This window comes from Bacteroides sp. DH3716P (assembly GCF_025914115.1).
GTDB classification, from domain to species: domain Bacteria; phylum Bacteroidota; class Bacteroidia; order Bacteroidales; family Bacteroidaceae; genus Bacteroides; species Bacteroides ovatus.
In genome coordinates, this window is record NZ_CP083673.1 from 2,057,206 (window position 1) to 2,114,876 (window position 57,671).

General features: G+C 41.6%; 31 protein-coding genes (2 of these 31 only partly in view). 3 read left to right on the plus strand and 28 right to left on the minus strand.

The annotated features are described in order from the left end of the window. The 10 genes from KQP79_RS07430 to KQP79_RS07475 all read right to left on the minus strand — a co-directional run. Window positions 1–381 carry the 5' portion of a glycoside hydrolase family 20 protein gene (locus KQP79_RS07430; RefSeq protein ID WP_004300811.1) on the minus strand. Its footprint begins 1,944 nt before the window's first position, so 381 of the gene's 2,325 nt are visible here — the first part of the coding sequence; the start codon lies at window positions 379–381; the stop codon falls past the left edge of the window. Between the two features lie 18 nt (window positions 382–399). Beyond that, complete coding sequence (locus KQP79_RS07435; protein ID WP_138343140.1) at window positions 400–1,983, minus strand: sulfatase; 1,584 nt, start codon at window positions 1,981–1,983, stop codon at window positions 400–402. A gap of 202 nt (window positions 1,984–2,185) precedes the next feature. Then, entirely contained in the window at window positions 2,186–4,030 is a 1,845-nt protein-coding gene (locus KQP79_RS07440) for a DUF5006 domain-containing protein (protein WP_008774763.1), read from the minus strand. A gap of 45 nt (window positions 4,031–4,075) precedes the next feature. After that, on the minus strand, window positions 4,076–5,920 hold the full coding sequence (locus tag KQP79_RS07445) for a RagB/SusD family nutrient uptake outer membrane protein (RefSeq protein ID WP_138343139.1): 1,845 nt from the start codon (window positions 5,918–5,920) through the stop codon (window positions 4,076–4,078). 18 nt (window positions 5,921–5,938) lie between these two features. Next, window positions 5,939–9,259 carry a SusC/RagA family TonB-linked outer membrane protein gene (locus KQP79_RS07450; RefSeq protein WP_171035996.1) on the minus strand — a complete coding sequence of 1,107 codons (3,321 nt, stop codon included), beginning with the start codon at window positions 9,257–9,259 and terminating at the stop codon, window positions 5,939–5,941. Window positions 9,260–9,290: 31 nt separating this feature from the next. Continuing rightward, on the minus strand, window positions 9,291–10,931 hold the full coding sequence (locus KQP79_RS07455) for a glycosyl hydrolase family 18 protein (RefSeq protein WP_138343137.1): 1,641 nt from the start codon (window positions 10,929–10,931) through the stop codon (window positions 9,291–9,293). Window positions 10,932–11,216: 285 nt separating this feature from the next. After that, a complete protein-coding gene (locus tag KQP79_RS07460; protein WP_008648815.1) occupies window positions 11,217–11,639 on the minus strand; it encodes a hypothetical protein in 423 nt (140 codons plus the stop codon). Between the two features lie 809 nt (window positions 11,640–12,448). Continuing rightward, on the minus strand, window positions 12,449–14,431 hold the full coding sequence (locus tag KQP79_RS07465; protein ID WP_004311429.1) for a response regulator: 1,983 nt from the start codon (window positions 14,429–14,431) through the stop codon (window positions 12,449–12,451). 108 nt (window positions 14,432–14,539) lie between these two features. Beyond that, the gene (locus KQP79_RS07470; protein WP_004311428.1) at window positions 14,540–15,289 is read right to left on the minus strand and encodes a nucleotidyltransferase family protein; all 750 of its coding nucleotides are present in this window, start codon (window positions 15,287–15,289) and stop codon (window positions 14,540–14,542) included. A 36-nt stretch (window positions 15,290–15,325) separates the two neighbouring features. Then, a complete protein-coding gene (locus KQP79_RS07475; RefSeq protein WP_004300822.1) occupies window positions 15,326–16,756 on the minus strand; it encodes a phosphotransferase in 1,431 nt (476 codons plus the stop codon). 508 nt (window positions 16,757–17,264) lie between these two features. On the opposite strand from KQP79_RS07475, the gene KQP79_RS07480 reads away from it, so the two are divergent. Continuing rightward, window positions 17,265–21,212 carry a response regulator gene (locus KQP79_RS07480; protein WP_264386625.1) on the plus strand — a complete coding sequence of 1,316 codons (3,948 nt, stop codon included), beginning with the start codon at window positions 17,265–17,267 and terminating at the stop codon, window positions 21,210–21,212. Window positions 21,213–21,319: 107 nt separating this feature from the next. On the opposite strand, the gene fsa is transcribed toward KQP79_RS07480, so the two are convergent. The 8 genes from fsa to KQP79_RS07520 all read right to left on the minus strand — a co-directional run bounded on the left by fsa (window position 21,320) and on the right by KQP79_RS07520 (window position 33,403). Next, the gene (gene fsa, locus KQP79_RS07485; RefSeq protein WP_004300824.1) at window positions 21,320–21,976 is read right to left on the minus strand and encodes a fructose-6-phosphate aldolase; all 657 of its coding nucleotides are present in this window, start codon (window positions 21,974–21,976) and stop codon (window positions 21,320–21,322) included. Between the two features lie 67 nt (window positions 21,977–22,043). After that, window positions 22,044–23,096: a class I fructose-bisphosphate aldolase gene (locus KQP79_RS07490; RefSeq protein WP_004300825.1), complete on the minus strand. Its 1,053-nt coding sequence runs from the start codon at window positions 23,094–23,096 to the stop codon at window positions 22,044–22,046. A gap of 27 nt (window positions 23,097–23,123) precedes the next feature. Next, complete coding sequence (gene gpmA, locus KQP79_RS07495; RefSeq protein WP_004300826.1) at window positions 23,124–23,870, minus strand: 2,3-diphosphoglycerate-dependent phosphoglycerate mutase; 747 nt, start codon at window positions 23,868–23,870, stop codon at window positions 23,124–23,126. Window positions 23,871–24,177: 307 nt separating this feature from the next. Further along, entirely contained in the window at window positions 24,178–26,682 is a 2,505-nt protein-coding gene (locus KQP79_RS07500) for a zinc-dependent metalloprotease (RefSeq protein WP_061447817.1), read from the minus strand. A 19-nt stretch (window positions 26,683–26,701) separates the two neighbouring features. Next, window positions 26,702–28,129, minus strand: coding sequence for a RagB/SusD family nutrient uptake outer membrane protein (locus KQP79_RS07505; RefSeq protein ID WP_009040545.1), 1,428 nt, complete (start codon window positions 28,127–28,129; stop codon window positions 26,702–26,704). Between the two features lie 20 nt (window positions 28,130–28,149). Further along, complete coding sequence (locus tag KQP79_RS07510) at window positions 28,150–31,746, minus strand: SusC/RagA family TonB-linked outer membrane protein (RefSeq protein WP_061447816.1); 3,597 nt, start codon at window positions 31,744–31,746, stop codon at window positions 28,150–28,152. Window positions 31,747–31,765: 19 nt separating this feature from the next. Beyond that, a complete protein-coding gene (locus tag KQP79_RS07515; RefSeq protein ID WP_061447815.1) occupies window positions 31,766–32,833 on the minus strand; it encodes a FecR family protein in 1,068 nt (355 codons plus the stop codon). Between the two features lie 66 nt (window positions 32,834–32,899). Next, window positions 32,900–33,403 (minus strand): RNA polymerase sigma factor, encoded by a 504-nt coding sequence (locus tag KQP79_RS07520; RefSeq protein ID WP_004300832.1) that lies wholly within the window; start codon window positions 33,401–33,403, stop codon window positions 32,900–32,902. A gap of 492 nt (window positions 33,404–33,895) precedes the next feature. Between KQP79_RS07520 and KQP79_RS07525 the strand changes: the two genes are divergently transcribed. Then, window positions 33,896–35,716 (plus strand): PAS domain-containing sensor histidine kinase, encoded by a 1,821-nt coding sequence (locus KQP79_RS07525; protein ID WP_004311422.1) that lies wholly within the window; start codon window positions 33,896–33,898, stop codon window positions 35,714–35,716. Between the two features lie 35 nt (window positions 35,717–35,751). Here the strand turns inward: KQP79_RS07525 and KQP79_RS07530 are convergent, their stop codons facing one another. From KQP79_RS07530 to KQP79_RS07575, 10 genes are all read right to left on the minus strand, one after another. After that, a complete protein-coding gene (locus tag KQP79_RS07530) occupies window positions 35,752–37,206 on the minus strand; it encodes an ATP-binding cassette domain-containing protein (protein ID WP_061447814.1) in 1,455 nt (484 codons plus the stop codon). A gap of 107 nt (window positions 37,207–37,313) precedes the next feature. Continuing rightward, window positions 37,314–39,452 (minus strand): alpha-glucuronidase family glycosyl hydrolase, encoded by a 2,139-nt coding sequence (locus KQP79_RS07535; RefSeq protein ID WP_061447813.1) that lies wholly within the window; start codon window positions 39,450–39,452, stop codon window positions 37,314–37,316. Window positions 39,453–39,489: 37 nt separating this feature from the next. Continuing rightward, window positions 39,490–40,467 carry a glycoside hydrolase family 43 protein gene (locus tag KQP79_RS07540; protein ID WP_004311420.1) on the minus strand — a complete coding sequence of 326 codons (978 nt, stop codon included), beginning with the start codon at window positions 40,465–40,467 and terminating at the stop codon, window positions 39,490–39,492. A 26-nt stretch (window positions 40,468–40,493) separates the two neighbouring features. Further along, entirely contained in the window at window positions 40,494–41,624 is a 1,131-nt protein-coding gene (locus KQP79_RS07545) for an endo-1,4-beta-xylanase (protein WP_061447812.1), read from the minus strand. A 39-nt stretch (window positions 41,625–41,663) separates the two neighbouring features. After that, a complete protein-coding gene (locus KQP79_RS07550) occupies window positions 41,664–43,079 on the minus strand; it encodes an MFS transporter (protein ID WP_004311418.1) in 1,416 nt (471 codons plus the stop codon). A 16-nt stretch (window positions 43,080–43,095) separates the two neighbouring features. Further along, window positions 43,096–44,754: a sialate O-acetylesterase gene (locus KQP79_RS07555; RefSeq protein ID WP_004304379.1), complete on the minus strand. Its 1,659-nt coding sequence runs from the start codon at window positions 44,752–44,754 to the stop codon at window positions 43,096–43,098. Window positions 44,755–45,074: 320 nt separating this feature from the next. Further along, window positions 45,075–47,300 (minus strand): endo-1,4-beta-xylanase, encoded by a 2,226-nt coding sequence (locus KQP79_RS07560; RefSeq protein ID WP_117514346.1) that lies wholly within the window; start codon window positions 47,298–47,300, stop codon window positions 45,075–45,077. Between the two features lie 24 nt (window positions 47,301–47,324). Beyond that, on the minus strand, window positions 47,325–48,728 hold the full coding sequence (locus KQP79_RS07565; RefSeq protein WP_008774778.1) for a glycan-binding surface protein: 1,404 nt from the start codon (window positions 48,726–48,728) through the stop codon (window positions 47,325–47,327). 14 nt (window positions 48,729–48,742) lie between these two features. Next, window positions 48,743–50,389: a RagB/SusD family nutrient uptake outer membrane protein gene (locus KQP79_RS07570; RefSeq protein WP_008774779.1), complete on the minus strand. Its 1,647-nt coding sequence runs from the start codon at window positions 50,387–50,389 to the stop codon at window positions 48,743–48,745. Between the two features lie 19 nt (window positions 50,390–50,408). After that, complete coding sequence (locus KQP79_RS07575) at window positions 50,409–53,582, minus strand: SusC/RagA family TonB-linked outer membrane protein (RefSeq protein ID WP_004311414.1); 3,174 nt, start codon at window positions 53,580–53,582, stop codon at window positions 50,409–50,411. A gap of 395 nt (window positions 53,583–53,977) precedes the next feature. Here KQP79_RS07575 and KQP79_RS07580 point away from each other — a divergent pair, with 395 nt between their 5' ends. Next, window positions 53,978–57,671: the 5' portion of a two-component regulator propeller domain-containing protein gene (locus KQP79_RS07580; protein ID WP_061447808.1), read on the plus strand. Its footprint extends 440 nt past the window's final position; the window shows 3,694 of its 4,134 coding nt (coding positions 1–3,694); its start codon is at window positions 53,978–53,980; the stop codon falls past the right edge of the window.

Consider the following 57,671-nt stretch of genomic DNA (forward strand, 5'->3'; position numbering starts at 1 on the left):
TTGCAGGGCATAGAAAAAGCCTTTTGTATCCGAAGCTTTAATGAGTATCTGTTCCGGCGTAATCTCCAGTAAGTAGGCTTCACTTTTTAAAGAAGAATCCGTCACAAAACGGACTTGTCCCTCTTCACGCCCGACATTCAAAGCAGGAGTTATTCCGGCAGCACGAGTAAACAAGTCAATAAAATTGCGAGCAATCACGGCTTGTTCCTGACTTTCTACCGCAAACACCGTTTGGGCTGAAAAGGTGAAGTTGCCACGGCCCGGCACAATCTGTGTCGGGCGTGGTACTATTGAAATTAAAGGGGATGTTAAGTTATCAGCCTGCAAAAACGCTGTCAGTGGCGAAAGCAGTATGAGAATGATTAAGATGTATTTTTTCATGGCGTATGTACATTGGTATTATTCCTTGTCTCTCTCCGGTGAGAAGCGGACAGGATCATTGTATTGCTCCTGAAGTTTCAGCATTTCTTCTTTTAGTTCTTTCACTACCGGTTCATATTCAGGTTGTCCGTAGAGGTTGTGCATTTCCGACGGGTCTGCCTGCAGGTCGTAGAGTTCCCACCAGTTAATGTCATTATAGAAATGAACCAGTTTATAGCGTTCCGTACGTACACCATAATGACGTTTCACCATGTGTTCAGCGGGATATTCGTAGAAATGATAGTAGAGAGCCTTCCGCCAATCTTTCGGATGTTCGCCTTTCAGCAAGGGGACGAGGGATACACCTTGTATGTCTGAAGGAATCTCTGCTCCTGCCAATTCGAGGAAGGTAGGTGCATAATCGATGTTCTGAACCATTTCGGTGATGTCGCCCCTATGGTCGAATCCTTTCGGCAGACGCATGATGAGTGGTGTACGCATGGATTCTTCGTACATGAAACGTTTGTCGAACCAACCGTGTTCGCCCATGTAGAATCCTTGGTCGGAAGTATAGACAACAAGTGTGTTATCCAGTAATCCTTTCTCTTTCAGGTAGTCGAGTACACGACCAACATTGTCGTCCAGCGACTTCACCGTCTTCATATAATCGCGCATATAACGCTGAAATTTCCAGTTGGCTAGTTCCTTGCCTTGCAGGTTCTGTTTATAGAAGTCGTCTATTATTGGGGTGTAGAATTTGTCCCATGCAGCACGTTGTGCTTCATCCATACGACCAATATATTTCTCATATAAGGATTTCAGACGGGTCTTTTTGTCGGGACGAAGCATTTTGAGGTCATAAATCATGTCCATGTCTTTCATAATACTCATCTCTTGTGCGGCAGCGGCAGGGCGTCCTTCGTAATCGTCAAAGAAATTGTCCGGTAGCGGGAAGGTTTTATCTTCGTACAAAGCCAGGTTGCAAGTATCTGCCAACCAATTACGGTGAATAGCCTTATGGTGAATCAAAAGACAGAAAGGTTTCTCCGGATTGCGTTTGTTTTCTATCCAGTCAATGGCATCGTCAGTGATAAGGTTCGTGATATATCCATGTTTTTGGATAGTGTCATTGTTCTGTGTGATGAAATCCGGATTGTAATAGTCGCCTTGTCCGGGGACAATCTGCCAGTAATCAAAACCGGAAGGCAAACTTTCAAGATGCCATTTACCTACCAGTGCTGTCTGATAACCGATTTTCTGCAACAGCTTCGGAAAAGTCTGTTGCGAACTGTCGAATACGCAAGTGGTATTATCATAGAATTTATTAGCACAACTATGTTTACCCGTTATCATGCAGGCACGACTGGGACCGCTTAATGAATTGGCTACAAAACTTTGAGTAAAGCGTACACCATCGGCAGCAATACGGTCGAGATTGGGTGTTTCCATGTAGCGTGTGTCATAACAGCTCATCATTTGAGCTGTGTGATCGTCTGTCATAATGTAGACGATATTCAAAGGTTTCTGTTCCACAGGCTTTTGCTTGTTTGAACAGGAAGCAAAGGAAGCTACAGCTGCTACTCCTGCTAAAGGAAAGAATAAGTTTGGTTGCAATTTTTCCATAAATACTAATTTGTATAAGATTGTGTCAGCAAAGATAGAGGACAGCCATCTATTTAACTTCCACAAATTACCATTTAATTTCCAATAATCTCCATTTCTGCATAATTGACTAATAAATAGCCGGAAGCATATCGCCTTCTAACGATAGCTTCCGGCATAAAATTCATTTCACACTATTGAAAGCTAATTGAAAGAGATAGCATTAATAAAATAACTGATTAGCCCAGACTTTTTCAGCATCAGTCTGTACATAATTCTTATTTGTATAGATACGAATCCAATCAATTTCCATTCGAGGCGTATTATCATCCGTTTCACAATTGGCAATACTTTTCAGTACATTATCCCAACCTTCAGGCGCTTTACCAGCAGCCCGTTCCGAGCTTTCAGCCAATCTCATAAAGAAGTAGAGACCGGCACTGCCACCAGCAGCAGTAGCAGGATCAGGATTAGCAGTAGCAGGAGTTCCAGCCTTGTCGAATGGCCACCTGTCAGGAGATTGTGTACGATTCACAGTCAGATTGGTTGCTCCATTAATTCCTAAATTGATTATATTTTCATCCACAAGTTCCACCCAATATATATTCCATTCATTCGCTTGAGGTATTGCTACACTCTTTGAACCTATCTCATTATCAACAGTTACAGCCTGAGTAATTACAGAACCTTGAGTGTTCTTGAGAATATCGATCTCATCTTTCGTGTTCGGAAGGGAATTTTTCTGATTTTTAAGTCCGATTGTCGGAACAAAACCAGTCCGTATTCCTCTCAAACGCGCCTTCACTTCAATTCTCATACCAGGAAAGAACCGAGTATGTTGTGGGGCAAAAATACCACCAAATTTAGAACATTGCAATGCGGCGACACCGTAATCCTTGGTAGCAGTCATGGCACCAGTCCCCTGAACATTTTTATCCACCCACATATTTAAAATACCTTCATTGGTTATATTTGTACATTTTGCATTATTCACAGCTTGTATTTTCTGTGACGGTGCATCATTAATATCAGAAAAGGCCCAAGAAATACGATGTCCGAAAGCATTAGGGGTATTATTTCCGCCACTAAAACTATTATTAATATAATGGAACTCTATCGCATTGCATAATACCCAATCTTTATCTTTCAAAGCTGAAGTGGGATGAGCGCTATTCTTATTCATAGCTATTTTATCTCCCGTAAACCAACTTTCAATTGCAGTTTTATTTTTATCAGACATAAACGGCCTATCCGGGAATTCATACACCTTCGTTATATCAAACAGATTAGGATCTCCCATAGATTCCAAATCAGTCATAGTTATAGTCAGAGTAGAATTTATCATCGGATTCGCTGGAGAATCACTCTCCAGATTCAATACCAGTTGCAAATCCCCTGTCATTTCAAAATCCTGTTTAATAGTCACAGCATCACTTTTTGCCGAAGTTCTTCCTGCAGGAATTGTTAATGTAGAAGGTAAATTTTCATACCTATCTCCTTCCCCTTCTTTCGGAGTAATTTTCATATTAAGAGGTACGGAACTTGGTTTTTCAATCTTTGCAACTAATACAAACTTACCACCTTCCATTACTACATTCTCCGCATTGTTCTCCAATGATGCCATTATCCGATAATAATCGGAAACCTTAATTACCTGACTGGAGCCTTCCATCTTATAACCACGGGCAAAAGCCGTAAAGTTTATAGCAGTACTACCCGTCAGTCCGGATGCCTTTATCGGAAAATCCACCTGAATCTGTTTCTCCCCCTTCGGAAAAGTAACGATTCCATTGAACTGTTCGAATACATTCGAAGCATCCTCCGTTCCGGCTTTCGCCGTAAAGTAAATATCAAAATCTTCATTTGCTACAACCTCCTTGCCATCAGCATCCGGTTCCACATTAATATTCACTTTCAAGTGTTCTCCCATCGCAAATGCGTTGTCATTGATGTTCATCGTTAATGGCACGATTTCCGGCAGAGGGCGGTATTTCGTTTCTTCCTCACACCCAGTCAACCCCATGGTCAACAAGCATATCGGAAATATTTTATATAATATGTTCTTCATATCTTTATCTATCTAATTATCATAAATGAATTTTATTCAGTTCCCTTACTTAGTCGGCCATCCCGGATTCTGATTCAGCTCATGGTCCATCTGGATTTCATCCGGTGGTATGGGTAACAAGTAATCACGATCTTCATTAAACTTGTAGCCTTCAGGCAAGTACTCTTTCAACGGATCCATCCATCCTTCATTATCTGTCAGTACATGATTCAGTCCTTCTTTCCGCAATGTAGGCGAAAAGCTCAGATAAAGTACACCGTCTTTGCCCAGATAAGCTCCACGTCCGCGTCCTTCCACACCTTTCAACGTTCCGGCTACCCTCCAACGCATCAGGTCATCCAAACGAAAACCTTGCAGAGATAGCTCTGAGCGTCTTTCCCGACGTACCTCCTGCACTGCCGGCGGCAGGCCTTGGAAAGGGAAGTGAGGATCAGCCGCCGGAGTAACATAGGCCACACCGGCTCTTTGACGCAATGGCTTCAATGTTTTCTCTGCCACGCCATCGTTATACAGCCCCAATTCGGCGGCAGCTTCAGCATAACAAAGCAATCCTTCGGCATAGCGGAACATGACATGAGCCGTTTCACAATTGCCGGTTACATAGGTCGTATCAATGCCAAGGCGAGTATGGAACCCGGTCACGTTCTTGTAAATACCATCCCCATTCAAGCGCGGAGATGAAATATCTTTATTCTTTTCCTTTTGTTCTTCTTCGGTACCTGTCTCGTCATACGCTCTCACATTCATCAAGCTATTAGATTTGAACTTACAACCAGTATGCATCACCATAGCCAAAAGTCTTCCGTCACGATCTTTAAATACCTCATTAAAGTCCTTATACTTTTCATCGGTCGGATCAACCGGCGTACCATCCACATTCAGAAAGTTATCCACCAAAGACTTGGATAGTCCCGAAGGCTTCACATTATCTGTTACTCCACCGCTAAGCTGTTGAGTAACGGTATTGAACACGCCATCAGCTATTGAATATTTTTTCCAAAAAGTCACTTCACTAATGTTGGAAAGATCGTTTGAATTGAATAGCTCCGAAAAAGCATCATCTATATTGGTAGCTTTCGGATTGGTTGCTGTCATATGCAAAGTCAGTCCGGCCGGGAACAAATATTGATCCCCCCAATTCATCACTTCCTTAAAAAACTCTTCAGAGTTATCTTCCGTTGCAAAATCAGTTCCCTTGTGATACTTCTCCCACGAACCTTCGTACAAAGCGACTCGCATAGCCAGAATCATGGCCGTTTCTCTGTTGACACGCAATCCACTGTATTTACTGCGAGAATGCAAATTAGCACGAGCCTCCGGTATCAACCCAATAGCCGCTTTCAAATCGTTCAGGATAAAACGAGCTGCATCCGCACGTTTTGTCGCAGGAATTTGTAAACCACCCAATGTAGCATTACCGTCCCAGAAATCATCCATAATGGGAATATTACCAAAACGTGTGAGCAGATAGAAGTGCCAATAAGCACGGAAGAAATACGCTTCCCCTCTCAATGAAAGCACTTCGTCCGTTTCGTCCACCTCGGAAACTGCGTAATAATGGAAAAAGTAATTCACCATACGCAAGTTTTTATAGCCTTTATTCCAATCGTCAGAGCCACTGAATTGATTATTCTCTCCATTCAGGCGCATATCATACTTTTCCGAAAGGATATTGTCACTGTTCACCTCTTCTCCTCTGACACCAATACCATATTGAGCCGGAGCCGGTAGAGAAGTATACAAATTATTTATATAGCTTTCTACATTCTCTCTGGTTTTCAAGAAATCTTCATTGTTAGGCTGCGTATAGGGTTTACGGTCCAAATAATCGGAACACGCCGACAACAGTAAGCCTGCAAAAACAGTCAGGATAATTATTTTATTTTTCATGATAGCGTTCCTCTTTAATTAAAATGTAAAATCAAGTCCAAACACGAAATTACGGTTCATCGGATACACCTTTCCGTTACCATTCTGATTTTGAGCCGAGGTAAGTCCCGGAGCAGCCGCATTACTTCCGCCTGCCCACGCGTTCACCTGATTAAGGGTTTCCGGATCAAACTGATTCGGCAGTTTACTGATGGTAAACAGGTTATCGCATGTAAAGTATACTTTCAGGTTACTTAGTCCAATATTCTTCAACAATTGAGGCTTAAAAGTATAGGATACTGTCAAGTTTTTCATACGCATATATGCCGCATTCAGCATATAGCGGGTAGTATTATATCCCGTATTGGCATTCGTTGTCTGGGCATCGGTCGTCAGTCGAGGTAGATATCCATTGGGATTCTCGGGACTGAAATAATCGAGATGCTCCTTGAACCATTCTTTACCACCGAATAGGTAAGTACTGGCGGCCATCGGAAAATCTCTCTTGGCAACTCCTTGCAGTAAAGTGGATATTTCAAATCCCTTATATCCTACGTTTAGATTGATACCGAAACTGTATTTGGGAGTAGCATTACCGATAATTTTCAAATCACCATGGTCGGCCAATGTACCCTTACCCGGGTCCACTTTACCGTCACCGTCGGAATCAATGTATTTCAAGTCGCCTCGTTGCCATTTGTCGCCGGACTTAAAGAAACTAAGATCTACTTGTCTGAGGTATGCGTCCACTTCGCGATTGGACAGAAAAAGATCATTCGCTTCATATCCCCAAATCTCACCTATGTCCATTCCTTCATAATATCCTTTATTAGTTGCCAAACCGGTATGATTGTTGTATATCAATCCCTCCGGATTGTTGTATTTGGTAACAACAGCTTTGTAATTGAATACATTGAATCCTATGCCATAGCTAAAACCACATTTTAGCTGGTCCTGCCAGTTTACAGACAATTCCCAACCACGATTACGCAAAGTAGCGTTATTGACTTTCGCACGGTCAGCCGTACTAATACCTCCGAGATTCGGAATAGCTTCAGCAGGACCAATCATGTCGCGCGTGGTACGCTGATAAATATCGGCAGTAATAGACAGTCGGTTATCCAACAACATCAAGTCGATACCTAAGTTGGCATTATCCACCTTCTCCCACGTAATATACGAACTGATCATCTTAGGCGTAGTGGCTAAAGTTCCTTTTTGAGGAGTAGCTTGCACACCGGGTAACAGCCAAGCATTAGGTGAATCGGAGGTCAAGCTCTGAATCCCGAGGTAATCATAGAGTCCCGCTCCGTTCTGATTACCCAAGCGACCGTAAGAAACACGTACTTTCAATTGAGAAACCGGCAGATTCAGCGCTTTGAAATAGTCGGTACGAGAAATGTCATAACCGGCTGAAAAAGAGGGGAACAATCCCCAGCGATTTCCCGGAGCAAAACGCGAAGAACCGTCATAACGTCCACTGAATTCCAGAAAATAAATCTCCTTGTAATTCCAATTCAGTTTAGCGTACATACCCATTGTAGCCCAATGCGTCCGGTCTTCACCTGCCAATACTTGCCCGTTAGCATTCACAAAAGAGAATATATCACTAGTCAGCAATCCGTCTTTATAAGTATAACCATTCGAATTTTCTTGCAGTTCCATCTGGAAACCCGCCATCGCCTTAAAGAAGTGGTCGCCCCAAGCATGTGTGTAGGATGACGATATGTTTGGAGACAGGTAGTAGTTGAATGTATTACCGCGTGTATAAGAGCCCCAATTAGAGTTTTTCCAGTTCATGCCCGGATATTGATACCCCTGTTTGGTTCCCTTACTTATATCCAACGTTCCGTCAGGTTTTTCGGCAGTAGGATATCCGCGTTTGAAATCATTGTTTTCTACATCGAAGCGTACTTTCATTTCACCTACAATATCCCACCCTTCCAGTGGAGTAATCGTAGCGGCAAACGACATCGCATCAGAAATTCTGTTCTGCACATAATGCGATTGTTTCAGATAACGGTATTCGGAATTGTCATTATATTCCGACTTTACAGGAAGATGGGTAGGAGAATTCGGAAAGCTGCTTCCGATAGTTCCATAAAAAATGGTCTGGTTAGCCATCGGACGCTTCAGTATATTCAGTGAAAGGTTATTATTGAAATTAAACTTCAACCATTTATTGGCTTGGATCTGAAACTTCGAGTTTACATTGTACTTACTCAAGTTATCGTCTACTTGATCCAGTAATCCTTCCTGGTAAATATATCCCAAACCTACGTAGTAATTAAATTTATCAGACCCTCCCGTTACGCTCAGATTATGAGAATGGCGGATGGAAGCTTTTTTAAAGTAGTAATCATACCAGTCGGTATTGGCATACACAGCATCTTTAGAACCTGCCCAACCGGTACCGTCCGCATTAGGTCCTATGCCCGGGAACTTTTCCGAATAAGGATTCTCCATAAAGCCCTGCATCTTTTCGATGAGCGCATCAGGAATCGAGTGTTTTACTCCATCGTTATCATCTCGTTCGTTCAGATAATTGGCAAATTCAATGGAATTCATCATTTGGGGCATATTAATAGGAGAACTGAATCCTACAGTACCACTGTAAGATATACGTGTTTTTTCCTTTTTACCACTTTTGGTAGTGACGATAACCACACCATAGGCGGCACGTGCACCATAAACGGCAGCAGCAGAAGCATCTTTCAATACACTAATGGTTTCGATGTCGGCAGGATTCACGTTCTGCAAACTTTGCTCCACTCCGTCTACCAATACATAAGGTTCGCCTCCATTGATAGAACCGATACCACGAATATTGAATTTAATTTCGGCACCGGTCTCACCACCTACACCATTAGCAACCGCATCAGAAGAGAAGTTTAAACCGGCTACGTTACCCTGAAGGGCACTCGTGAGGTCAGTGACCGGACGGTTGACAATAGCATCGGAACCCACAGTAGCCACAGCCGCCGTGATGGTGCTTCGCTTCTGTTTGTCCATACCTACTACTACCACTTCATCCAATACTTTTGTATCCTCTTTTAACGTAAATCGGTTGCCTTCTGCTTTTGTCACCTTTATTTCAAGGGGAGTAAAACCGACATAAGAAATAACCAATGTGTTACCTACTTTCCCTTTCACGGAAAAGTTACCGTCAATGTCAGTCAGCGTCCCATCTTTAGAACCTTTCACCATCACTGTGGCACCGATAATGGTTTCACCTTTATCATCTACCACTTGTCCTTTTATCATTTGTTGCTGTGCCAACGCACTTAAAGGAAATGATAGCAGGAGTATCAGAAACAGAATCAAAAATTTCTGTACTCGCATGAACTTCTTTTTTTCCATAATATTGTATTTGATTAATTTAGATTCTCTTTTATTCCGTCGGATTCGCATAATATTCAAACTCTTCTTTTATGACCTTCAACAAAGACTTGTTATTGGTTATGTCAATATCTGTTGCCAAATCCCAACTCATAATGCCTGCATAGTCTTCTTCACAGACATACCTCGCTTTCTTGCGAATCGTTTCTATACTGTTGAAAGTATATGTATTTCCTTTATATGTATATGTATCTTCATTCGTAGTAGCCAAACCATCATTCACGAAATCACAATAGGCAGCAATCAGACTACCCGTAGAACCATAGAAAGGCACTCCCATCACCAGCTTATTCTTAGGGATTCCATATGCCACAGCTACTTCTCCATCTTTTACAAATTGCTCGTAAGGAAAACGCATCACTGCAGGGCCGTAACATTGATAAGAGATAAAATCCAGAGCATCAATAGCTTCCGGGGAAATTTTAAAAGAAACCGGATGCAACGATGCGGTGAAGTAAACATACTTTCCTAATGTAGAACGCATTTGGATTACAGTTGCACTATAATTATTATATTCACTGGCATTTGTAGGCCATTCAAAATCAAAATCAACTCCATCAAAATCATATTGTTCGATAATCTTCTTCACCTCGGAAGCAAATCTTGTACGGGCAGTGGCATCAGCCATCATCTTTTTCCATTCTCCACCAGCAATGCCCAAGCGCAATCTTCTATCTCCCTGTTGTCCCTGTAAAGCGGTACGTATATTATTCAAACGCCCCAGCCAGGAATGTGAATCCTTGCCAGGTTTCGTGGCATCATCGTATTTCCAGTAAGCAAGTATTTTTGAATTATTCCAATTGTCAAAGGTGATAGGGTTTCTACCTGATGTACCTACTACCAGACTGCTTACAAAAGTTTCATCTAAATAACCTTTAAATTTATCTCCAATCAAAAAATCAGTACGTGTATTAGGTACTTCATTAGGGAGAGCACCTACAAAACTTATTGCAGTATTGTTTGTATCCACATAAAGTTTCGCCGTTCCCTGTTCATAAGTCAGCCCAATATAGTGCCAGCCTGTTGCCAGATCAGGAGTGGTAACGGTTGCAACCGAACTTCCAATAGACAGTTTCAAACTATTAGCTGTCGCACCCATTTGAAAAGCAATGATCGTGGAGTTTCCATCCATTTTCTTAAAGAGAAAAGCTCCGTCCACCCATTCACTTATATATATATAGGTACCAAAGGTGAATTTATTAAAGGCCCCATCAGCAGAGTGAAGTAATCCATCACCGCCATTCATAAAACTTGTTCCTTCAAATTTAACCACTCCATTACGACCTTGAAAAGTGCCTGTATGAGATACGTTTGTCATCGTCGCATCATTCAACGGCAATTCAAAAGCTACCTCACCATTTGCATAAGGACGCGCTGCCAAATAAATCAAATCCGTACAAGCACCCATACTGGCTGCCGAAATACGGTTTATTTCAAAAAAATCCCCCCGAATGTAAGAGCAATTAATGAATGATTTTACAGTAGGATCATCCGGTTCTTCCGGTTCACCAGGTTTTCCTGTGATTGCACCTTCAGGAGGAGTACCAGTTGGAACGTCTACCCATTTTGTGTCTTTACAAGCTGTCAACGTTCCAAAAAGGAAGAGACAAAGAAATAGGAATTTGTTTCTCATAAATTTAATAATTAAGATTAGCTTTATTTAATAATTGTGCTGTCCCTTTTGACAATCACGATCACAAATGTAGGCTATATTAAAGGCAAAGAATGTTCTATTTTAGCTACGATTCTTCCAAATTTGTCTAAAATCGTCCATTTCATCGATATATCTAAACATCATAGACATTGTTGGACATCTTACGAATCAAAAAAAGAAAGCGGAAGTATTCATTCCTGAATATTCCCGCCTCTTTTATATTTTATCCTAATATAACTACAACAATTTTCCTACGAAGATATATTATAGGTTTTCTATATCAGAAGATTGAAGACCCGTGTATTTGATAATTGTATCAATGGATATTCCGTCCTCCCTCATCTTTCGAGCAATTTCAATTTGCTTCTTTTGCTCTCCTTTCTCCATCCCTTTCTCCATTCCTTCCTTTATTCCTTCTCTTATCCCTTCCTTTAGCCCTTCTTTCATCCCTTCTTCAGCCGCTTTTCTCCGCATCTCTTCGTTTTTGCGCCGTTCATCCTCCTCTACGATTTGATTGACTCTATATCGATCTAATGCCTTATCATAAGCGATACGATTTTCTTCCGAAAGATCGGCAACTGCTGCCAATCTCGCCAGATGTTCAAACACTTGTTCTTTAATTGATTGATCACAACCATGAAAGCCAACAACAAGATTAGAACGACGTGAGTATAATGTTTCTTTCATCTATAAATTTTGGTAAGTTCACCTGATTTAGAGACTATTCCAGCTTTTTTTAGAAAAGATTGGGCATTCCTTTTATTAGCTGTAATTTTCTTCACTACCTCAACTCTAAGTTCTTCCCGAGTTTTTATTTTCTTTGTAGCAGTCATTATATACCTCCTTTCTTGTACAAAGATAACTATTTAAATCCATAAACATAAAAAACAATCCCAAACTTTACGGATTTATAGCCTTTTATAGTAAGCCGTCTCCCTTTCAATTCCTCCAAACAAACAAGAGAAATGTTCTATTTTTCAGATTAAGAAAGAAAACAAAACTATTGAAGATGGTAATCCGGAATTAAAAGCATCCATATTATCACATATATATGCATATTACTACCACAATACAGCATATATTTTCAGATGATATGCGTTTTCTTTAAAGAAATAAATGATTTTCCTCGGTGAGCAATAAGCCATTCCTCGGTGAGGAACACATCCTTCCTCACCGAGAAAGCCTTCCATACTCACCGACCAAGTTATAAAAGCCCTCGGAAAAGCCTGTTTATAGGCTAGTTCATCATCATATACGCACCAAAAAAGAATGATAAAACAAACTACATACGGGCAAACAGTAAGCATATAGATAGCAATACAGAGGAATTATTTATTTTTAGACAGGAATTATCCAGGATAACAAACAATCCTACATTCTTTCATCCAAAATGCAGAGCGTTTTTTCCTTCACCACAAACAAGTGACTGATATATTAAAAACAGAAAGAATAGAATATACCCTTTTTCAGATCAGCACATTTCTAATCCCATCCTTTCAACAACCATACTCTTTCAGAGTCTGCATCAACTTCGCGCCATTGATCGGCTTCACCAGATAATCATCACAACCGGCTTTCAACGCAGCTACCCGGTCAGCATCAAAGGCATGAGCAGTCAGGGCGATAATTGGAATTTCAGCATTGAACTTCCGGATCTCCGAGGTTGCAGTACGTCCGTCCATAACAGGCATCTTCATATCCATCAGTACCAAATCCACCGGTTGGGTACGGACAATCTCAACTGCCTCCAGTCCATTCGGTGCGTGTAACAACTGGCATTTGTTTTTCAAGATAGAAGATACCAAAAAGAAGTTACTTTGTATATCTTCAACGACCAGTACTCTTTTAGGTACTTTTTTTGTTTCTTCGGAGTCAAGAATATTTTCTTTATTCGCATCCTTCTCATTGTTCCGACGTGAAGAAGTCGGTTCGCTGTTAACCGATTCGAACTGGCATGGCAAAACCGCCCAAAATAAAGACCCTTTATCAAATTCTGACTCAAAGCCTATCTCTCCTCTGCAAGCCTCAACAATGGCTTTACAAATGGACAATCCCAATCCGGTTCCCTGTGCAAATTCATCCAGTTTCTCAAAACGATGAAATACTTTATCTTTTTTATCCTCCGGTATGCCGATACCTGTATCGCGAACGTAAAGACGAATATTTTCGTCTATCTTCTCATACCCCATTTCAATAGTTCCTTTGGAGGTATATTTGATAGCATTAGTTACAAAGTTAGTGAGAATCTGCGCTAACCGGTTTTTATCCAAACGAACGGTACAGGCTTCATAAGGATTCACGGGAACTAACCGAACCTGCGGATTTACTACACGACGATGCATCGAAGCAGCTAATTCGTTGAAATAAACAGCCAAATCAAAATTTTCGTATTTCAGTTCTACCGAGCCGGCTTCTATTTTCGAAAGATCCAGTATGTCGTTAATCAGCTTCAAAAGCAACTCATTGTTGGCATTGATAATCTGAATAAATTCTTCTTTTTCTTCTTGATCTTCCGTCACCATCAATAAGTCGGAAAAACCAACGATAGCATTTAACGGTGTACGAATTTCATGGCTCATATTTGCCAGAAAGGCGGATTTCAACTTATCGGATTGTTCAGCGCGGCTCCTTGCCTTTTCAAGTTCACCAATCATGTGCTGCCGCTCGGTAACATCATCTACACGAATCACGACACCGTCAACATCTCCCTGTTCATTAAATATGGGAGTAGCAAAGACTTCTATGACATGCTTGTTATCCAGATTAAACAAGATAGACTCTACCTGACCGGATTTCCGGGCACGTTGCATCACACAATTCTCACAAGGAGTGGTGCGATTATGGGCTGTCAGATAGCAAGGTTCTCCTTTTTTGTAAGCCTCATAAGAAAGGCTTTTACTACAAAGCGAGATATTCTCCCATTGTACGATATAGTCGTTCGCAATATATGCCAATCCCGAATTAATATTGTTCAATACCAATTCATTCTGACGAATCAAATGGATCATTCTTTGTTCGCTCTCAAGAAGTTCTTTTTTCGAACGCACAACCTCTTCGTAAAGATTGTCATATTTGTTTTGCCACAAAACACGTTCGGTGATATCTTGAGTTATCACCATATAATTGGTAATTTCAGACTTATCATTATGTACAAAAGAAACGGTAATCTCGAAGAATTTTATACCGGACAGATTAGTAGGAAAAAGACGGCACAAGTCATCAAAATCATATTTTGCCATGAAACGCACTGTTTCTCCTTTTCTGATCTGTTCCTTGATTTCATCAGAGAAACTGGTGTAGTTGAATAGATTATAGCCCAAAATATCCTTTTTGTCTTTTATCCCCATTGATCTCAACCGTGAATAATTGACATCTATCATGAGACCGTCCTTATCATACAATTCCAAGCCTACAGACAAGTCATTAAAGATATTATGCAATAAGTTATCAGCTATCCCATTTACCAAAGTCTGTTCCATGCAGCAAAATTTGTATAGTATTACAATATTGATTGTTTATCCAAGCAAAGTTACTTTAATATTTTGTTACATAGAAAGAAAGAGGCCTTTTAGCCTCTTTCAGTATCTTTATTTCGCATTTTGGTATAAGAAGCCTTCTGCTTTCGCTAATGTTTCCGGTTTGCCTATATCAATCAGATGCAACTTTTCTGTCAAGTAACCACCATAGTTTACTTGCCGGCAAGTGGCAAGATAGAAATCCATGATAGAGAATTTTCCATCCCATGAGGGAGAGGTCATCCATTGAAAAATGGCGGGCGAAAGTACATGGATGCCACTGAATGCATATTCCCGATAAAGGGAAGAATCATACTGAAAACCTTCCGGTTTCACTTGTTCCGTATCCTTGTTTATCCATCCGCAAAGTCTCTTATCTGTATCAAAAAGAAGATAGCGGGAGGTTTTACGTTGGCTGGCCAGTAAAGTGGCAACAGCACCGCTTCGTAAATGGTAGTCATATAATTCTTTCAGATTCACGTCTGAAAGAATATCGACATTGTGTATCAGGAAAGGCTCATCGGAGTTTTCAAAGAAAGAACGGGCTTTCTTAATTCCCCCACCGGTGTCGAGCAACAGATCGCGTTCATCGGAAATATGTATGATAAGCCCAAAATTCTCATTGGCTTCTAAGAAATCAAGTATTTGTTCGCCAAAATGATGGATATTAATCACTATTTCTGTGAATCCGGCAGCTTTCAGTTTTAAGATCACATGTTCCAACATCGGATGTCCGGCTATGGGAACCAAAGCCTTCGGCATGGTATCGGTGAGCGGCTTCAGCCGGCTACCCAAACCGGCTGCAAATATCATTGCTTTCATTCTTTCGGTTACTTTCTTCTTTAATATTTACTCTTCTTAGATTGTTGCCTCAAACGTATGTTCGATATTCTGTTCCCGATGCACCAGTTCGACTTTCACACCAAATTTCTGATTCAGGTGCTCTGCCAGATGCTGGGCAGAATAAACAGAACGATGCTGTCCGCCGGTGCAACCGAAGCAGACGGACAAATTGCTGAATCCGCGTTCCATATAACGTTGCACGGAGGCATCCACCAAAGCATAGACATGATCGAGGAAACGGAGTATTTCTCCATCTTCTTCCAAGAAAGTGATTACAGGTTCATCCAGTCCGGTGAAAGGTTTGTAACGCTCATACTTACCGGGATTATTCACGGCGCGACAGTCGAATACATAACCTCCTCCATTGCCGGTAGAGTCATCAGGAATTCCTTTCTTATAGGCAAAACTCATTACTTTGACGGTTAACTGCCGCTTTTTCAGATCGTCCGTAAATTGTTTCAGTCCGGTAAGCTCTCGCAAAACGTTACAGAGATACGGATATTCCGGATATTCTTCTTTCAACAATTCACGCAGGTTTTCGATGGCATAAGGAACACTTTGGATAAAATGCGGTTTCTTTTCAAAGTAACCACGGAAACCATAAGCTCCCAGCACTTGCAGCGTACGGAAAAGGACAAAGTGACGAAGCTGGCTATAAAAATAGGATTCGTCAATCGGTTGGTATTTGCGAAGAGCTTCCATATACTCTTGCAGCAGTTCTTTACGAAGACTATCGGGATATTTCGCTTTCGCTTGCCACAGGAAAGAGGCTATGTCATAATAGAACGGGCCTTTGCGTCCGCCCTGAAAGTCGATAAACCATGGTTCGCCATCTTTTATCATCACATTACGGCTCTGAAAATCACGATACATAAAAGTAGCGGAAGAACTACGAAGCAAGACATCACTCATTTTCTGGAAATCATCTTCCAGTTTATCCTCCTGAAACTCCATACCGGTAGCTTTCAGGAAGCAATATTTAAAGTAATTCAAATCCCACAAAATGGAACGTTGATTGAACTCCGGTTGAGGATAACAACGGGAAAAATCAAATCCATCGGCCCCGGCAAACTGAATGGCAGGAAGCAAACGAATCGTTTTGCGAAGCAACTCTTTTTCCTCTTCTGAAAAGACGCTGGTAGCACGTCCTTTCTCTATGGCATGGAACAACAGAGTATCGCCCAAATCCTCCTGCAAATAATAGGTCTTATCTTCCGAAACGATGCGCACTTCGGGAACAGGCAGTCCACATTTGTGGAAGTGTCCTGCCATATAAAGAAATGCTTCATTCTCATCGATAGAAGCTCCGTAAACTCCAATCAATGTTTCTATACCCGTCAGCCGAAAATAACGGCGGTTGGAACCGGAAGACGGTAATTCTGTTATGTTTTCAGCGGGAACGCCCGTATATGACTGATAAAGTTTCTGTAGTTCTTCGGTAATCATAGTCGTATATTTTCGAGCAAAGATAGAGAATCTAGCTAAATAATACTATCTTCCCGCTGATAAAAACCGGCTACTTTACCTAATCTGCTGTGTACAGGCCTTTACTTCCAATAAGCCGGTTATTTAAAAAAGTTGTTGGAATGGCTCCCTATGAATATAAGATGAAGAATTAGCAATTCTCATTGTATTCAAGGATTTTCAGTGCAGAGATTAAAGATTTTCAGTACAGAAATTTATAATAGTTTATGCAGTCGAGTAGTCATCCCCTTATAAGGTGACAATAATCATTTTGTAAAGTGATAAATAGCACCCTATAAGATGACTATTATCCCATTACAAGGGGACAACTTATCTTTAGAAGGACGGAAAGCTTTAAAGATACAAAATTAAATAGAAAAAAGCAACTATATATAACTCTTTTACCTGAAGGAATACAAAATAAGTTTGCTTTTCAACAAACATTCATCCGAATGTATTATCTTTGTTTTAGTTTAACTGACCTAATCTCATGAGAAGAAAGACCTTTTTACTACTATGCATCGCATTTATCGCACTGTTTATCGGCATCTCCCCTCTTCAAGCCGGTCATTATTACTATAAGCAAATCTCACTAAAAGACGGACTGCCTTCTACCGTACGATGCATCTTAACGGATGAACAAGGTTTTGTATGGATTGGAACCCGCTCCGGACTGGGACGATATGACGGACATGAACTTAAAAAGTATGTCCATCAGTCAAACAACCCTCATTCCATTCCTCACAATTTAATCTACCAGCTGATAGAAGATGTACAAAACAATATATGGATTCTGACAGATAAGGGAGTGGCACGTTATCAGCGGCAAAGCGATGACTTTCTTATACCGACTGATGAAACAGGAAATAATATCATCGCCTATTCCGTCTGCCTGACTGATGATGGAGTGTTATTCGGTTCGAAAAATAAAATCTTTTTCTATAATTATCAGGATGCCACTTTCCGCCTCCTGCAAACGTTTGACCTAGAGCCCAATTATAATGTGACTCTGCTAAGTCTATGGGATAAACGAACATTACTTTGTTGTAGTCGCTGGCAAGGACTACTCCTGCTCGACCTGAATACCGGAAAATGCCGCCGTCCTCCTTTCGATTGCGGAAAGGAAATAATGAACGTACTCATAGACTCACAAAAAAGAATCTGGGTAGCCCCTTACAACGGAGGGCTGAACTGCCTGACACACGACGGTAAACTACTGGCTACATATACTACCCACAACTCTTCTCTAAGTAACAATGTTGTACTAAGTCTCGCCGAACGGGAAGGAGAAATCTGGATTGGAACAGACGGAGGAGGCATTAATATTCTCGACCCGGAAACCGGACATTTTTCTCTGCTGGAACATGTGCCCGGAAGTGACAACTATTCACTTCCCGCCAACTCTATCTTATGCCTATACAACGACTACAACAACAATATATGGGCAGGCAGCATCCGCAACGGACTAATCAGCATCCGGGAAGTTTCCATGAAAACATATACAGACGTACCACCCGGCAACGACCGGGGACTTAGCAACAATACCGTTCTAAGTCTTTTCCAGGAATCTCAAGATCAAATCTGGGTAGGCACGGACGGAGGAGGTATCAACAACTTTAATCCGCTCACAGAGAAATTTACTCATTATCCCTCAACCTGGGAAGACAAAGTTGCCTCTATTTGTCAGTTTACTCCCGGTAAATTATTAATTTCTATTTTCTCACAAGGAGTATTTATTTTCAATCCGGCAACTGGAGAAAAACAACCTTTCACCATTGTCGACGCTGAAACAACAGCACTCTTATGCAATCGAGGCAAGGCTGTAAATCTACTCCGGAACACTCATCACAGCATTCTGTTCCTTGGAGAACATATCTATATATATGATTTGAATACACGTACTTTCAGTACCGCTATAGAACAGGAAGAACAAGATATTATCGGTGCTCTCCTGCCAATCGGCAATTATAGGAACACCACTTATCTAAATGATACGAAGCACATATATGAACTGGACAACCATACAAACCGGCTGAAAGCCCTATACAGATGCTGGAAAGACACGACCATCAACTCCGTTTCAAGAGACGAAGAGGGAAACTTCTGGATTGGGAACAATTACGGATTGGTACACTACAATCCCGCCACCAAAATACAGACTCCGATCCCGACCTCTCTATTTAGTGAAATCACTTTGATCGTATGCAACCAGCAAGGAAAAGTATGGATAGGAGCTGACAGCATGCTTTTCGCTTGGCTTATCAAAGAAAAAAAGTTCGTTCTATTCGGCGAATCAGACGGCGTAATCCAGAACGAATATCTTTCCAAACCCCGCCTGTTAAGTATGCAGGGAGACGTCTATATGGGTGGAGTAAAAGGTTTACTGCACATTAACTGCAAAATACCATTAACAACTTCTGAACTTCCCCAACTCCAATTATCCGATGTCATCATCAATGGAGAATCCGTGAATAACGAATTAACCAATCGACCAACAGGGATCTCCGCTCCCTGGAACAGTAATATCACTATCCGGATCATGTCGAAAGAGAAGGACATTTTCCGACAGAAAGTGTACAGATACCAGATAGAAGGGCTGAATGACCAGCAAATCGAATCGTACAATCCCGAACTGGCTATACGTTCACTTCCTCCGGGAAGTTATAAGATTATGGCTTCATGTACAGCTAAAGATGGCAGTTGGATTCCCAGTCAGGAAGTACTGGAACTAACCATTCTCCCTCCCTGGTATCGGACATGGTGGTTTATTCTTAGCTGTACCGTTCTTACTGCTGCCGCTATTATTGAAACTTTCCGAAGAACTCTAAAGCGTAAGGAAGAAAAACTGAAATGGGCAATGAAGGAACATGAACAACAGGTATATGAAGAAAAAGTACGTTTCCTTATTAATATCAGTCATGAGCTGCGCACACCTTTAACGCTCATACACGCACCGCTTAGCCGGATACTGAAATCGCTTTCTGCCGAAGATACACAATATTTACCTATAAAAGCAATCTATCGCCAGTCACAGCGAATGAAAAACCTTATTAATATGGTACTCGATGTACGCAAAATGGAGGTTGGGGAAAGTAAATTGCAGATACAGCCGTATGCTCTCAATCAATGGATTGAACATGTATCCCAAGATTTCGTCAGCGAAGGTGAAGCTAAAAACGTCCGTATCCGCTATCAGCTTGACCCACAGGTCAATACTGTAAGTTTCGATAAAGATAAGTGTGAGATTATTCTAAGCAATCTGCTTATCAATGCCTTGAAACACAGTCCACAAGATGCAGAAATAACAATTACATCGGAGTTGCTTTCCGAGAAAAATAGCGTACGTATCTCCATCATTGACCGGGGAAACGGATTGAAACAAGTAAATACACAAAAACTCTTCACCCGTTTCTATCAAGGTACAGGAGAGCAAAGCGGCACAGGTATCGGATTATCTTATTCCAGGATTCTGGTAGAACTACACGGAGGCTCCATCGGTGCACGGGATAATCAGGAAGCTGGTGCAACATTCTTCTTTGAACTACCCTTGAGACAACAATCGGAAGAGATCGTCTGTCAGCCGAAGGCATATCTGAACGAATTGATGAACGATGATAGCAAAGAACAGTTACCGGAGGAAAATACGTTTGATACGAGTCCTTACAGTATTCTAGTGGTGGATGACAATCCGGATTTGACGGATTTTCTGAAAAAGTCACTGGGAGAATATTTCAAACGGGTAGTGATTGCTTCCGATGGTGTGGAAGCCCTTCAACTGACCAGAAATCATGCTCCGGATATTATCGTCAGTGACGTGATGATGCCGAGAATGAATGGATATGAACTTTGCAAAAATATAAAGGAAGATATTACGATCAATCACATTCCTATCATTCTGCTGACAGCAAGAGATGATAAACAAAGTCAGTTGAGTGGCTACAAGAACGGGGCGGACGCTTATCTGACTAAGCCCTTTGAGATAGAAATGCTAATGGAAATCATTCGCAACCGATTGAAAAACCGCGAATCTATCAAGAAAAGATATTTGAATACAGGATTAGTCCCTGCGCCGGAAGAGAGCACTTTCAGCCAGGCAGATGAAACATTTCTGCTGAAACTGAATAAAATTATTCAGGAACATCTGGATAGCAGCAATCTGGACGTCACTTTTATCTGCAAGGAGATAGGTATGAGCCGGGCTTCCCTTTACAATAAGCTAAAAGCTCTGACCGATATGGGAGCCAATGATTACATTAATAAATTCCGGATGGAGAAAGCGATCACATTAATCACCAGTACGGACATGTCGTTCACGGAAATTGCCGAGAAGGTCGGCTTCACTACTTCACGCTATTTCAGTACGGCTTTCAAACAATATACAGGAGAAACGCCAACTCAATATAAGGAGAAGAGAAAACAGGAACGGAAAAAAGAGTAATGAGCAGCTACCCGAAAAAACAAATATTCTTTAGGCACGGAATTCTAAGACCTGAGCAAATAATCCGTGCCTAAAAATTTTAATATACTGCAAGTTTCATTACTTACTCAACCATTGACTTTTTTATAGTCTTCCAGAAACTTCTTCAATCCCGAATCCGTCAACGGATGATTCAATAAACCCTTGATAGCACTCAACGGACAAGTAGCAACGTCCGCTCCCACTTCCACACATTCGATAATATGTTTCGTATTGCGGATAGAAGCAGCGAGCACTTGTGTCTTGTAATCATAGGTACGATACATACGTACAATATCTCCCACAAGCCCTACTCCATCTTCACAAATATCGTCCAGACGACCGACAAAAGGCGAAACATAGGTAGCTCCGGCTTTAGCTGCCAGTAATGCCTGTCCTACTGAAAAGACTAATGTACAGTTAGTACGGATTCCCTTTTCCGTGAAATGTTTGATCGCTTTAATGCCATCGGCAATACAGGGGACTTTTACTACAATATGCGGATTGAGCGCGGCAAGTTCTTCACCTTCACGAATCATTCCTTCATAATCGGTTGCTATCACCTCGGCACTGACATCTCCGTTGACAATCTTGCATATCTTGATATAATGTTCACGCTGATTCTGCGTTCCTTTGATACCTTCTTTCGCCATCAGCGAAGGGTTGGTAGTCACTCCGTCAAGTACTCCGAGGTCATAAGCCTCCTGAATTTGCTCCAAATTAGCTGTGTCAATAAAAAATTTCATACTCTTAATTTTTAATGGTTAACGATCTAATAGTCAAAGATAATAATTTATTTCCATTCATCTCTGATTATGCAATCGTTATTGACGAATCAAGATATACATCCTGAATAGTATTCAATAATTCCACCCCTTCGTTCATTGGTTTCTGGAACGCTTTACGTCCGCTAATCAATCCCATACCTCCTGCACGTTTGTTGACTACAGCTGTAATGACGGCATCACGCAAATCGGAAGAACCGTGAGATTCTCCACCGGAGTTAATCAAACCAACGCGTCCCATATAGCCGTTGGCTACCTGGTAGCGGCAAAGGTCAATCGGATGTTCGGAAGCAAGTTCGGTATACATACGCTCGTCGATCTTTCCGAAACCGATAGCTTTGAAGCCACCATTATTAGTCGGAAGTTTCTGTTTCACAATATCAGCTTTGATAGTCACTCCCAAACGGTCGGCCTGTCCTGTCAGGTCGGCGGCAGCATGATAATCGACAGCACCTTTCTTGAAATCATTATTGCGCAGGTAACACCAAAGAATGGTTGCCATCCCCAGTTCGTGAGCATATTCAAAAGCTTCGGCTATCTCCACGAGCTGACGGCGACTCTGTTCCGAACCGAAATAGATAGTGGCGCCTACCGCTACTGCTCCCATATTCCAGGCTTCTTTAACGGTACCAAACAATACTTGGTCGAAACTGTTAGGATAAGAAAGTAATTCATTGTGATTCAACTTAACGATAAAAGGTATTTTATGGGCATATTTACGTGCTACGGATCCAAGAATCCCAAAGGTAGAAGCTACTCCATTACAGCCTCCTTCAATAGCCAGTTTTACGATATTTTCCGGATCGAAATAGATCGGATTGGGGGCAAACGATGCTCCGGCAGTATGTTCGATGTCCTGATCGACAGGAAGTATAGACACATAACCGGTATTTGCCAGGCGGCCATGTCCCAACAACGTTTGCAGACTGTTCAATACTCTGATGCTCCGGTCCGAATCAATCCAGATTTTATCTATTGTATCGGGAGACGGAACATGAATCAATGATTTATCAATGGTTTCGCAAGTGTGGTCCAGGTAATAACAGGCCTTATCTCTTAATAATTCTACTACTTTACTCATAACTTCTTTTTTTAATGTGTAACTTTTCTATTTTTTCTTTCCCTGATTGGCTACTGCTTCCATCAGTTTTTTGATCTCTTCCGGGTTTCCCAGGAAATAGTCATTAGCAACGTTCAGGTTTTCATCAAACTCAAATACGTAAGGCACAGCCGTAGGTAGATTCAGCTTGACAATATCTTCATCGGAGATGTTTTTTAGATGCTTGATGATGCCTCTCAAACTATTGCCATGAGCGACCACCAACAGCGTATGAGCTGTTTTCAGACTAGGAAATATATCACTTTCCCAATAAGGCATAATACGTTCAATGGTATCTTTCAACGATTCAGTACGAGGCAACTCCGCATCGGGTACTTCATGATAACGGTAATCAAAACGGGGATTTCTCAAATCACTTTCTGAAAGAGGATGGGGAGCTATATCATAGCTACGACGCCACACTAGCACTTGTTCTTCTCCATATTTCTCGGCAGTCTCGGCTTTATTCAATCCCTGCAATTCACCATAATGCTTTTCATTCAAGCGCCAGCTTTTCTCTACAGGTATCCAGTCCAGATTCATCTTATCGAGAACACAGTTCAAGGTTTTCACCGCACGCTTCAAATAGGAAGTATAAGCCTTATCAAAATTGAAACCATATTCTTTCAATGTCTCTCCGGCTTTTTCAGCTTCGGCAACTCCCTTTTCTGTCAGATCTACATCTGTCCAGCCCGTAAAACGATTTTCTTTATTCCATGCACTCTCTCCGTGACGAAGTAATACTATCTTTTTCATTTCTAAAATTCTCCTTTCTTCTTTTTATATATACAACAGATTGTTTCTTCACAAAGTTCACTAGAAAATAAATAGTTGTCAATACCCAGAAATAATGATTCTTTCTACAAAGAAGCGGGATGCAGTAATCAGGGATATAAAAAAATACCCTCCTCTAATTCTAAGCTTGCATTATGGATGATGATTCATCAAAGCAAGGTTATCATTAGAGAAGAGTAAGTCTGTAAAAGTAAAAAGAGAGAGTTTATATATACAAGAAAATCTGTTCTACTTTTCTATTTTTTTCTATTCTTCGTTTTCCTCAAAGCTATTTATCAGAAGACCGCGTATCAGCATCTTTTCCATAATATCCTTCTTTTATTTTCTGAACGTTGCGCAGCAATACTGCATAATGCCGGTAATTGAGATCTCCCTCCTTAGAAGCAGCAAGTTGCTCTTTTACTGACTCTTCAATCTTATCTAAATGCTGTTCTACAAAAAGCTGAATATCAGAACGGCTGATTGCCAGATTTGCATTGGCACCATCTTTGCTACTAGGTTTAATCATTCCTTCGACAAACCCCAGATAAGTCCGGTGCAACTGACGGCGGAAATTATTCTCCAGTTCATTGGGATCATTCAACGGTTTCCATATTGCAGTAAATACATCGTTCAAATAATCATCGAGTGCATACGATTCCGAAGAACACAATGAGGTTGAGTAAATATTATACAACATTCCCGGTGCAAGTAGCAAAGCTACAACAGAGCTTTGGCGGTCACGAATCTCATCCACCGGTTTGACTCCGGTACGACTCACCACTTCATCAGGGTAGAGCCAGAGTGGAGCTACAAACAAATTGCGTCCCAACCATTCAACAGCTTCTTTCTGCAAACTGCGTGGCAGATAATCATGCACTTTGAGATCCGGCAAATTATTGGTATAGCGTCCTCCTATGTTCTTCTGCACTTGCAGGGTATACTTCAGATGTTGGGCACGAACCGAATTATAAATGGTGGTTAAGTCAGTGTACTCTCCGTCAGGCTGTGCTGTCCAGGTCAGTATGTTTTCCATCACTCTTTTCAGGTTCTTTATACCGTATTCATTGGCTTTCATATTATTGTCGCCCAAGTCCTCACTCTGGCTACGGGGATCAAATCCCTTTCCTTCATCACCAACAAACCACAAGCGATGATCTCCCCGCAGTTTTTTGGTTACTTCGGCACGTAATACGTCTTTTTCTTTATAAGGATCCTTAAATTCCGGACGATAGCGATATCCCCATTGGATAGCCCATTTGTCATAAACACCGATACGAGGGAACAATCCTTTTTCGGAAATCCGATCTTCCGGTTGGGCTACATAATTAAACCGCGCATAATCCATGATCGATACCGTATGACCATTGGCTTCTACCCAAGCTTTATCACGCAGTTTCTCTACCGGAGTAGCCGAACTGGCTGCCATATTGTGCCGTAAGCCGATACTATGCCCCACTTCATGTGAAGAGACAAACTGAATCAGACTGCCCATTAATTTGTCGTCAAAAGTCATCGTGCGTGCGCGCTTATCCAGTGGCCCGCACTGCACCATATACCACTTTTTGAGTAAGTTCATTACGTTGTGATACCAACAAATATGACTTTCCATAATTTCTCCACTACGCGGATCGACAATACGCGGACCGTAAGCATTCTCCGTTTCGGAGGGTAGATAACGTATCACACTATAACGCGCATCGTCCAAACTCATATTGGGATCGTTCGGCCATTCTTTAGCTATTATAGCGTTCTTGAATCCGGCAGCTTCAAATGCTGTATTCCAGTCTTCGACACCTGCTTTAAGATAAGGTATCCACTTCTTCGGTGTTGCCGGATCAATGTAGTAGATAATGGGATTTTTCGGTTCGGAGAGTTGTCCCCGACGGTAACGTTCCGGATCTTTCGGTTCCAACCGATAGCGCTGGATGATGGCTCCACGATCGGTAGTCTGCTGGTCGTCCGAAAATTCGGTCAACGAGTTTTGGAAAAATCCCACCCGGTCATCGGCAAACCGTGGCTGCATCGGTTCTTTGGGTAACATCACGATGCTTGTATTCAGTTTCACAGTCACCGAACCAGTCTGTGCAGCCGGTAGTCTACCAGCACTAATACTATAAGTACGCAAAGTCACTGCCTCCACGTTGATAGGATAGGTTTTTATCGTATCCATAAATGTGCGGTCCTGGGCTAAAGTACCGATGCCAAGAATGGAACGGTCGCTTGAGGTAAAGCCACACAATTTATTATCACCTAAAAAGAGTTTTGATACATCAATGAGCTGTGCCTGAATCTCCGGATTTCTACCGATTACATCAAACTTATAGATTACAGGATCTACAGTCGATTGTTTCAATGCCTCGGCAATGTTATCACCCGGACGGGCAAACTGTGATTGCACATATTCGCGTAAAAAGAGAGTCTTATCATCATGCTGTTCCCAATAAACAACACTCCGGTTCACCTCTTCTCCGCTAAGCATTTTGAAACCCTGTGGCACTGCTTTAAACCGGGTCACAGCCAACAACAACCGTCCTAAAAGAGTATCCGGCACTTCAAAATACCAGTTATCTTTGATGTGGCGTACCGTAAACATACCCTCACATTCACTTCCTCCATCTTTCAACAGTTTTTCATAAGCCGTTACTTTCTTAACAGTGTCTTTCTTGACCGTATCTTCCTGTGCTACCAGTTTCTTCTTTCCACTTTCCAGAAGAGATATACCACTGGCACGAGCTCCCACACCTTGCAAGGACAGGAACGCCAACACAGCCATCATCAAAATCTTTCGCATAGTTTTCTCTTTATTTTTTTCATTCGTTAGTGTTCATTGTCAGGTTCGGATTTTTTTCACGGGCAGCCAACGGGAATGGAATGATATACAACCGTGAATCCGGCTTCAACGTATATGTCTTTTTCTCGACATCCGTAGATACCAGCGGGAAAGTACGGGTGATTGTCTTTGCGTAATCAGCTTCCGTATTGTATCGTTTCAAATCCCAGAAGCGACTAAATCCGGAGATTAACTCCTTACGGCGCTCATCAATGACTGCCTGCACCATCGCACGTTCGGTAGCAGGTTCCGGCAATACAGCTTCGGCTCTCTTGATTCGTTTTTCACGCAACTGATTCAATGTTTGGACAGCTCCCGGTATATCTTTCAGCCGTGCTTTCGCTTCTGCCAGAATCAGGTAAACTTCGGCAGTACGCATTCCCACAGACATAGGCTGAAACTTAGAATAAGTAATCGAAGTATTCCACAAAGCAGCTCCTGAACCTTCGTCAAAGTAGTATATACTGTTGTCACTCGTTTTAAAGAATTGGTTCAAACGTTCATCATTCTGCCCGAAAAGTTGTACCATCTCCGGGCTAAGCATACCATAACAAAAGGCCAAAACTTCAGTAGGACCACCCATATAAGCATAGTTCAGCACTTCCGGGTTACCGCCTTTGGCATAAGTAGTAACCTTAGTCGGACCTCCTTTAGCTCCCAAATCAATATAATCAATCAGGGTATTATTCAACTTCAATGATTCTTCGGCAGCTTCTTTCGCTTTTTTCCAATCTCGATGGAACAGATAAACACGGGCAGCCAACGCATATCCAAAAGCTTTTGACGGATGATATACATTCACCGGCTCTTCCTGTAAATAAGGAAGCGCTTCTTCTATATCCTTAATAATAAAATCGTATACTTGAGCAACCGTAGATTTGGTTGGAGTAGCCTCCAAATCATATTTATCAATGATAGCAACTCCACCGTCAGTGGCTGCAGTTTCCGGATTATATGCTTTCGCAAATGTATTTATCAGAATAAAGTGATCCCAGGCACGCATGATCTTTGCTTCCGCTTTTGCCAATTCCTTAACATCTTTATCACCCAGACTAGCATCAACCAATGAAATTACGATATTTGACCGTAGGATATATGTATAACAATTTTCATATAAATTGTTATCACTTAGCTCTTTCCGGTTAGCTGCCTCATTAAAAGTCATGTTAATACCATCCCATGAAATAAATTCATTACCTATGATATTCGATTCTTTCGACCAGACATTATCGCTCAACAAGGCAAAAGCTGCCGGATGGTAGGCCCGGTTGGGCAGGGCTATCAATTCATAATAAGTATCAGTAGAATCCACCGTTTTCTTGCCTGTAGGAGTAATATCCACATAGTTTTCACAGGCTGCAAAACCCAATATGAGAATAACTGGCAATATATAAAGTAATTTACGCATATCTTATATCTTTTAAATGGTTAGAAACTTGTTGATAATCCGATGGAGTAAGTCTTGGGAGAAGCGATGCCACGTGTACCGTCATTCATTCCATAGCTTTCCGGATCAATATCACTTCCTGCCTTACACCAGGTAAACAGATTATTTACCTGCACTTTCACTTTCAGAGAAGAGAGGCGGAGGTGTTGGCAAACCGTAAACGGTAAGTTATACCCTACACTCAAGCTACGCAATTTTACATAACCTGCATCTTTCACATTGATGTCACCGTATTGCCACCAATCTTGGAAAGTGCTGGCATAAGTTTTCACCTGTGCCGGTATATCGAGGTACATACGTACCTGTGCATTCGAATCATCCGCAGTCCAACGGTTGGCAATTCCTTTCAAGGTTTGAGTACCTAACTGGTCATCCATTTTTAATACACTGTTACGCAGCTTATTACCACCAGCATACACAAAGAATGCATTCAAATCAAAATTCTTATAGTTGAATCTTAACCCCACTGACCCGCTGAATTTCGGAGTCAGCGAACCAAGGTTCACCAAGTCATCAGTACCTTTGAGCGAAGAACCAGAAGTGATACTGGCTACCGTGCCGTCTTCATTAAATTTCACCAGATCATTTCCATCTTTATCCACTGCTACCGGATATCCATTCTCGATACGATGTATACGGTAAGCCCATAACGTATTATAACTAGTACCTTCCATAAAATAGTTCAGCGGACTCTTTATAAAGAGGCTCGCATTGTCGGATTCACTATGATCCACCTTCAACATTTTGTTCTTATTATGGTCAAAGTTAAAATCTACAGCGAAGTTCCAGTCTTTCTTACGTATGATATTGGCTGAAAGGGAAAGCTCTACACCACGATTACGCATCTCACCATTATTTACTACACGTGAGCCAGCTCCTAAAGTCGGATCCATATATCGGCGTACCAACAAATCAGATGAGTGACGATTATAATACTCCAGAGTACCACTTATCAGATTCTTGAAAAGACGGAAATCTAATCCTATATTGTAAGTAGCCGTTTTCTCCCAGCGAAGCTTCGGATTCGGCAGATCATCATCCTCGTAAGTCAGATAAGTCGTTTTGATGGGATTGCTCTGTGTTTTTTTCTTTACAACAAAATAGGTAGTCGAAGCTTGATCTACATTACCGTTAATACCGTACGTCATACGTAGTTTAAGGTAATCCAGCCAGGAAATCTCTTTCATGAATGATTCTTCCGACAGAATCCAAGACGCACCGACTGACCACAAAGGATGGCGCTGATTACGTATATCGAGCCCGAACAAATCGGCTTGATCCCAACGAATACTTCCGGAAAGATTATAACGTGACAGATAAGAGTATCCTGCATTTGCATAAAAAGACGCATAACGATGGCGTGACTCGTGCAAAGTAGCAGACAGCCCCGATAAAGTAATCGTTCTGTCAGAAAGAGCACTGGTTCCTACACCGTCACGATAGGCTTGCCAATTCATAAAATCAGAAGTTAATGTTTGCGGATCGTAGCCATACAACAATTGGCGGGCAGGTGTCGGAATCTTATTTTCACGAAATTCCAGACCGGCAATGGCAGTTACTGCATGGTCCTTCCAAGTTTTATCAAAGTCTATTTGGTTTCGTACCGTGTAACGCTTACTTTCAACTTCTGTCTGAGAAAAACGTCCCCCTTGCGGCAATTGTGCTTTTCCATTTGTATCAACCATACTGTTATGTAGCATACGCATTGCATAAGTATTTTCCGACTCAAATAGTTCACTCTTACCTTTATTCCATTCATATTGATACATGAAGTTGTATTTGAATATTTTCAGGAAACGAGCCTGTAAACTTACAAACGGACGAATACTAACATCATGTGACTTTGTTATGCTTTCCTCCAATGCATCAAGTACATTGAAACCAAACGTTCTATAAGGTGAGACACCTTCAGCTTTTCTTACAACACTCCCATTATAGGAAGGATATGCACCTACATTCACATAAGGAGAAGTATAATGGTTACCGTCGGCATCCAATATCCGCTCATATCGTTGTTGCAGGGTATAGCTGGTATAACTGCTATTCGGAGTATGACTACGTCCCATACGTACGTCCACTCCGGCATTCAGATTCAACCAGTTTGTGACCGCATAATTCGATTTATAGTACAAAGAAATTTTATTGCTTTTACCGCTAATAACGCGCTGACTATCCTTTTCATAATTGAAAGAAAGGAAATGATTGCTATTTCCGGCTTTCTGTGATACAGTTACATTATAGCGCTGGGTTATAGCCGTACGCCAAGCATTATCACGATATTCCTTATAATAATCATTATTACGCCATTGTCCCAACGTAGCATTTACTTCACTACTGGTAATATCTCCATTGGCCTGATCCAGATAGAGTTGGAACAAGGGATTATAATAATTGTACTGAAAAGAAGATAAAAAATTCGCCGCACTTCCTTTTTCCGCTACATTAGCATCAAAAACAGCTGTTTGATAATCAATAATATCACTTGTTGAAGCTAAGTTCAAGCTCTTGAAACTTGGTTTGGTAGTGATAAACCAGTCTGCATTAATACTCACGTGCGCACCTTCTTTCTGAGCTTGTTTCGTGGTCACTACAATAACACCATTGGCTGCCAAAGCACCATAAATACTAGCAGCGGCAGCATCTTTCAAGACTGTGATACTTTCCACATTATAAGGATTTATCTCGCTCAAGCTTAAATTGGTTGGCATATCGTCCACAACGATCAGCGGATTTGTTCCTACGTCATCCGAGAACGTACCTACTCCACGAAGAATAGGACTCATATCACCCGTATTCGGATTAATATTCATACGCAAACCTGCTATCTGCCCTTCCAGAGATGAGGCCAGGTCACTGTGCATTTGTCTGTTCAGTTGTTCGGAATCAACGAAACCGAAAGCTGCAGTAGAACGTTCACGGCTAATACGCTGATAGCCCGTCACCACAACATCCCCCAATTGTTGCTTGTCCTCATGCATTATCACCCGGACATTGTTACGGTCTTTAACAGAAACCTTTTCCGACTGCATACCGACGAAAGACACTTCCAATGTATGTACATCCACCGGAACTTTACAAATAAAGTTTCCCTCTGCATCTGCAATAGCACCAAAAGGACTATTGAGCACTTTGATATTTGCTCCCGGCAAAGGATTACCACCCTCATCCACTACCTGTCCCCCAACATTTCTGAACTTACCTGAAGCAGTTGTCGAGGTAGCTTTCACTTTACGGACAGTGATGAAATTTTGTTTCACATCATACTCAAAAGGCTTTCCTTCCAGAATCTTCTGAAGTGCTGCAAAAGGAGCCATCTGATATATACTCACAGTTACACGATAGGGTGCAACGTCTTCACTGGGAAAATTCACCTTATAACCAGATACATTGCTGAACTGTTTCAAGGCCGAACCGAGCGGTTCGTTTTTCATCTCTAAAGAAATCTGCCTGTTTTCTGCATTCTGCGCCCATCCTTGCAAGGCTGTTGCTGTAAACACCAGCAATAGAAAGGCAGTTCTCATCCACACAAGCTTTTTTTTAGTTCTTTTTTCTAATAATGTAATTTGTTGCTTTTTCATAAGAGTTGTATTTGTATAGTTAAATCTGTTTGATCGTAATGGTTCCGTCCTGATAGTCTACCTGCACTTTCTCCAACTTATTCAGCAGTTCCAATGCTTCATCCAAATGGGTATTTTTATTAGCCCAGAAGTTCAACCTGATATGATACAATTCGCGCCGCTCGAAATCGATATTCACATTATACCATCTTCCCAAAGCACCCATGATTTCTTCCAACGGCACATCCTCAAAGTAGAACATTCCCTCTGTCCAGGCTGTATATGTAGCGATATTCACTTCTGATACTTTTTCCTCTCCGGTTTCCGTATAGGTCAAATCCTGTCCCGGACGTAATGTTACCGACTTATTGTTAACTGTGTTTGTAACCTGCACCTTACCATTCACCAAAGTTACATGACGATCTTCAACAGTATAGGAACGCACGTTGAATTTAGTTCCCAGCACCATGGTATTCATGCCATTAGCACATACAATAAACGGATGTTCGGCATCTTTTGCCACTTCAAAGCAAGCCTCCCCTTCTAGTTCCACACGTCGTTCTTTTCCATGAAATGCCACAGGGTAGCGCAAACGACTTTCAGCATTGAGCCATACCTTAGTCCCATCAGCCAGTACCAGCAGAAAATCTTTTCCACGTGGTGTAGTCAAAGTCTGACAGCATACAGTGTCTGCCGAGACAGTTTTCCAGTCTTTCACATCCATCACACTGTCTGTCAATAACTGCTGTTCACTACGACCATCCATTTGTAGGACCACATGTTCATCATTGTTGTTCGCAGCAAAAAAACGTATCGGCTGTTCTGCAGGTAAAGAAGTGGAAGGAAGCAAAGAAGGAATCAGAAAAGCCAGTATCAAGACAGCTGCAGCAGAAGAAGCAATTGCCAAGATACGCATTTTCTTTCTGTACTTGCGTTTCCGTTGCAGATTCTCACGTATCACAGCTTCCTTACAAGCCATTAATTCCAAGAAAAGTTCTTTATTTTCAGGTATACCTATCCACTGAAGAAATTCATCAGTTTCTCTTAATTGTGGATGTTGTATGGCACGAAGTGCATAATCTAATTTTTTATCTGAATGGTCTATCATAGTGTCAATAGTTTCATTAAACACGTAAAGGTTACTGAAACTGATGACACCCCGATAGGATTTTTTTTAAAAAAAGATGGTTAATTGTTTTCGGAGTATCTTTAAAGCTCTGGCAATGTGCGTTCTAACGGTATTATCACTAATACGTAACTTTTCACTGATTTCCGCACATTTCTTTTCATTTAAGAAGAATTCTTCCACTACGGTTCGCATTTGTGGAGCCATCTGGCGAATACTCTCCTGCATCCGGTTTATCTTGTCTTCATACTCACGGTATTCTTTCACAGTCCAGCCACTGTAAAGTTCTTCCAGATATCTTTCCGCATTTTTATGCACCACGTTCTGATGACGTATTTGGTCAATACAACGATTTCGCACCATGACGAAGAATAACGGCAGCAGATCCTCTTCCGTTGTCAACCGTTCGTTGCTCTCAAGCACCGAACAAAAGACATCGTTCACCACATCTTTTGCGCTTTCCTCATCATTCAGCAGATTATATGCATGAATATAGAGTTTTTGCCAATGTTCCCTGTATATAACAGTTATAGCATTTTGACTATTATTCATGTATTTATAGTTACTTTTTGCGTTTCATAGAGCGCAAAGATAACCAATTGGAGCAAAAAACACTCTATTTATTAAAAAAGATTATAATTCATATAAATACATTTGTTGTTATAGACATATTCTATTCCCATCGTCTGACTCTTAATATTTTGACACTATGTTTCTCTCCAGAAAGATACGATTCACAACTATATCCAGCCGTTTCCATTCATCTGGACATTGATTTAATCTTCGCTTTATCTTTACGCGTACAGAATGCTTCGATTACTTTTTTTACACGAAGATAATTTATTGATACTCTGCTCATATATGCCCATTTTCTTTGTAATACATACTTTCCTTGTGATACAATCATACTATCTTTTACTTTTTTAAGGTGGAATTCAACAAAAATGATTATTTTTACGAGCAAATTATTGTCTAACTACCTGATAATACAGACATACCTTGAAAATAAACGAACAAAACGAAAGCGAATTCCTACAAAAGCTTATGAACAAAGCGAATATAGGATGGTGGGAAGCTGACTTGAAAGCAGAGACTTACAAGTGTTCGGAACTTATCTCCCAACTACTCGGAATAGGAGAAGACGGGCTCATCAGTTTCGAAGATTTCAACAAGCGTATTCTAAAAGAAGATCAGGGATACGCAACTTTTCCGTCTTTTGACAAAGTACAACAGACTGTAGAAGAAATATACTTGTTTGATACTCCCAAAGGTCATGTATGGATTCGTAGCAAGGCATGCTTCCAGGAAACAGACGAAAATGGTAACACCAAAGTATATGGAATTGCCGAAACCCAAGAGGGAATTCATATAGCATCTGCACACCAGGCTCTACAAAATAGCGAGCGGATCCTTCATAATATATATAAGAATCTTCCGGTAGGCATCGAATTATATGATAAGGACGGTCAAATGGTCGACCTGAATAAAAAAGATATGGAAATGTTCCGTATTTCCAATAAAGAAGATATTTTGGGAGTCAACATTTTCGAGAATCCTATATTGCCGGAAGAGATAAAACAGAAAATAAAAGACAATGAGAACGCAGATTTTACATTCCGGTACGACTTTTCCAAAATCAACAAATATTATCAGCCTAACAGTACAACCGGTTTCATTGACTTAACAACCAAAGTCACCACTCTATACGATCACAATCACGAACCTATCAACTACCTCTTAATTAATGTAGACAAGACCGAAGATACAATTGCTTATAATAAGATTCAGGAATTCGAGAGTTTTTTCGACCTGGTAGGAGATTATGCCAAAGTAGGTTACGCGCACTTCGATGCTTTGAGTCGGGATGGGTATGCTTTGAGAAGCTGGTACAGGAATGTAGGTGAAGAAGAGGGTACCCCATTGCCGGAAATCATCGGCATTCATTCCCATTTCCATCCAGAAGATCGGGCTGTGATGATCGACTTCCTGGATAAAGTGATAAAAGGAGAAAGTTCCAAGCTATCCCGCGATGTCCGGATTCGCAGAGCAGATGGAAATTACACTTGGACACGGGTTAACGTATTAGTAAGGAATTACCAGCCCCAGGACAATATCATCGAAATGCTGTGTATCAACTTTGATATTACCGAACTGAAAGAGACAGAGCGGATGCTGATTGGCGCCAAAGAGAAAGCTGAAGAAGCCGACCGGCTAAAATCTGCTTTTCTTGCGAATATGAGTCATGAGATACGTACCCCGCTCAATGCGATAGTAGGCTTTTCCAGTTTGCTTGAGGAAGCGGAGGATGCAGAAGAAAAACATCTGTATGCAACGATTATTGAAGAAAACAACAAGCTCTTGTTACAACTGATCTCGGATATTCTTGACTTGTCAAAGATTGAGGCAGGGACTTTCGACATTATCCCGGAACAAGTGGATGCACAACAACTTTGCAACGAACTGCTACAATCTATGCAGGTAAGGGCTACAGAGCAAGTAGAGATTCTCTTAGCACCGGAACTGCCCGAGCTTACTTTTACCAGCGACAAAAACAGGTTGTATCAGGTATTGCTGAATTTTGTAACGAATGCTCTGAAATTTACTTCCGAGGGCAGTATTGTTATTGATTACCGAATCAACGGAAATGAAGTCAGATTCTCGGTTCAAGATACGGGAATGGGCATCGAACCGGAAAAGCAGGAAGCTATCTTTACCCGATTCGTGAAATTGAATAATTTTATTGCCGGCACAGGGCTGGGACTCCCTATCTGTCAAAGTATCGTCACACAGTTAGGCGGCAAAATCGGAGTGGAATCAGAACCGGGGAAAGGTTCTTGTTTCTGGTTTACGCATCCGATTAACTAAAATCTAAATTCAAAATAAATATCAGAAAACAATGTTTACCGGTTTCTCTTTAAGAAAATACGATCTGTTATAGTGTTGGGAAGTTCCGATTCATAATGTGTCACCATAATCATCGTCTTATCTTTGCGTCGGCAGAAAGCCTCAATCACTTTCTTTACCCGTCGACGATTATAAGTATCCAAGCCATGAAGCGGTTCATCCAGAATCAGCAGTTCCGGGTCTTTGACGAAAGCTCTTGCCAACAAGGACAAACGTTGTTCTCCACTGGATAGTTGCAGGAATGGTTTATCTTTCAAATCTGCAATGCCAAATATATCCATCCACCACTCACAGATAGCCATCTGTTCCGGTTGAGGACGTTTATACAGACCGATACTGTCATGCAAACCACTGGCTACAATCTCAATAGCGGGCAGATTTTTAAGATAAGCACGGTGCATCTCCGGACTTACGTAACCAATATGTTTCTTGATTTCCCAAATACTTTCTCCCGTCCCTCTTTTCCGTCCGAAGAGACTGATGTCACAGGCATACGATTGCGGATTGTCTGCACAGACAAGGCTCAACAGAGTCGATTTCCCAGCACCGTTCTCACCACTCAACGCCCACTTCTCACCACGACGGACTGTCCAGTCCAGTTCTTTCAGAATAGTTCGGTCGCCATAACGGATACTGACCTTATTAAGTTTTACTACTTCCTCCGAATCGTAATTGTTGCCATCAGATGACAAATCTATAATCCGTTGCTGCAAATCATCAAAAGAGGTAACCACATCTCTACTGCGGAAAGCTTCCAGATAGGCTTCACGTTCCATTTTAGGAAAGACCTCCATTTTGTCCACAGGAATGACATGAGTGATGAATGAAGGTATATCATCGAGCATGGAAAGTACCAGAATGATCTGTACGGACGACATTTTTGTCAGACGTTCGAGCAAAGAAAACAACAGTTCACGCGTAGGAGCATCCAGTCCGATAAACGGATTATCCATAATCAACACGCGGGGAGCAGTCAACAGGGTTTTGGTTAGCTGGAATTTACGTAATTCACCGCTGGAAAGGAGAATGATTTTCTTGTCGAGCAACGGTTCGATACGGAAAAGTTCAAACAGTTCGCGTTGTAGTTGCTCGTCCTTGATTTCTCCCAACATCTCACGAACATCAGGAGCTTCATCCTGATCGTAAGCATTCCAACGCTGCTGGTAGTAGTAATTGGCATCGGCAGCTCCATAGGTATCACGGAAAGCAATGTATTTCACATTATCATAAAGAGTCTGGGTGGCAGAGGGGGAAAAATCATATTGTACGGTTCCTTCACGCAATGGATATTTTCCGATCAGGGTATCTACAAAAAGACTTTTACCGCCACCATTGGGACCTACAATAGCTATGTGTTCATTCGCTCCGATAGTTGCCGTGATGGGTTTGGCTAAACGCACAAGCGGGTTGCGTGCTACGCCCCCCGCCATGCAGAATGTATTTTGGTTCATATTCTTTTATTCTGTTTTATTATTGCCCGCAAAGGTAACAATTTTATCATAAAAGACGCCAAATTGCAAACATATTCTTATTCGTTCCGTAGAAGGAATATCTTTATTTACTTACTAAACCCATAAGGTGGACATTCAAAATTGGTAATATCCAATTTGTATTCCATCATATCTTTCAACTCGTGTATGGGACGTTCCAATTCGTAAGGTATCGATTGTCTGCTGAATTGCTGGAAGTAAAGCAAACAAGCATCCCGCCACCAGACAGCATCCCGTGCCTGAATCTTCAGGCGGTGTTGCACATCACGAAAACGTTCGGAATCAATATACGGTTCCATCCTGTCCCACACTTTTTGAAAGTTTCTCACTTCGTTTACACCACGATCATACGCGTAGCACAGTTCTGCCCAAAGTGTACGTCCGCTCTTCATCTGATGATTCCAAGGGACATGGTGAAACCAAAGGAGCAGATTCTCCGGACAAGTATTCACATTGTCCAGTTGCTCGCATAATGGAGAATGGTATTGTCCGGTAGCATTACTTCCTGTACTGCTGCGGTCGAAACCTATTCCCATGTTGTCGGCACGGTGGTAATAAGGAGGCAGCCAATCCGGGCGGGCATCGGGAATATCACACCAGGGTTCCGGTCCGTAATGATGTCCCCATGCAAAGATATGATGCAAGCCGAGAGGCATCATGTAGTCTACTACTGCTTCTCTCGATTTTTGAAGCACTTGGAAGTTGAGAAGGGAGAGTTCAGCGTCGACCTGCTCTTTTTGAATGACTTCTCCTGCCGGAGTATCGGTTTGCGCACCGGTAACGGGAAGAAAAGTTTGTTTCAACCATTCTTCTCCTATCTGTTCGGAAGAGAGCGAATGTTTCCATGCCAATCGTCCGAAAGCATACCAGTTGGCTTGAGCAAAAGGATGTCCACACCAATTAGTATCATCACCGATGTTTGCCACTCCGGAAATAGCCGTGAGCGGATGAAAGAATAAAGAACCATCTGTCACACGGGCAACGGTAGAGCCTTTGCCTTGCAGATAAGTATCACTGTCTAAACACTCTTTCCACATAGGAGCAAGGAATGCAAGATGATTGGAAAAACCAAGATACTCTTGTGTGATTTGAAATTCGGGCATAACTGCCGTCTTTTTCATGGCTCCGAACAGCGGGCTGAATGGTTCACGGGGTTGGAAATCTATCGGACCGTTCTTGATCTGCACAATAACATTATCCCGAAATTTATCATCCAAAGGTTCAAATTCAAGATAGGCTTGTTTGGCACGGTCGCTGTCGGTAGGAGAATAAACGAAAGCGCGCCACATCACAATGCCATGATAGGACCTCAACACATCGGCAAACATATTGGCTCCTTCGGCATGAGTCCGTCCGTAGTCACACGGACCGGGCTGCCCTTCGGAATTCGCTTTCACCAGAAAACCTCCGAAATCGGGAATCAGAGAATAAATCTCTTTGGCTTTCTGCTTCCACCAGTTTATCACTTCTTTATTCAACGGATCGGAAGTGGATAAACCGCCTAAAGCTGCGGGAGAAGAGAAATTGATAGAAAGATATATTTTCAAGCCATAAGGGCGGAAAACGTCGGCCAAGACTTTGACTTTCTGCAAATAATCATTAGATAGTATCTTAGGACTTGCATTGACATTGTTTATTACAGTGGCATTAATGCCGATAGAAGCATTGGCACGAGCGTAGGCTTCATAACGGGGAGAGACAACAGACGGAAGTTCGTCCCATTTCCAAAGTGAATGTCCGGCATATCCGCGTTCGATTGTACCATCCAAGTTATCCCAATGATTCAGGATACGAATTCGATAATCAGGTCGTTCGGAGATATTGAGGGATTGCAAAGCTGATTCCGGTAGTTGTCCGGTAGCTTGCAGACGGAGTAAATGATACGTTCCATAAAGTACTCCTTGTTCACCGGAAGAAGCTATCGTTATTTGACTGCCACCTTTGGAGGTCTGAATCGTATATCCCTCATTTCCAAGTGCACGAAGTTCTTTATTGTTCCGGACCTCCAAAGTAACCGGGATTCCTCCCTGCCAGAAGTTCTGTAATTCGGAAACCGCAATACGTAATGTAGGTGATTGTTTCTTGCTGGTAATTTCCGCTTTCGCTCCCGATGCATAACGAAGCCACAAGGCACTTCCATCTTCTGCCCAAATAGAAGAAAAGCAAAAAAGGATAGTGAATATCAATGCAAATATATTTCTAGGCATATTTTTCAGATAGAAGCGGTAGTTTTAATGTATTCTATTATTCATCTTTTCCCTCGATAGTAATGATTCGCCCGTCTGCATCATACTGAAGTTCACAGACTTTTAGGCTACGGAGCCAAGTCTTTCCCTCTGATGGTACACAATCGTGATGAAACAGATACCACTTACCTTTAAACTCTACAATAGCATGGTGAGTAGTCCATCCTACCACCGGAGTCAGAATGACTCCCTGATAAGTAAACGGACCATAAGGGTTATCACCTGTTGCATAGCAGAGCAAATGAGTGTCTCCCGTAGAATAGGAAAAATAGTATTTACCATTATATTTATGCATCCACGAAGCTTCGAAGAAACGGCGTTCCGTATCCCCTGCTGTCAATGGCTTACCGTCTTCATCCAGAATTACCACTGCACGGGGTTCTTCGGCAAACTCCATCATGTCTTCACTCAAACGAGCAACACGCGACGGGATTGCCTCCTCCTCTCCTTCCGGCAAAATGGCAGATTCCAAGGCTTTATTATTACGGTAACGTTGAAGTTGTCCACCCCACAATCCACCGAAATACATATAATAGTTACCATCTCCGTCATCCCATACAGCCGGATCGATGCTGTAACTTCCCTTCATCGGATTAGCTTCCGGTATAAAAGGACCATAAGGTTTATCACTCACAGCTACCCCGATACGAAATATATCATTCTGATCTTTCAATGGAAAATACATATAGTACTTACCATCTTTACAAACCACATCACAATCCCATAGTTGACGGCCCGCCCAAGGAATATCCTCTGTGGAAAGCACCACTCCATGATCTTTTATTTCACCGTTCATCACATCATCCATAGAATACACGTGATAATCTTTCATATTGAAATGATCGCCATTATCATTTTCAGCAATACCACTTTCCCAATCGTGCGAGGGATAAATATACAGTTTGCCATCAAATACATGTACGGCAGGGTCAGCCATATAATCACTGGGAACTAAATATCTTTTTTCTGTTTTCATGCTTTTTCGGTTTTTCTGTTAGAAACTTATTTTGTTTTTTCAGCCTCTTTGATAATCAGGTCGACTACCGGCTTCGGCTGATAATTGCGATCAAAAAGTAACGGATAATCCGTGCGGCCTCTCATCGGCCAGTCATTACGCCAAGAGTTCTGATCGGCTACTCCCCAAAGAGTAACCCTGGTGATAAGGTTATGATGTTTCAGGAACAGACGGAAAAAGTCATTCATTCTTTCAGTCCATGCTTTCGATACCTCTTCCGGTAATCCATCCGGATAAGGATTCATCTCTTTCTTATATTCAAAGGAAGCGGAAACTTCTGCACCTACATTGGGATTCGGTGATGGTATCACCGTCAAATCCAGTTCTGTTATCATTATCTTCACTCCTGTTCCGGCAAAGGCCAGCATACTCTTCTCAAATTCACTGATTTTCGGGTAGTCCATGCCGATGTGTCCTTGCATACCTATGGCATCAATACGGATTCCACGTTTTTTCAAATCGTTCACCATTTTCACGACGGCTTCTCTTCTCCCCGGTTGGGTCATTGAGTAGTCATTGTAGTAAAGTTCGGCATCCGGATCGGCCTCGTGTGCATATTGGAAAGCCAATAGGATATATTCTTCCCCCAGAATCTCATAAAACTTTGTCTTGCGATATGCTCCATTATCTTCAATCGCTTCATTTACTACATCCCAGCCTTTGATACGGCCTTTATAGCGTTTCACGATGGTAGTGATATGGTCTTTCATCCGTTTCTTCAGGACTTCCGGAGAAACATTATTCCCGTCCTTATCTACGCAAAACCAAGGAGCCAATTGTGAATGCCAAATCAGGCAGTGACCAATGATAGCCATTTGATTGCTCTCACCAAAACTGACAAATTCATCTGCCTGCGCAAAATTATACTTATTTTCTTTCGGATGAATGACAGAAGACTTCATGCAGTTTTCCGCCACGATGGAATTAAAATTCTTCTTTACAATTTCAACAGCTGCGACATCCTTACCGGAACTTTGATGTGTGTTCACTGACACGCCAATCAAAAACTTGTTTTTCAAAGCCTTTTTCAGCGAATTTCCATCTTTCGCAAAAACTTCTCCATAAGAAAAAGAAAACATCACTGTCAATAATAACAGAATTATTCGTTTGAGTTTCATACGTTATATTTTTGAGTAATAAACATTCTACTATCTTATCTATTCGCCTTTTTTACAGCGCGATTCTATCTCCTCATTTATATTGTCAATCACATTATCTTCCAATTCATATTTAGAAATAATGAACATAGCGACCAAAAGCAACAACGCCGGAATAACGGCTACGAGCCACAGTATTCCCTGTTCGGCAAAAGGTGATTGTGACACTTCATTTGTCTGGTCGAATCCGACAAAAGCCATAACAAGTCCCGGTACAACTCCTCCAAGAGCCATTCCCGCTTTATAGAAAATACCAGTCAAAGCATTGACTATACCCGAAATACGTTTACCATGAGTATATTCGCCATACGAAATTACTTCAGGAACCAAAGCCCACATATACCCTGTCGCAATAATGACTCCCGTCGATTTTATGAACTGCGCCACAAAGACCAACCATATCTGCGTTTTGAGTACCGGAACCACAGAAATAATATACAGCAATGCCATACCCAATATAGCGACTGAAAGGAATACATAAAACATTTGCTTTTTTCCAATGGCACGTTTAATGGCAGGTACCATCGGCATGAAAATGAATGCGGGTATCGAGCCCAAGGCCATGAAATAAGGTAACATCTCCGGTGCACGTACATTATAAATCATATAATATGAACCGGCAGAATTACCAATCGCCATCATTGCAAAAGCAGTAATGAAAAAGAACGCCAAAATACGCAAAGGTTTATTTCTACAAAATTCTACCCACAAGTCGGACACTTTTACTTTAGATGTCTCCTCCTGATCCATAACCACACGCTCCTTCGTCTGGCTAAAGCAGAACATCAATAACGCCAATCCGATAACAGCATAAATAGTCATCGTAATAAACCATGCGTTAGCAGATGCAGTAGTATTGATTTTACCATCGGGAGACAACACCTTCACCAGTATCGGAATACCGTATGCCACAGCCAAACCACCCAAATTGGCAAGAAACATACGCACTGACGTCAACACCGTGATTTCATTCGTATCGCGGGTAAGTGACGCATTCAGTGCTCCATAAGGCACATTAATCAATGTATAACACATGGATAATCCAACGTAAGTGAAATAGGCATAGAACAGTGAACCCGAAAAGCCGTTCCAAAAACAAAGAATAGCAAAACCAGTCAGCGGAATTCCTCCCCAAATAAGATATGAACGGTATTTACCTAGTTTAGGATTGTGTTTATCGACGAAAGCACCCACCAGAGGATCCCAAAGGACATCCACTATCCTGACAATAAGAAACATCACGGCTGCCACTTCCGGTTTAAGTCCATATACATTGGTATAAAAAATCAGCAGATACATACATACGGTCTGGTAAATAAGGTTTTGCGCCAAATCACCGGAACCGAATCCTATACGTTGAAGCCAAGAGAGTTTATAGAAACCTTTCGCTTCATTGGTCTTTATTGTATTCTCCATAAAATAGATAAATTGGTCATTTTCTGTTTTTCGTATTCATTTCTATCAAGATAGCTGCTGCCACTCGTTGCCCTAGCGTCTTTTTATCCAATGGATGAATATCATTCCATTCTCCTAAATCACTATTTTTAATCAGAGTAACATTTTTATTTGTATCGGCTACTTCCGCCTGCGCTTTCCGGAATTCCGCCCAGGCAGTGCGTCCTCCTTTATCTGTGGGTGAAAGGAAATCCGCCAGCTCAATGATATAGAAAGGCATATCCGACTTATTCCATCGTTGTCTCCAATCGCTAATCATAGCCGTCAACAAGTCTTTATACTCATTTCTGCGTGAGACATTCGATTCTCCCTGATACCAGATGACACCGGATACCGTATAGTTCAGCAAAGGAGCAATCATTGCATTATACAGTCCTGTGGGTTTATAATGAAAAGCCGTTTGTCCCGGAGCAGCGGGCATAGGAGCACCGAGATGATATTTCCAACTCCCCTCCAAATTGATCTCCGATTCTCCTTTTTCCGGCTGACCTTTTCCGAAAAGGATTTTATAAGGCTTTTCCTTTACAAATTGAGGACGACCGCCATAACTGAAAAGGCGTATGGTTATTGTATTTTTTCCGGCTTTCAACAATCCGGCAGGAATGGTGTAGATACGGGGAGGATACTGATAAGAGACAGTCCCCACAAATGTGCCATTTACATAGACCGAATCTGCATCTACGATGCATCCCAAACGAAGAGTCGCTTTCTCTCCCGCCTGTTGTGCAGACACCTGAAAGTCTTTACGGAACCAGTGGGAGCCATTGACGGTATTCAGTCCGTTTGTTGCCCAGCCGGAAGTAAACAAATCTGTTTCTGTCCAATTGCTATCATCATAATCGGCAGCATACCAAGGGGTAGCCTCATGCATCCCTTTATCTCCCTGAAACAACGCCACATTCCAGGCATGACTTTTCTTCCTCTCCTCTTTTTTCATCGACTCCATCAAATCGTCTGACTCATAGATACGCTTTTCATTCAAATAAAATGGAAAAGGCTTCAACCCTCCCTCACTGATCCACGCTTCTACCGGTGAACCTCCGACACTGGAATTTATGATTCCTACCGGAACCTTTGTCTTTTGATAGACATCTTTAGCGAAGAAATAGGCTAAAGCAGAGAAAGGCATCACATTTTCAGGAGTCATCGCTTGCCAGGAAATTCCCGGAATATCTGCCTGCGGAGCATGAAAATTATAGAGCAGAGGTGTTTTTATATAGCGTACCATCGGATAGTTACTGTCCGTAGATATTTCATCGCGAAAACGATCTGTAACCCGTGAAACAGGCAATTCCATATTCGACTGTCCCGAACATACCCAAACATCACCAATAAGAATATCCTTTAATTCGATATCATTAATGGCCATCGTATAAGGTCCGCCAGCTTTCAATATAGGCAAAGTCACTTTCCAGTTACCTTGTACATCAGCAACAGTCTTATATTTCTTTTTCAGGAAAGTTATATCAACGGTTTCATCAGGATCAGCCGTTCCCCAGATATTGACAGGTTCCCCACGCTGAAGTACCATTCCGTCGGAAACAAGAGTCGGAAGTTTAACCTTTGCTCCGCCCAACAAGGCGAAGCAAAGGAACACAACTACTAACCCTACCTTATAAAACCAATACTTATTCATTCTGTCTTTTCTTTTATATGTCTTTATTTCATGATAATTTAGCAAGAGAAGAAATCCATCGGGATTCCACTTTGCAAACTTAGGAAGTTTCTTCCCACTTACCCAGAAATTCTGATTCAAATCATTACTCGCTTGTTACATCATCGTTTACGTATGTTACAAAAACTTGTTGCAATGTTACATTCAAGCTGAAACCACCGATGAACAGGAGGAAAACGAAAGTTTTAGAAAGAGCGGATTACAGTAGTTATTGTTATTCATTCGATCCGCTCCAGGATGATAACAACTACTGTAACCCTCACTCTCCCCCTCTTTAATTATTATAATTCCAAATCTCCGGTAAAGTCTTCGCTGACATCCTTACCAGCCAAACCATCGGCTACTCCCTTATAAGCATGTTTACGTGCATAATTAGCATCCCAAAGGTTCGGAGCGTCATTCGGTATCCAATTCACATGTTCTTTTTCATTGTCCGATACTCCCCAGATGGTAATACCATATTGTTTATCCACCGGAATATACTTCTTGTACATATCAATAACATACTGATACATTTCTGCCTGTTGTGCCAGATTTTCAGTAGTAGGCGACGAGGTGTTAACCTTAATATCCAACTCGGATACTTTAATCAACTTGCCGGTAGCACCCAGTTTCTGGAACATTTGAGCAATATTGTCTTTATTGGAATCAATAGCAATATGCATTTGTGTACCAATACCATCCACTATGGCCCCTTTGCTTTCGATGTATTCCACATATTTAATCAGACCGTCACACTTATTGAGGTTATATTCCAGATTATAATCATTGATGAATAGTTTATCATCCGGATTTCCATACTGACGGGCAAGTTTGAAAGCTTCTACTGCATAGTCTTTCGGAGTCAGGAAATAATCTTGCCAGTAGAATTCATCAGAAGCCAGATCAGTTTTGCCTTTACCAGTCTTAATGTCTGATGTTTTTCCGTCATCCATTGGTTCATTGACTACGTCCCATGCATGAACATAAGGTTTGCAATGGGTAACCATCTTTGAAATCCAGTCTTCCATAGCATCTCTGATAATCTCGGCTTTTTCTTCGTCGGTCTTCTCAATGATAGTAGGACCGGAAGCACGAGTGACAGCACGTGTCTCCACCACTTTCTCCGACAATACGATATTATCTATATAATAATCACCCGCACTAACTCCGAAATTGATACAGAATCGATTCATATCCTCTTTAGACACTGTAAATTCTTTCTTAAATTCTGTCCAAGTCGTACTCACATTTCCATCTACATAGCATTCACCTGCATAACTCGTTGAGTTCTGAATTTGAATTTGGAAAGTAGTTGAGACACTTGCTTTAATCATAGCAGAGAACTCATAGGTCTTGCCGACTTCCAAAGGAGTATCAAAGCCATATCCAGCCTGTGCCTTATATGCATTGCCCGCCCCTCCGTCAACAGAACTAGTCAGCTTCATCGAATATGAACTTCCATATCCTTCACCTTCTTCCGAAATCGCGGCTTTTCCACTACTCCAAGCTCCCCAAGGAGTAATAGCTTTGCTTTCAAAATCTCCGTTAGAAATCAGATTAACCACAGTAGGATCGGCATCTTTGTCTGTCACAACAATATTATCTACATAATAAGTCACATCCGGCAAATAACCAAATTCAAATGCAATCTGAAATGTAGTACTAACAAAATCATTCACTGTGATCTTCACCTGCTGCCATTGAGACGTTGTCTCAAAAGCTTCCGTCCAACTGCCACCTGTAGCATACCAGTCTTTATATGGATAATTATTTCCTAACCCAGCGAAAGTCAACCGGGCTTTACCAGCTTTATCCGAACGGACAAAAAATGAAATTTCATAATTATGCCCACTTACTGCTGAAATGTCAGGAGTATATAATTGCACAGAATGAGCAGCCGTTACAGAAGATCCTACTGTAAATTTCAATGCTTTGGAAGTAGTTGTCAGTCCTTCCCCTTCCACAATGGACATCGCATCACTTCCATTTTTACGATTCCAGCCATCAAAGGTTCCATCTTCAATGCCTGACAGATCCAACAAATTACTGCCCGCCGGTCCCGGAATAACTTCCGGTGCAATCAGACTATTCAGATAACTCGCATTCTGATTAGTGTGCCAAATCAGACAGTGTCCATAAATGCTTATACCCGCTTCTGTAGTCTTTGTAAACAATTGATCTACCTTATCAAATTTCAAATTCCCTTTAGAATCGACCATAGGACCGTGCTTCATGGCATATCCTATCGTCAGATCATTAAAGTTCTCATTCACAATGGTAGTCGTTGTCTCGTCACCAAGATATTCATCCATCCCCACTCCGATACCCAACTTAAAGTTGGGATCGGATAAATATTCTTTCAACGGCTTGTAACGGGAAATCTTTTCAGCCAACTGTAAAGGCAGTTCGGAAGAAGTAACCGCTCCATGTGTAGGGTCTTTATACCACTCCATCTTATTATCGTCACACGATGTCAATATCAGCACCGACAAGGCAACAAACGGAAGCATATTTCTGTATTTCATAATCTTTTCAATTTAAAGTCATTATTATTCTGCATCCTCTTCTTCATCCGGGAAATCGGTATATTCCGGCTTCGTCAAAGGTACGACACGCCAGTTATCAATATAAATCTTCACGGAAGTTGTTTTGGATAGAAACTCTGTTTCTTTATCCGAGCTCGCACCTGTGATCTTATCCAATGTAATATCAGAGTTCTCAAAATAGAAACCGAAGTTGGCATAAGAAGCAGATGCACGGGTAGCGGCCACATCGGCAAAAGTGGTCCAAGCTCCGCTGGATGCTTTCGATTTGTAGAATTCACTGAACGGAACAGTTACAGTCTGCCAACCGGTTGTCTGGAAAGGAACGATCTTTCCGCCTACAAGCCACGGTACGTAATTATAACAGTCTCTCTCCCATTCTCCACCATTGAATCCGTTCTGACCACAAATCTTCAGGAATCCGGATTCAGACCAAGGTTCGGGCACATAAATTTCAAACTGAATAGCACATTCGGCAACAGGAGTTTCAGCAGGGACACCCAGCGTCAACCAGTCAGGATCAGTGCCATTACCAGCTGTCCAAACTTCAGCACAACGATTCTTCGCTGCTGCCACCGGCAACTGTCTTTCTAATGGCAAACGACAGTAAGCACCTTGCGACACATTACCTTCACCAATCGAAGCAGATTCCAGTTCGGTTGTTTGAATCATACTTTCAGAATCGCCCCATGCTCCTTGTGCACCCACTCCGTCGAAGTTCAACAACAAGCCTTTCTTATAATTGAAATAGGCAGGAGAATAAGCACCACCATTCGAACCTTCTACGAAAATAGAACCGCCCTCTTCAGAAACTCCGGCAGGCATATCCACCATAAAATATTCACCGTCAAGATCAGAAATAATACCTTCTGTCACCACCACATTTCCGGGGAAAACGACTTTTGCTATTTCCGTCAATCCACTTCCGTAAACAATGATAGGTTCACCTATATTCGGCATACAGTTGGAGATTTTCGTTATAGACGGTGCAGCAGCACGAATCTGGAAATCATAAACGTATTCACCGCCATCTTTTACCAAACGAATTGTATTACGTACATTCTCGTCTGCTTCTGTAGTCGGAACTTTACTGTTCACACTAACCAGAAAAGATTTATTCGAAACAAATACCGGATTAAAATAACAGTTATATCCATTAATATACACTTTCTTCAATCCGTTGAATCCTTCACCTTCAATTCGGATCAGTTGTCCCAAACGGGCAAAATCAACCAAACGGTCAGGAACATTCGACTTCGCGTCTTCCAGATAGATCCCTGTTATGTTCATCACAGAACTTCCGCCATTATCGTCATCGTCGTCACACGAAACAAATGAACAAGAGCAGATGAGCAGGCTCACCAATAAGCCAAATGCTTTCATACTATTTTTATATATCAAGCTTTTCATTCGTATTCTCGTTTTTAATTAAACAAATCAGTTATTCTGTCTTCCTTAAATGCATAAGGCACAGGATCTGCTTTCAACAAAGGATTTTGCACAGTCTCCGATTCCGGATAAGGAAGAAGGAATATACTGGAATCGACGTCACCTATGGCACGCTTCGTTTCATCCGAATCCTCGTCTCTCTTCAAAGTCTGTGTATCCGCATCCCATACTACAGGAATAGCAGTACCCCTATCCTGTCCGGTGATATAATTGAGTACTTCCTGTTGTTTATAATAAGCTCTACGTACCAAGTCATACCAATACTGTCCTTCCAGACAAAGTTCCAGTCTACGCTCACGACGAATATCTTCGTAAGTAATCGAATTTTGGGGTTCCAAACCGGCACGCTTGCGCACTTTGTTAAAGTATTCCATTGCATCGGCATCATCTGTTGAAGGATTATTTCCCAATATAGCTTCTGCATAAATCAGATATACTTCTGCCAGACGCAACATGTAAGTATTGATAGGAGTACTTCCGGAAGTGATCTTCGCATTATCTTTGCTAGAACCACAAACATATTTCTTACAATAAATTCCGGAAACAGTACCCGATGCTTTCTTCTCACAAGTATATCCTCCGTTTGCTTTCTGTATTTCAGGATAATGATCGCCATAAGCCATCCAAGTCGGCTGACGCCGTTTATCTCCTTTTTCATACTCCCAAATCACGTCCGGTTGTGCAAAAACATAACCGCCCCATGCACGGTCATTACCGGTAATAGCCGACTCACAAGCAAAATAGTCCTGTATCGTATTACATTCCCCATACGTACCATTACTAACCCATTGTAAAGCAAATAGTGTTTCCGAGTTGTTATTTTTATCAATCATAAACAAATCGGCATAATCAGTCATCAGTTCAAAATTTCTGTTTTCTATCACTTTTAAAGCCGCTTTCTTTGCCAAATCCAGATAGTCCTGATTACGGGTCGCACTATTAGGGTTACTACTATAACCGGCATACGTCAGATAAACACGCGACAACATGCCAAAGGCACTGTATTTATTGACACGTCCGGCAGCAGAAGAAACCTCCGGCAAATATTTTGCCGCAAATTCCAAGTCACGCATCGCAAATTCATAGACATCACTTACCGGGCTAGTATTGACAATTGGATTAGCCACCAGTTCATCCGTATCCTCATTTATAATAACATTTCCCCATAACATCGCCAGATAGGAATAAGCAACTCCACGCATGAACCGTGCTTCAGCAATATATGGGTTCTTCACTTCTTCGCTATTGGATGAGTTACCTTTGATCCCGTTAATAATCTTATTAGTTTGCTGTACTATATTGTATAATGAGCCCCAAGCCGAAACTAACGGCCCCGTCAATCCGGTTTCGGTCAAATCGGCAAAAGGATAGATATAATTAGAGGTTGTCGCACAAAGGTTGAATCCGCGTCCATCACCCAGTCCATAATAGAACTTATCGTTAAAGTCGAACCACACCTTATTATACAAAGGAGCTGTTGCTGCCCGGAAATCATCTTCCGTTTGATAAAAGTTATCTCCTGCGATATTGGAGTTATCTTCAGAATCGAGGAAGTCACTGCATCCTGCAAACGCCAAAGCTACAGCCAACATGAAAGAGTATATATATTTACTTGTTTTCATATTTAGTCACTTTAAATGATTAAAAGGTTAAATTCAGACCGAATGTATAAATTCGCGGAGAAGGATAACGATAGTTATCAAAGCCTGTAAGCAAAGCGTCCTGATTGGCAGAACCTATTTCCGGGTCCATCCCTTTGTATTTTGTGAATGTATATACATTCTGCAGGTTACAATAAAGTTTCAGATTCTGAATACCAATCGGTGCCAACCATTTACGCGGGAACGTATAGCCGAAAGAGATAGACTGAATACGCAGGAAAGAACCATCTTCCACAAAGCGGTCACTGAAACGATAATTGGAATCATCTGTCCCTTTGGCAATAGCCATACGGCAAGCATAAGGGTCACCGCCTACAATCTGTATATTCCGATAATCATCCGGACCATTCGGATCAATCAAAGCCAGTTGTGCATAATCCAACGCCGATTTCAGGATATTATTATTGCCCCGTGGATTTTCAAGTTCACGACGCCCCCAGTTTACAACTTCATTTCCCACCGATCCGGTCAGGTTAATGCTCAAGTCGAAGCCTTTATAAGAGAAAGAGTTACCGAAGCCGAAAGTAAAGTCCGGTTCAGGATTACCGATATAAGTACGGTCCTGTTCATTGATAACACCGTCTTTGTTTACATCTTCAAAAATATAATCACCAATCCAGATACTATTCTTGGAAATCGACATACCTTCAGGCAATGCTACCGGCTTAATTGCTCCGGAAGCATCTTTATAGTAAAAGTCAGTAGCCTTTTCAAAGCGGCCAATCACTTTATAACCATAAAACTGTCCGATAGGGTTTCCTACTGATGTACGTGTCAGTACGGTTATTGTTTCGCCTGTCTGATTACTCTTATCTATCAGGCTGGTTGCCGTATCCAGCGATTTTACTTTATTACGGTTCATAGAGAATACCACGTTACTTCTCCATTGAAATCCGCCTTTATCAATATTCACTGTATTTAAAGTCAACTCAAGTCCTTTATTCTCCAAAGAACCCACATTCTTCCAGGGTGCGGAAGTAGAGCCCTGACCTGAAGTTCCCACGTAAGCAGGAAGAGGCACTTGCAACAACAAATCATTTGTTTTCTTATAATAAATATCGGCTATCAATTCAATCCTGTTCTGGAAAAGATTAATATCAAGTCCCAGATTACTTGAATAAGTAGACTCCCATTTCAATTCGGGATTCGGAGTATTGCCAGCCAGCAATCCTGTTCCCCAAACGGTAGCAACAGATGAATAAATGGCTTTATATGCATTATTAGGCACATTCTGATTACCTACAACACCCCATCCTAAACGCAATTTCAGATTATTAATAATATTGTTGTCTTTCAAAAAAGATTCATTGGAAACCTTCCAAGCCAAAGCAGCCGACGGGAACCATCCCCAACGATTATCTTTGTAGAATTTGGAAGAACCGTCGCGACGAAGAGTAAATGTCAACAGATATTTGTCATCGTATGAATAGAACAGACGGCCGAAATAAGATAAAATCGAACTTTCTCCACTATTACCATTATTCTTGGCTGTTGCGGCATCTCCCAATGTCAGGTCGGTTGCAGCATTGGACAAATATCCCATACGGCTTCCCATCAGATATTCCCATTTGCTCTCCTGCATTTCCTGGCCAATCATTGCATTCACATTGTGCACTCCAAAAGTTTTCATGTAATTCACGATATTTCTCCAACTCCAGAACTTATTATATGATTTGGAGAAAGTCCCCTGACGGTCCGTATTTTCAATCGCACCAAAAGTATATGAGGGATCAAATTTATAAGTATTAGTTACCCCATAATCGAAAGACAATTCCGTTTTAAACGTCAGTCCGTCAATGATAGTAGCTTCAGCATAGGTGTTTGCCCGAATACCCATTTTCTCGTTGCGGTTATCCTTAATCATGGCAAGACCCACCGGATTCGTTTGTACCCATTCGTCCGTATCCGGTCCGTCAAATGTGCCTTCAGCATTACGAACAGCCACACTCGGACTCTGCAATAAAGCAGTTCTAATCAACGACTCGTCAGATACAGTCAATTTCTGACGGGAATTACTAAACGCAAAGTTAATACCCATTTTTAAATAGCTCTTCACCTGGGCATCAAAACTACCTCGTAAGTTCAGACGCCTGAACCCTGAACCAACAGCAATACCATCCTGATTGAGGTAACCTGCTCCCAATGCATAGTTACTTTTATCAGTACCTCCGGTCACAGAAAGATTATGACTGGTCATCATAGCTTTAGAGAACATCTCATCCTGCCAGTCTGTACCCTCACCTAGTAAATCCGGACGAACAAAGTTATTATCCTTGTTCACTATTCCCCAATCATTTCCCGAATAGTCTTTTCCTGAACGAACATTCTTATGCTCCGCATATTCACGCAGATTCAGCATATCCAGTTTTTTAGGCATTTCCTGCCATCCTATATATCCGTCATAAGTTATTTGCGCCTCACCCTTCTGTCCACGTTTGGTAGTAATCATAATCACACCGTTTGCAGCTCGCGCACCATAAATAGCAGTGGCGGAAGCATCCTTTAATACGTCCATAGAGACGATGTCCGAAGGATTGATAGATGCCAGTGCATTATCACTTCCCGAACCTGTGGAACCGTCGATGATAACACCGTCAATGACAAAGATAGGTTCATTGGAGGCATTCAAAGAGTTGATACCACGAATACGGATGGAAGAACTACCACCGGGCATACCGCTATTAGCCTGTACCTGCACACCAGCAGCACGTCCTTGCAGTACCTGGTCAACGGAAGTCACTACAGATTTCTTAATGGCTTCATCGTTGACCGATACAACAGAACCGGTCAGGTCACTACGTTTCATCTGACCATATCCAACTACAACTACTTCGTCTAATACTTTTGCATCTTCTTTGAGGGTAATATCAAACTGCTTTTTCCCGGCTACAGGAATCGTTTGTGTCTGATATCCGATAAAAGAAATCTTCAAGCTACCTTTGGCTGATACATTCAACTTAAAATTACCATCCAAATCGGTAACTATACCATTGGTAGTGCCAGCTTCTACTACACTGGCTCCGATAATCGGTTCGCCCGATGCATCTTTGACCATCCCCGTCACGGAAACAGTCTGTGCCAATACCCATACAGGGAAGAGGCAGAAAAGAATGATAAGACCTAACGGTCGAAAATAATGATTTGTGCTTTCCATAAAATCATTTTTTTAATTAATAATGATAGTGGTTAATCCAAGTTATAGGTTTTTCTCTTCTTATTTATAATAAGGAATAGAGTAAGGAATTCATGTTTCCATAAGCAGTTATTATTTTAAGGTGTCCGACAATTCATTTTTTTGGTTAATGCAAATTTATGGATAATATATCAAGCATAGGTGGAGATTTTGTTTCAAGCAATTGACAGGCGGTTACATACACTTGCATGTACGTTACAAGCTATTGCACACCCGTTACATACCCCTCCCAGAAGCATCCCTAAAGGGTTTGCACGTAACATCAGTAAAAGGAAAAGTAACAAAGCTAATGCTATTTTAATTTAATATAGTATCTTTGTCTATATAAAAAGCACCAATAAACCCTGCTTATATTAATGAGTATGAAAGCACAAATCCTATTCCTTTTTTCCATATACTATTTCCTGATAGGAAGCACTCCTGTTATGAAAGCACAGACCGGCAAATTCTATTCAACAGACAAAGAACTTTCCAACAGTCTGATCAATGCCGTATATCAGGACCGGAAAGGATTTATCTGGATAGCTACCGAAAACGGACTTAATAAATTCGACGGGACACGTTTCTCGATCTATCGACATAATGCTACGGATAGCACCAGTTTGAAAAACAACTATGTACGGACATTATTCGAAGACAGTCGCGGTAATTTCTGGATCGGATGCATCAATGGCTTACAGCGATATGACCGCGCCACAGACAACTTTCACGAATTATTCATCTCTCGGAAAGACGGACGAAAGAATCCTCATATCACTTCCATTATTGAACGCCGGAACGGAGATCTTTGGATAGCAACTTCCGGACAAGGCGCCATATCCCTAAAAAAGAACAGCAATCCCGCCTCCTTCCATATCGAAACCGAACTGACAGACCGGATAGGTAGTAACTACCTGAATGTCATTTTCGAAGATTCCCGGCAAAATTTATGGATTGCTACAGAAGAAAAAGGACTTTACCGTTATTCTCCGGAAAATAAAGAGCTTAAAAGCTATAAAGCACCTTATCATATAGCAGGTGATGACGTTTCTGCCATTTGTGAGGATGCACACGGACAAATTTTCGTAGGAACCTTGACAAAAGGTCTTTTCAGACTATCATCCCGACAGGAAGGAAACTTCGAACCTGTCCTCTACCAAAACCGGATGAATTTGAATATCCGGACTCTCATCATTGATACCCGTGGAAAACTTATCATAGGAACAGACGGTGAAGGAGTAAAAGAATATCAGCCTCAACAAGATATTATTGTGGACAGTGAGATTAATGCGGGTCCCTTTGACTTCTCCAAATCCAAGGTTCACTCGTTAATCGAAGATAAAGATCACAATTTATGGCTGGGCATTTTTCAGAAAGGTTTGATACTAGTGCCCGGCATTTCAAATAAGTTCGACTACTACGGCTACAAATCAATACACAACAACACCATTGGTTCCAGCTGTGTTATGGCTATTCATACAGATGAACAAGCTACAATCTGGATAGGTACGGATAACGACGGATTATATGCCATAAACGATCAGGGAAAACAATTACGCCATTACACCCATCAGGCAGGTAATCCCCAATCTGTCCCCGGCACTATCCTATGTCTCTATGAAGATTCCAATCAGGAACTTTGGCTAGGATCTTACTTCAATGGTCTGGCACGGATGAACAAACAAACCGGAACATGTCAAGATGCCACCTCGCTTTTACAAGGAAATCTTAACGCAGGCAAGCCCAAAGTTTCCTGCATCATTGAAGACAAAAACAAGAATCTCTGGGTGGGTACTTATGGTTCGGGCTTATACAAAATCAATTTACCAACTCAACATGTCACCTATTACGAATCTACCCGCAACGAAAACGATGACTGGAGCATCAACCGACTTCCAAACGATTGGATCAGCTACCTACTGGAAGATAGAGAGGGAATGATATGGATCGGCACTTATAAAGGTCTGGCCGTACTCAATCCTCAAACGGACAATTTTATCAATTATAAAAAGCAAAACAATCTCCTCCCCGGGTATGTCGTTTACAGTTTATTGGAAAGTAGTAATGGAGAGATCTGGGCTGGTACTTCCGAAGGATTGGTCTGCCTGAATAAAGACAGACTAACACCTGTACTTTTCACTACTGCCGATGGACTCCCCAGTGATATTATTTGCGGCCTGGCTGAAGACGAGAAAAAAAATATATGGATCAGTACCCATCAGGGAATCTCCAAACTGAATCCTCCGGAAAAGAAGTTTATCAACTATTATGCAGGCGACGGTCTGCAAGGAAATGAGTTTACGCGCACTGCTGTATTTAAAGATAAACGCGGCAAGATATTTTTTGGAGGTACCAATGGAGTAACAGCTTTCTACCCCCAGGATATCACCGAAATCAAAAAAGAAATGAATGTATTGATTACCGGCTTTCACGTTGCTAACCGCCCTGTGAAAAAAGGGGATAAATCCGGCAACAATGTCATCACTGATACTGCTGTCATGGATACCGAGCAATTTACACTGGCATATAATGAAAATACATTCAGCATTGATTTTTCTGTTTTGGAATTCAGCAATCCCGACCGGATTAGTTATCAATATAAGATAAAAGAATTAGGCGATGAATGGATCAGTACGCAACCGGGAACAAACCGGGTGACTTATAGCAGTCTGAAACCGGGGAAATACACTTTCTCCGTACAGGCACGCGACCATAATAATTTCTCTAATATCCGCACAGTTACTATTGCCATCACTCCACCCTGGTACCAGACCTGGTGGGCAAAAGTAATCTGGGGATGCCTCGGAGCATTACTAATCTATGCTCTTACCATGTATATTCTGTCACGTATCCGCCACCGGCAAGAAGTGATGCGACAAAAACACATGGAACAGATTAACGAAGCCAAATTACAATTCTTCATTAATATCTCACATGAAATACGTACCCCGATGACTCTTATCATCAGCCCGTTAGAGAAACTGTTAGCCGAACATTCCGAGAAACAACCGGTTTATCTCATGATTTACCGGAATGCCCAACGTATTCTACGTCTGATCAATCAACTGATGGACATACGAAAACTGGACAAAGGACAAATGCATCTGAAATTCCGGGAAACAGACATCGTAGGATTTATCAATGACTTGATGCAAACATTCAATTATCAAGCGCAAAAAAAGAACATCACATTTACTTTCGAAAAAGAACTGGAAGGTGCTGATTCTCTGAAAGTATGGATTGATCTAAATAACTTTGACAAAGTATTGATGAATGTCCTTTCCAATGCTTTCAAATATACACATGAGGGAGGAAATATCGAAGTGTCATTGAAAACCGGTCACAACGATGCCTACCGGAGTGCTTTGAAAGATTATTTCGAGATAGATATCACCGATAACGGAATCGGTATTGACAAAAACAAAATAGAACAAATATTCGAACGTTTCTATCAGATTGACAACGACATGACACAATCTAATTTCGGTACAGGAATCGGACTGCATCTTTCACGGTCGTTAGTGGAACTGCACCACGGCATCATCAAAGCAGAAAACCGCGAAGACGGACAAGGAACCCGTTTCATCATCCGCCTGCCGTTAGGTAGTAATCACTTGAAAGCAGAAGAACTGGAAAATCCTGAAGAAACCGGAAGCGAACCAACAATCTCCCAACTTCCCAAAGATTCGATCTATGAAACGGAAGAAGAAAACAAAACTAACGAGTACAGGAAACCCAAAGCAAAAACACGTTATCGCGTCTTAATCGTAGAAGATGATGAAGAAATACGCCGCTACATACGTAGCGAACTGGATAGTGATTTCCGTATCTATGAATGTACAAATGGACGGGAAGGACTGGAAACCATTTTGAAGGAGAAACCCGATCTCGTCATCAGTGATGTTATGATGCCCGAAATGGATGGGATCACTCTCTGCCGGAAAATAAAACAGAATATCAATATCAATCATATACCGATTATATTATTAACCGCCAAATCGAAAGCCGAAGACCAAATCGAAGGGCTTGAAATTGGAGCAGATGCTTATATCGTAAAACCATTCAACACTG

Bases quoted from the DNA above. Each gene is read 5' to 3' on its own strand.
- KQP79_RS07435 (WP_138343140.1), bottom strand. From the start codon at position 1,983: ATGGAAAAATTGCAACCAAACTTATTCTTTCCTTTAGCAGGAGTAGCA.
- KQP79_RS07440 (WP_008774763.1), bottom strand. From the start codon at position 4,030: ATGAAGAACATATTATATAAAATATTTCCGATATGCTTGTTGACCATG.
- KQP79_RS07445 (WP_138343139.1), bottom strand. From the start codon at position 5,920: ATGAAAAATAAAATAATTATCCTGACTGTTTTTGCAGGCTTACTGTTG.
- KQP79_RS07450 (WP_171035996.1), bottom strand. From the start codon at position 9,259: ATGGAAAAAAAGAAGTTCATGCGAGTACAGAAATTTTTGATTCTGTTT.
- KQP79_RS07455 (WP_138343137.1), bottom strand. From the start codon at position 10,931: ATGAGAAACAAATTCCTATTTCTTTGTCTCTTCCTTTTTGGAACGTTG.
- KQP79_RS07460 (WP_008648815.1), bottom strand. From the start codon at position 11,639: ATGAAAGAAACATTATACTCACGTCGTTCTAATCTTGTTGTTGGCTTT.
- KQP79_RS07465 (WP_004311429.1), bottom strand. From the start codon at position 14,431: ATGGAACAGACTTTGGTAAATGGGATAGCTGATAACTTATTGCATAAT.
- KQP79_RS07470 (WP_004311428.1), bottom strand. From the start codon at position 15,289: ATGAAAGCAATGATATTTGCAGCCGGTTTGGGTAGCCGGCTGAAGCCG.
- KQP79_RS07475 (WP_004300822.1), bottom strand. From the start codon at position 16,756: ATGATTACCGAAGAACTACAGAAACTTTATCAGTCATATACGGGCGTT.
- KQP79_RS07480 (WP_264386625.1), top strand. From the start codon at position 17,265: ATGAGAAGAAAGACCTTTTTACTACTATGCATCGCATTTATCGCACTG.
- fsa (WP_004300824.1), bottom strand. From the start codon at position 21,976: ATGAAATTTTTTATTGACACAGCTAATTTGGAGCAAATTCAGGAGGCT.
- KQP79_RS07490 (WP_004300825.1), bottom strand. From the start codon at position 23,096: ATGAGTAAAGTAGTAGAATTATTAAGAGATAAGGCCTGTTATTACCTG.
- gpmA (WP_004300826.1), bottom strand. From the start codon at position 23,870: ATGAAAAAGATAGTATTACTTCGTCACGGAGAGAGTGCATGGAATAAA.
- KQP79_RS07500 (WP_061447817.1), bottom strand. From the start codon at position 26,682: ATGCGAAAGATTTTGATGATGGCTGTGTTGGCGTTCCTGTCCTTGCAA.
- KQP79_RS07505 (WP_009040545.1), bottom strand. From the start codon at position 28,129: ATGCGTAAATTACTTTATATATTGCCAGTTATTCTCATATTGGGTTTT.
- KQP79_RS07510 (WP_061447816.1), bottom strand. From the start codon at position 31,746: ATGAAAAAGCAACAAATTACATTATTAGAAAAAAGAACTAAAAAAAAG.
- KQP79_RS07515 (WP_061447815.1), bottom strand. From the start codon at position 32,833: ATGATAGACCATTCAGATAAAAAATTAGATTATGCACTTCGTGCCATA.
- KQP79_RS07520 (WP_004300832.1), bottom strand. From the start codon at position 33,403: ATGAATAATAGTCAAAATGCTATAACTGTTATATACAGGGAACATTGG.
- KQP79_RS07525 (WP_004311422.1), top strand. From the start codon at position 33,896: ATGAACAAAGCGAATATAGGATGGTGGGAAGCTGACTTGAAAGCAGAG.
- KQP79_RS07530 (WP_061447814.1), bottom strand. From the start codon at position 37,206: ATGAACCAAAATACATTCTGCATGGCGGGGGGCGTAGCACGCAACCCG.
- KQP79_RS07535 (WP_061447813.1), bottom strand. From the start codon at position 39,452: ATGCCTAGAAATATATTTGCATTGATATTCACTATCCTTTTTTGCTTT.
- KQP79_RS07540 (WP_004311420.1), bottom strand. From the start codon at position 40,467: ATGAAAACAGAAAAAAGATATTTAGTTCCCAGTGATTATATGGCTGAC.
- KQP79_RS07545 (WP_061447812.1), bottom strand. From the start codon at position 41,624: ATGAAACTCAAACGAATAATTCTGTTATTATTGACAGTGATGTTTTCT.
- KQP79_RS07550 (WP_004311418.1), bottom strand. From the start codon at position 43,079: ATGGAGAATACAATAAAGACCAATGAAGCGAAAGGTTTCTATAAACTC.
- KQP79_RS07555 (WP_004304379.1), bottom strand. From the start codon at position 44,754: ATGAATAAGTATTGGTTTTATAAGGTAGGGTTAGTAGTTGTGTTCCTT.
- KQP79_RS07560 (WP_117514346.1), bottom strand. From the start codon at position 47,300: ATGAAATACAGAAATATGCTTCCGTTTGTTGCCTTGTCGGTGCTGATA.
- KQP79_RS07565 (WP_008774778.1), bottom strand. From the start codon at position 48,728: ATGAAAAGCTTGATATATAAAAATAGTATGAAAGCATTTGGCTTATTG.
- KQP79_RS07570 (WP_008774779.1), bottom strand. From the start codon at position 50,389: ATGAAAACAAGTAAATATATATACTCTTTCATGTTGGCTGTAGCTTTG.
- KQP79_RS07575 (WP_004311414.1), bottom strand. From the start codon at position 53,582: ATGGAAAGCACAAATCATTATTTTCGACCGTTAGGTCTTATCATTCTT.